48 protein-coding genes and 1 pseudogene (1 of these 49 running past the window's edge) are annotated in these 57,143 nt (G+C 71.6%); 15 read left to right on the plus strand and 34 right to left on the minus strand.

All coding sequences use genetic code 11. The features are described from left to right. Positions 1-146: 146 nt before the first annotated feature. The gene (locus ACGF2Y_RS31375) at positions 147-569 is read right to left on the minus strand and encodes an NUDIX domain-containing protein (protein WP_392954495.1); all 423 of its coding nucleotides are present in this window, start codon (positions 567-569) and stop codon (positions 147-149) included. A 747-nt stretch (positions 570-1,316) separates the two neighbouring features. On the opposite strand from ACGF2Y_RS31375, the gene ACGF2Y_RS31380 reads away from it, so the two are divergent. Continuing rightward, a complete protein-coding gene (locus ACGF2Y_RS31380) occupies positions 1,317-2,075 on the plus strand; it encodes an XRE family transcriptional regulator (protein WP_392954497.1) in 759 nt (252 codons plus the stop codon). A gap of 2 nt (positions 2,076-2,077) precedes the next feature. Beyond that, entirely contained in the window at positions 2,078-2,551 is a 474-nt protein-coding gene (locus tag ACGF2Y_RS31385) for an NUDIX domain-containing protein (protein ID WP_376080249.1), read from the plus strand. Here the strand turns inward: ACGF2Y_RS31385 and ACGF2Y_RS31390 are convergent. Together ACGF2Y_RS31390 and ACGF2Y_RS31395 are read right to left on the minus strand one after the other, a co-directional pair. After that, a complete protein-coding gene (locus ACGF2Y_RS31390; RefSeq protein ID WP_392954499.1) occupies positions 2,539-3,111 on the minus strand; it encodes an HD domain-containing protein in 573 nt (190 codons plus the stop codon). The two genes, ACGF2Y_RS31385 and ACGF2Y_RS31390, sit on opposite strands and share 13 nt — an antisense overlap. Continuing rightward, the gene (locus tag ACGF2Y_RS31395; protein WP_392954501.1) at positions 3,108-3,575 is read right to left on the minus strand and encodes a GntR family transcriptional regulator; all 468 of its coding nucleotides are present in this window, start codon (positions 3,573-3,575) and stop codon (positions 3,108-3,110) included. Before ACGF2Y_RS31395 ends, ACGF2Y_RS31390 begins: the two co-directional genes overlap by 4 nt. 397 nt (positions 3,576-3,972) lie before the next feature. Between ACGF2Y_RS31395 and ACGF2Y_RS31400 the strand changes: the two genes are divergently transcribed. Further along, positions 3,973-5,019, plus strand: a complete 1,047-nt coding sequence (locus ACGF2Y_RS31400; RefSeq protein WP_392954503.1) for a lytic polysaccharide monooxygenase — start codon at positions 3,973-3,975, stop codon at positions 5,017-5,019. A gap of 128 nt (positions 5,020-5,147) precedes the next feature. Here the strand turns inward: ACGF2Y_RS31400 and ACGF2Y_RS31405 are convergent, their stop codons facing one another. Then, positions 5,148-6,041, minus strand: a complete 894-nt coding sequence (locus ACGF2Y_RS31405) for an esterase/lipase family protein (RefSeq protein ID WP_392954505.1) — start codon at positions 6,039-6,041, stop codon at positions 5,148-5,150. 282 nt (positions 6,042-6,323) lie between these two features. Here ACGF2Y_RS31405 and ACGF2Y_RS31410 point away from each other — a divergent pair, with 282 nt between their 5' ends. From ACGF2Y_RS31410 to ACGF2Y_RS31420, 3 genes are all read left to right on the plus strand, one after another. Continuing rightward, positions 6,324-6,683: a hypothetical protein gene (locus ACGF2Y_RS31410; protein WP_392954507.1), complete on the plus strand. Its 360-nt coding sequence runs from the start codon at positions 6,324-6,326 to the stop codon at positions 6,681-6,683. Between the two features lie 144 nt (positions 6,684-6,827). After that, positions 6,828-7,898: an ABC transporter permease gene (locus ACGF2Y_RS31415; RefSeq protein WP_392954509.1), complete on the plus strand. Its 1,071-nt coding sequence runs from the start codon at positions 6,828-6,830 to the stop codon at positions 7,896-7,898. A 354-nt stretch (positions 7,899-8,252) separates the two neighbouring features. Beyond that, positions 8,253-9,116, plus strand: a complete 864-nt coding sequence (locus ACGF2Y_RS31420; RefSeq protein ID WP_392954511.1) for an alpha/beta fold hydrolase — start codon at positions 8,253-8,255, stop codon at positions 9,114-9,116. Positions 9,117-9,198: 82 nt separating this feature from the next. Here the strand turns inward: ACGF2Y_RS31420 and fxsT are convergent, their stop codons facing one another. From fxsT to ACGF2Y_RS31440, 4 genes are all read right to left on the minus strand, one after another. Continuing rightward, a complete protein-coding gene (gene fxsT, locus ACGF2Y_RS31425) occupies positions 9,199-13,134 on the minus strand; it encodes an FxSxx-COOH system tetratricopeptide repeat protein (RefSeq protein WP_392954513.1) in 3,936 nt (1,311 codons plus the stop codon). Continuing rightward, a complete protein-coding gene (gene fsxC / locus ACGF2Y_RS31430) occupies positions 13,131-14,471 on the minus strand; it encodes an FxsC protein (RefSeq protein ID WP_392954515.1) in 1,341 nt (446 codons plus the stop codon). The genes fxsT and fsxC overlap by 4 nt, the downstream gene beginning before the upstream one ends. 74 nt (positions 14,472-14,545) lie before the next feature. Then, positions 14,546-16,900 (minus strand): radical SAM/SPASM protein FxsBH, inactivated beta-hydroxylase extension form, encoded by a 2,355-nt coding sequence (gene fxsBH / locus ACGF2Y_RS31435; RefSeq protein ID WP_392954517.1) that lies wholly within the window; start codon positions 16,898-16,900, stop codon positions 14,546-14,548. Between the two features lie 586 nt (positions 16,901-17,486). Continuing rightward, entirely contained in the window at positions 17,487-17,990 is a 504-nt protein-coding gene (locus tag ACGF2Y_RS31440; RefSeq protein ID WP_392954519.1) for a hypothetical protein, read from the minus strand. Positions 17,991-18,494: 504 nt separating this feature from the next. On the opposite strand from ACGF2Y_RS31440, the gene ACGF2Y_RS31445 reads away from it, so the two are divergent. Then, positions 18,495-19,421 (plus strand): DUF4231 domain-containing protein, encoded by a 927-nt coding sequence (locus ACGF2Y_RS31445; protein ID WP_392954521.1) that lies wholly within the window; start codon positions 18,495-18,497, stop codon positions 19,419-19,421. 55 nt (positions 19,422-19,476) lie between these two features. On the opposite strand, the gene ACGF2Y_RS31450 is transcribed toward ACGF2Y_RS31445, so the two are convergent. The 3 genes from ACGF2Y_RS31450 to ACGF2Y_RS31460 form a co-directional block, all read right to left on the minus strand. Then, a complete protein-coding gene (locus tag ACGF2Y_RS31450; protein ID WP_392954523.1) occupies positions 19,477-19,956 on the minus strand; it encodes a hypothetical protein in 480 nt (159 codons plus the stop codon). Between the two features lie 188 nt (positions 19,957-20,144). Further along, positions 20,145-21,044 carry a S1 family peptidase gene (locus ACGF2Y_RS31455; RefSeq protein WP_392954525.1) on the minus strand — a complete coding sequence of 300 codons (900 nt, stop codon included), beginning with the start codon at positions 21,042-21,044 and terminating at the stop codon, positions 20,145-20,147. A 228-nt stretch (positions 21,045-21,272) separates the two neighbouring features. Next, positions 21,273-22,094: a DUF1684 domain-containing protein gene (locus tag ACGF2Y_RS31460; RefSeq protein ID WP_392954527.1), complete on the minus strand. Its 822-nt coding sequence runs from the start codon at positions 22,092-22,094 to the stop codon at positions 21,273-21,275. A gap of 294 nt (positions 22,095-22,388) precedes the next feature. Here ACGF2Y_RS31460 and ACGF2Y_RS31465 point away from each other — a divergent pair, with 294 nt between their 5' ends. Then, positions 22,389-23,480: a lipocalin family protein gene (locus tag ACGF2Y_RS31465; RefSeq protein ID WP_392954529.1), complete on the plus strand. Its 1,092-nt coding sequence runs from the start codon at positions 22,389-22,391 to the stop codon at positions 23,478-23,480. 304 nt (positions 23,481-23,784) lie between these two features. Here ACGF2Y_RS31465 and ACGF2Y_RS31470 read toward each other — a convergent pair whose 3' ends face one another. Beyond that, positions 23,785-24,996, minus strand: a complete 1,212-nt coding sequence (locus ACGF2Y_RS31470) for a DUF5685 family protein (RefSeq protein ID WP_392954531.1) — start codon at positions 24,994-24,996, stop codon at positions 23,785-23,787. A gap of 310 nt (positions 24,997-25,306) precedes the next feature. Here ACGF2Y_RS31470 and ACGF2Y_RS31475 point away from each other — a divergent pair, with 310 nt between their 5' ends. Further along, positions 25,307-25,750 (plus strand): cell division protein SepF, encoded by a 444-nt coding sequence (locus ACGF2Y_RS31475; protein ID WP_392954532.1) that lies wholly within the window; start codon positions 25,307-25,309, stop codon positions 25,748-25,750. 90 nt (positions 25,751-25,840) lie between these two features. Here the strand turns inward: ACGF2Y_RS31475 and ACGF2Y_RS31480 are convergent, their stop codons facing one another. Further along, positions 25,841-27,061, minus strand: coding sequence for an acyl-CoA dehydrogenase family protein (locus ACGF2Y_RS31480; RefSeq protein WP_392954534.1), 1,221 nt, complete (start codon positions 27,059-27,061; stop codon positions 25,841-25,843). 102 nt (positions 27,062-27,163) lie between these two features. Then, positions 27,164-28,939 carry an MFS transporter gene (locus ACGF2Y_RS31485; RefSeq protein ID WP_392954536.1) on the minus strand — a complete coding sequence of 592 codons (1,776 nt, stop codon included), beginning with the start codon at positions 28,937-28,939 and terminating at the stop codon, positions 27,164-27,166. A 668-nt stretch (positions 28,940-29,607) separates the two neighbouring features. Between ACGF2Y_RS31485 and ACGF2Y_RS31490 the strand changes: the two genes are divergently transcribed. Beyond that, complete coding sequence (locus ACGF2Y_RS31490) at positions 29,608-30,627, plus strand: phosphatase PAP2 family protein (protein ID WP_392954538.1); 1,020 nt, start codon at positions 29,608-29,610, stop codon at positions 30,625-30,627. 115 nt (positions 30,628-30,742) lie between these two features. Here ACGF2Y_RS31490 and ACGF2Y_RS31495 read toward each other — a convergent pair whose 3' ends face one another. Beyond that, positions 30,743-30,958 carry an I78 family peptidase inhibitor gene (locus ACGF2Y_RS31495; RefSeq protein WP_392954540.1) on the minus strand — a complete coding sequence of 72 codons (216 nt, stop codon included), beginning with the start codon at positions 30,956-30,958 and terminating at the stop codon, positions 30,743-30,745. 490 nt (positions 30,959-31,448) lie between these two features. Continuing rightward, positions 31,449-32,732: a glycosyltransferase family 4 protein gene (locus tag ACGF2Y_RS31500; RefSeq protein WP_392954542.1), complete on the minus strand. Its 1,284-nt coding sequence runs from the start codon at positions 32,730-32,732 to the stop codon at positions 31,449-31,451. Positions 32,733-33,233: 501 nt separating this feature from the next. Here ACGF2Y_RS31500 and ACGF2Y_RS31505 point away from each other — a divergent pair. Continuing rightward, entirely contained in the window at positions 33,234-34,016 is a 783-nt protein-coding gene (locus ACGF2Y_RS31505) for a hypothetical protein (protein ID WP_392954544.1), read from the plus strand. Between the two features lie 137 nt (positions 34,017-34,153). Beyond that, a complete protein-coding gene (locus ACGF2Y_RS31510; protein ID WP_392954546.1) occupies positions 34,154-34,504 on the plus strand; it encodes a hypothetical protein in 351 nt (116 codons plus the stop codon). Between the two features lie 118 nt (positions 34,505-34,622). On the opposite strand, the gene der is transcribed toward ACGF2Y_RS31510, so the two are convergent. From der to aroH, 5 genes are all read right to left on the minus strand, one after another. Beyond that, positions 34,623-36,092 (minus strand): ribosome biogenesis GTPase Der, encoded by a 1,470-nt coding sequence (gene der / locus ACGF2Y_RS31515; protein WP_032790832.1) that lies wholly within the window; start codon positions 36,090-36,092, stop codon positions 34,623-34,625. A gap of 68 nt (positions 36,093-36,160) precedes the next feature. Further along, positions 36,161-36,817: a lysophospholipid acyltransferase family protein gene (locus ACGF2Y_RS31520; RefSeq protein ID WP_392954548.1), complete on the minus strand. Its 657-nt coding sequence runs from the start codon at positions 36,815-36,817 to the stop codon at positions 36,161-36,163. Further along, complete coding sequence (cmk, locus tag ACGF2Y_RS31525) at positions 36,814-37,509, minus strand: (d)CMP kinase (RefSeq protein ID WP_392954550.1); 696 nt, start codon at positions 37,507-37,509, stop codon at positions 36,814-36,816. The genes ACGF2Y_RS31520 and cmk overlap by 4 nt, the downstream gene beginning before the upstream one ends. 141 nt (positions 37,510-37,650) lie before the next feature. Next, the gene (locus ACGF2Y_RS31530) at positions 37,651-38,736 is read right to left on the minus strand and encodes a prephenate dehydrogenase (RefSeq protein WP_392954552.1); all 1,086 of its coding nucleotides are present in this window, start codon (positions 38,734-38,736) and stop codon (positions 37,651-37,653) included. After that, positions 38,733-39,095 (minus strand): chorismate mutase, encoded by a 363-nt coding sequence (gene aroH / locus ACGF2Y_RS31535; protein WP_103512746.1) that lies wholly within the window; start codon positions 39,093-39,095, stop codon positions 38,733-38,735. Before aroH ends, ACGF2Y_RS31530 begins: the two co-directional genes overlap by 4 nt. Positions 39,096-39,411: 316 nt before the next feature. On the opposite strand from aroH, the gene ACGF2Y_RS31540 reads away from it, so the two are divergent. Next, entirely contained in the window at positions 39,412-39,837 is a 426-nt protein-coding gene (locus ACGF2Y_RS31540; protein WP_392954555.1) for a Rieske (2Fe-2S) protein, read from the plus strand. Between the two features lie 24 nt (positions 39,838-39,861). Then, positions 39,862-40,563 (plus strand): DNA polymerase beta superfamily protein, encoded by a 702-nt coding sequence (locus ACGF2Y_RS31545; RefSeq protein WP_392954557.1) that lies wholly within the window; start codon positions 39,862-39,864, stop codon positions 40,561-40,563. On the opposite strand, the gene ACGF2Y_RS31550 is transcribed toward ACGF2Y_RS31545, so the two are convergent. The 12 genes and pseudogenes from ACGF2Y_RS31550 to ACGF2Y_RS31605 form a co-directional block, all read right to left on the minus strand. Next, positions 40,564-41,589, minus strand: coding sequence for an ADP-ribosylglycohydrolase family protein (locus tag ACGF2Y_RS31550; RefSeq protein ID WP_392954559.1), 1,026 nt, complete (start codon positions 41,587-41,589; stop codon positions 40,564-40,566). It abuts the gene before it with no gap. A 17-nt stretch (positions 41,590-41,606) separates the two neighbouring features. After that, on the minus strand, positions 41,607-42,383 hold the full coding sequence (locus ACGF2Y_RS31555; RefSeq protein WP_392954561.1) for an NUDIX domain-containing protein: 777 nt from the start codon (positions 42,381-42,383) through the stop codon (positions 41,607-41,609). 164 nt (positions 42,384-42,547) lie between these two features. Continuing rightward, positions 42,548-42,718 (minus strand): annotated as a pseudogene (locus tag ACGF2Y_RS31560) (nicotinamide riboside transporter PnuC); the annotation flags it as partial. 131 nt (positions 42,719-42,849) lie between these two features. Further along, positions 42,850-44,316, minus strand: coding sequence for a pseudouridine synthase (locus tag ACGF2Y_RS31565; RefSeq protein WP_392954563.1), 1,467 nt, complete (start codon positions 44,314-44,316; stop codon positions 42,850-42,852). Further along, positions 44,316-44,984 (minus strand): SMC-Scp complex subunit ScpB, encoded by a 669-nt coding sequence (scpB, locus tag ACGF2Y_RS31570; protein ID WP_392954565.1) that lies wholly within the window; start codon positions 44,982-44,984, stop codon positions 44,316-44,318. Before scpB ends, ACGF2Y_RS31565 begins: the two co-directional genes overlap by 1 nt. Beyond that, positions 44,981-45,985: a segregation and condensation protein A gene (locus ACGF2Y_RS31575; RefSeq protein WP_392954601.1), complete on the minus strand. Its 1,005-nt coding sequence runs from the start codon at positions 45,983-45,985 to the stop codon at positions 44,981-44,983. The genes scpB and ACGF2Y_RS31575 overlap by 4 nt, the downstream gene beginning before the upstream one ends. Before the next feature lie 254 nt (positions 45,986-46,239). Further along, a complete protein-coding gene (locus tag ACGF2Y_RS31580; RefSeq protein ID WP_392954603.1) occupies positions 46,240-46,806 on the minus strand; it encodes a hypothetical protein in 567 nt (188 codons plus the stop codon). Continuing rightward, positions 46,803-47,921: a ParA family protein gene (locus ACGF2Y_RS31585; RefSeq protein ID WP_003970030.1), complete on the minus strand. Its 1,119-nt coding sequence runs from the start codon at positions 47,919-47,921 to the stop codon at positions 46,803-46,805. The genes ACGF2Y_RS31580 and ACGF2Y_RS31585 overlap by 4 nt, the downstream gene beginning before the upstream one ends. Before the next feature lie 368 nt (positions 47,922-48,289). After that, positions 48,290-49,405: an alanine dehydrogenase gene (ald, locus tag ACGF2Y_RS31590; RefSeq protein WP_392954605.1), complete on the minus strand. Its 1,116-nt coding sequence runs from the start codon at positions 49,403-49,405 to the stop codon at positions 48,290-48,292. Between the two features lie 144 nt (positions 49,406-49,549). Then, positions 49,550-51,682, minus strand: coding sequence for a tetratricopeptide repeat protein (locus tag ACGF2Y_RS31595; protein WP_392954568.1), 2,133 nt, complete (start codon positions 51,680-51,682; stop codon positions 49,550-49,552). A 209-nt stretch (positions 51,683-51,891) separates the two neighbouring features. Continuing rightward, positions 51,892-52,518, minus strand: coding sequence for an NUDIX domain-containing protein (locus tag ACGF2Y_RS31600; RefSeq protein ID WP_392954570.1), 627 nt, complete (start codon positions 52,516-52,518; stop codon positions 51,892-51,894). Positions 52,519-52,601: 83 nt separating this feature from the next. Next, complete coding sequence (locus ACGF2Y_RS31605; protein WP_392954572.1) at positions 52,602-54,269, minus strand: CTP synthase; 1,668 nt, start codon at positions 54,267-54,269, stop codon at positions 52,602-52,604. Between the two features lie 419 nt (positions 54,270-54,688). Between ACGF2Y_RS31605 and ACGF2Y_RS31610 the strand changes: the two genes are divergently transcribed. Continuing rightward, on the plus strand, positions 54,689-56,515 hold the full coding sequence (locus ACGF2Y_RS31610; RefSeq protein WP_392954574.1) for a glycoside hydrolase family 15 protein: 1,827 nt from the start codon (positions 54,689-54,691) through the stop codon (positions 56,513-56,515). Positions 56,516-56,574: 59 nt separating this feature from the next. On the opposite strand, the gene ACGF2Y_RS31615 is transcribed toward ACGF2Y_RS31610, so the two are convergent. Next, positions 56,575-57,143, minus strand: the 3' portion of a protein-coding gene (locus tag ACGF2Y_RS31615; RefSeq protein ID WP_392954576.1) for an aminotransferase class IV family protein. It continues 238 nt past the right edge of the window; 569 of the gene's 807 nt are visible here — the last part of the coding sequence; its start codon lies off the right edge, out of view; it ends in the stop codon at positions 56,575-56,577.

The raw sequence follows: 57,143 nt of genomic DNA on the forward strand, positions 1-57,143 counted from the left end.
CACACCCGCACCAGCCACTTCGCACGGCTTCGCCCCGCCGACCAAACGATCGACGGGGCGAAGAAGACGCAGGCCCCGAATTAACCAACAGCGTCTTCCCGCACCGGGGCCTCGCGCCGCCTGGGGCGAGTGGTGAGTGAGGTGTTTCAGGAGGCCGAAGCCGCGACCGCGCGGAGGATGTCCGCGTGGTCGAACGCGAGCGGGGGCAGGGCGCTCAGCGGCCACCACTCGGCGCGGGTCGCGTCGTCACCGGCCTCCACGATCGTTCCGGGGAGGACGGCCAGGTGGTAGGCGACCGTGATGTACCGGCCGCGCGGGTCGCGGTCGGGCCGGTCGAACGTGCCGACCTGCTCCAGCTCGCCCGGTGCCGCGTACACGCCGGCTTCCTCGGCCAGCTCACGGGCCGCAGCCTCGCGGCTGGTCTCTCCGGGGTCGACGTGACCGCCGGGCAGGGCCCAAGCGCCCTTGTGCGGGTCCCAGCCACGCTCGATCAGCAGAACGTGTCCGTCGGTGGTCGTGACGACGACATCGGCGGTGAAGCGGATGGTCTCGAAGGTCTCGGTGCTCATGTCTCCCCTTGGGTCACAGATCCGGAAGGTGGTCCGGCTCCCCTCAACCCCGCCCGTACAGCACCGCGTGAAGCGGACTGGACGGGCGGAGGAGGCAACCGGCCCCGCGATAGCCACGGGGATCACGGTCCGTACATGCGGCCCGTACTGCTCGGCCGCCGACACAGAGAGGCGCTGTCACCCGCGCCGGTCCAGCGCGGGCAACGCCCTCGTACTTCGCTTGATCACAGGTGCCTCCGAAGTGATTCAGGAGGTGGGCAGACGCTCGGTTCTCGTGTTCGCTCGGCGCTGCTCGGTCCGGGGAGATCCGAAGTCCCGGACGTCTGAGGCGGCAGCTTCAAGGTGTGCCGTAGCGGTTCTTTCAAGTCGGTGGCGTGTCCCTCATCTGAGGTGTCGGGCCCCGGTGTGACGGGGGCCCTTTCTCGGCCGACTGGTCTCCACTCGCCTCGGCCGGAACGGACACGGCCGCCGTACTGCGGTGGATCACGCTGTGGAGTTGTTCTGCCGGAACGCCCGGACAGGGGCCCTCCTTCGCTTCTGCCTGACGGCTGATGCGATACCTGTATTACAGGTCCTACATTGAGGTTCTGTCAAGCGAAGCGGTGGCGACTTCTTGTTTCGCGCCGAAGCTCCCTGGCGCACCATCAGCATCGCCCCAGGTCGGGGGCGTTGTTCACCCCGTCCGTGGACAGCTGAAGTTCATCTGGCTACCTTCGAGAGGTCCCAAGACGTCCCTCGGGGGTTGAGATGTCCAACGAACGCTTACGGTCGGCCCTGCTCGCTCAGGGCGTGACCATCCAGGAACTGGCCGACTCGATCGAGGTCAACCCGAAGACGATCGAACGCTGGATCACGCAGGGCAAAGTCCCGTACAGACGTCATCAGTACGCCACAGCCGCGAAGCTCAACGTCGATGTGACGACTCTGTGGGACGACTCGCGCGCTGTCGCTACGTCAGCCGATCTGAGCAAGGCTGAGATCGTCACCATCTACCCGCACCGCCACCAGGTGCCGAACGCTTTGTGGCGCGAGATCTACGAGCGAGCCGAGTCTCGGGTTGATGTCCTTGTGTACTCCGGGCTCTGGCTTTCGGAAGATCCCTTGTTTCATGACCTCTTGAAGAGGAAGGCGGAAGAGGCCACGCAGGTGAGGGTCCTGCTGGGGGACCCGGACTGCGAGGCAGTGCGACAGCGCGGCATAGACGAAGGTCACCGCATCATGGACGGCAAGATCCGCAACGCCCTGGTGAACTACCGCCCGCTCTTCGCCAGCCACCCTGACATCGGCTTCCGCCTGCATGACGGGACGCTCTACAACTCGCTCTTCCGGTCCGATGACGAGATGTTGGTGAACACTCACGTCTACGGAATCGGGGCCTACATGGCGCCCGTCCTGCATCTGAGGCGACTGCCAGGCGGTGGGCTCTTCGACACCTATGCGAATAGCATCGAACAGACCTGGGGCAGTGCCCGCCCGGTCTCGGACCACGACATCACGGGAGCCTGAACATGGGACGCATCGACTACCTTCACGATCCCGACGCTCCGCCGGCCAACTCGGTCGTGCCGTCCGTCGTGGCCTTCGTCCAGAACGACTCTGGCGAGGTACTGCTGATCCAGCGGTCGGATAACGGCCGTTGGGCACTGCCCGGCGGCGGGCACGACGTGGGTGAGTCCATCAGCGACACCGTGGTGCGCGAAGTGTGGGAAGAGACTGGTATCAAAGCCGAAGTCATCGACATGTCGGGGATCTACACCGACCCCGGGCACGTGATGCTGTACGACGATGGCGAGGCGCGCCAGCAGTTCAGCATCTGCTTTCGCGCCCGCCCGGTCGGTGGCGACGTCCGTACGAGCGACGAGACGACGCAGGTCCGATGGGTCAGCCCATCGGACCTGCGGGAGTTCGACATCCACCCCACCATGCGGCTCAGGATCGAGCATGCCCTGGACCGGGAGCGGACTGCGCCCTACGTCGGCTGACGCTTGACGGTTGCGAGTCGCTCAAGGACGCGCACCGTGCAGCCGAGGATTTCCGGTTCGGCTCGGCGGATGAACGTCCCGATCAAGCTCTCCGGACCGTAGCGACCAGCGATCTCAGCGATCCGGTCCACCGGATTCGTCGGGGTGCCGTCCGGTGTGGTGTTCATGTCGCAGAAGCAGAGAGCATCGCTCAGGTGGGGATCCTCCCGGGGGAACTCCTCTTCCAGTTCGTCCCGGAGCCCTCGGGCTTCCGCCTCCATCCACGCGCAGGAGTGATGAGCCACGAGGCGCACCACCCTCTCGTCAGCACGAGCGACATCCCGCAGATACCGCGCCCCGTCCAGCGGGTGAAAGCCGGTCTTGGCGAGATCGGGCGCATAGCCGACGTCGTGAAGCACGGCCGCAGCTTCCAGAAGATCGGCGTCCGAACCGAGGATCGGGCCAAGCACACGGGCTCTCTCTGCCACGCCCTGCGAGTGCGCCCATCGACGCGGTAGGGGCTCGGAGAGCAGCGATTCGGCAAGAGGGTATGCCCAGTCGGTCAATGCCTTGGTGCTCACGGGCTGGCACTCCCCTCTCGCTTCGGCAGGGACAGTACGGTGCGAGGTTTGCCCTGCTTGCCTTCCGACAGAAGCCCTGCGGCCTCCAACTTGTGGAGCGCCTTGGCCAGGGTGGGCCGGGAGACGCCGAACCGCGCACACAGCTTGGTCGCGCTCGGGAAGGTCGCCCCCACGGGGAGTGGGTCATTCGTGATCACGTCGGTGAGCCGTTCGGCCAACGGCCGGCGGTCGACGGCTTCTCCGCGTCGCACCACTCGCAAGCGACTGCCAGCAACGCGTTCTGCGACGCCCTGCCCCTGGAGGGCGTCGAAGACCCGGAGAGCTACGCCTCGGGAGACGCCGAACTCGCTCATCAGCTCCGCAGCCGTTGGCAGCTCGGTCATCTTCGGGTCGGCATCGATCCGAGCCCTGACGACTTCAGCGATCTTCAGGAAGGTCCCGCGAGGGCTTGCCTGCTGCGACACGAGTCGCCCCTCTCTCCGTCGTAGTCGGTCCAAGCTTGCCATGCTCCTCCATCTCGTCGGTCCGGCCGATCATGGATGCCCGGACTGCCCGGCGGGCCATGAATCGCGACGTGGTGGGCCATGTGTGGGCCACGGTCGAGCAAGACAGGGAGCCAATCGGGGAGCCACCCGCCTCGACCAAAGGCACATTCACGTGGACGTCCGTGGACGGTGAAGCCCCCCGACATGGGCTCCACTCCTCCTCAGCGGCCTCTCACCTGAGCACCCTCTTAGCCCACCCTTAAAGCGACCATAAGGATCGCCACCACTCCGTCCCAGCAGGCCTTTTCGGCTTTCCGGGCGGCTAGCTTGCTGATCGCCACCCGCATAGCTGTGCCGCTCAGAAGGAGATCCACCCATGACCGCTCGTCGCAAGGCCGCCGGGATCCTCGTGTTCGGTTTCGGACCGCTCGCACTGGCCGGGCTGACGGCCGCTCCGGCCGCCGCGCACGGTTCGCTCACCGATCCGGTGAGCCGGGTGTCCGCGTGCTTCGCGGAGGGTCCGGAGAGCCCGAAGTCGGCGGCGTGCCGGGCGGCGGTCGCGGCGGGCGGGACCCAGGCGCTGTACGACTGGAACGGGGTGAACATCGCCAACGCGGCGGGCAAGCACCGTGAGCTGATCCCGGACGGCAAGCTGTGCAGCGCGGCCAACGACAAGTTCAGGGGCCTGGACCTCCCGCGCGCCGACTGGCCGGCCACCGCGATGTCGGCGGGCGAGCACACCTTCCGATTCCGTGCGACGGCTCCGCACAAGGGCTCGTTCGAGCTGTACATGACCAAGCCCGGTTACGACGCCACGAAGCCGCTGGCCTGGTCGGACCTGGAGGCCAAACCTTTCGCCGAGGCCACCGACCCGGTGCTGGAGAACGGTTCGTACGTCTTCGACGGGACGGTCCCCGAGCGCTCGGGGCGGCAGCTGGTCTACACGGTCTGGCAGCGCTCCGACTCCCCCGAGGCGTTCTACGCCTGCTCCGACGTGACGTTCGGCGGCGGTTCGGCGGGCGGCGGGGCGGAGAAGGAGGAGGGGCAGCAGGGAGCAGGCGGCGCCTCCGGTGCCGAGGCCCCGGCGCCCGCCCCCTCCGCGCCGTCCGAGGACGCGATCGCCGAGGGTTCCGGGAAGTCGTCGGTCGAGCACAACGGCCACGGGGACGACGACGCGGACACCGGGGCGAAGGTCAACACCGCCGCCCCGGCCGGCGAGGACCCGGTCGAGGACGAGGCCGCGGGCAACGCCCCGGAGGCCAACGCGGCGGGCACCGAGGAGGTGCTGGCCGAGACGGGCGGTTCCGGCAGCAGCACATACCTGGCGATCGGGGGCGCCGGGGTCCTCGCCGCCGGTGCGGCCGTGCTGTTCGCCTCGCAGCGCCGCCGGGCCGCCGGATCGGCGGGCCGCCACAGCCGCTGACCGCCGCAGCGCCCCGATTCGTACTCCTGCCGCGTCCCTCCGGGACGTCGGGCGCGGCAGGCCGTGACGGGCCGGGGTCCGCCGTCCGCCATCGGACGCCGGGCCCCGGCCCGTCGTTGCGCGGCGGGTCAGCCGATGACCGAGACGCAGGTGGTCGGGGTGGCGCGGGCCGGATCGAGGGCGTTGGCCACTTCGTGGAAGGCGATGCGGTCGATGGTCCCGATCGCCACATGCTCGGACAGGTCGAGCGGGCACAGGTCCTGGAGGAGGACGTTGCGTACGTTCGGCCCGTCCAGGTACTGCGTGCGGTACGGGGTCACGACCTGGTCGTACTTGGTCGCGATGACGGTGTAGCGGACGCCGGGGACGGTGTCGCCGCCCGCCGTGAGCTTGGTGATGAAGGGTGATCCCGCGATCTGGTCGGCGAGTCCGGGGGTCTTCTCGCTGATGAACTTCTCGACGCCGGGGAAGAACGGCAGCAGCTTGGTGAGGCCGAGCAGCGTGGTGCCGTGGTTGTCCGGGGCGATGCCGACGAGGGCGTTGACCTTGTCGGCGCCGCCGAGGAACTTCAGGTAGTAGTTCGGCATCATGCCGCCCTGGGAGTGGCCGACGAGATCGGCCTTCGGGGCTCCGGTGGCGTCGAGCACCTTGTCGACGAACACGTCGAGCTGTTCGGCGGACTTGTCGATGGGTCCCAGGCCGTGGAAGAACGGCACGCCGGGGAGCTGGCCGTAGTCGAGGGAGAAGACGCAGTAGCCCCGGTTGACCAGGTAGGGGGCGAGGACCAGCCAGTTGTCGATCGAGTTCCCGAAGGTTCCGTGGACCAGGACGACGGGGCGGGGATGGGCGGCGGAAGGCTTGCAGGAGTAGTCGTTCCAGCCACGCGAAGTGGCCGCGGCGGCGGCCGGAGCAGCCGCGTTCGCGGTCGCCGCGGGGGCGACGAGGACGGTGAGGGCGAGGAGTAGGGCGGCGAGCAGGCTGCGCGTGCGGGGAACACGCGCAGCACGGATCCAGGGCAGCATCGTGTGGTCTCCTTGCGGCTCAAGGGAGGTGCGATGGCGGTGCGCCCTGTGGCCCGGACCACAAGCTTTAGGTGCTCATGCCAAATTACGCACGAGTAAGGCGGAGAGGGAAGTTACGCGTCGGTAAAAACTGCCGGACGAGCGCGTGAGCGGCCGGCACCGGGGCGAGAGGCCGAGAACCACGCCCCCGGTCATCAGACTGACCGCCCTGAGTACCCCACGCATCCGCAACCGAGTATCCGGACCCACGCGGCGGGCAGCGGAACCGCGTTGGATCGAGGCATGAACACAACAGCACCGCAGCCCGCATCCCCGGCCGAGGAGGCCCCTGCGTCCGGGGAGACCCCCGCCGCGGACCGCACGCGCTTCTGGTCCGGCCTGTGCGCCGGCCTCTTCGTACCCGCCGCGCTGTTCGCGGGACTGCTGACCCTCAGCAGCGAGCGGGCGGGGCGCTGCATGACCTACGGGGAGCAGTGCGGCGATGCACTGCCCGGCTGGCTGTTCGGCTGGAGCCTCGCCCTGGCCGTCATCGCCTGTGTCGTCACCCTGGCGGCGGCCGCCGTACGCGTGCGCCACGTGGCGTTCACCGCCCAGCTCCTCGCGGAGTTCGTGGCACTGACGGTGATCCTCAGCCACACGTGACCCGCGGAGCGGGCTCTGACGGAGGATGCCCTGACCCGCCGAGCGGGCTCTTACCCTCCGAGGGTGCCCTGACCCGCCGACACGCCTTACGCCGTTCGGCCCGCCCCGCCTGCGTGGAGGCCGTCCCGCCCGGAGGGTGGGGGCATGACTTTCGTCGACGAGGTGAAGAACGCCGTCACCCCACGGGCCGCCCTGCTCGTCATCGGTGTGCTGGGCCTGCAACTGCTGTTCATCGCGTCCTACGTCGGAGCGCTGCACAAGCCGAAGCCCACGGACGTCGCCTTCGGGGTGGTGGCCCCGCAGCAGATGTCCCAGCAGCTCGTCGACCGGCTGAACGAGCTCCCCGGCGGACCGCTGGACGCCCGCACCGTGAGCAGCGCCGCCGAGGCGCGCGAGCAGATCCTCAACCGCGACATCGACGGAGCCCTGGTCGTCTCGCCGGAAGGCCGCACCGACACGCTGCTGGTCGCCTCCGGCGGCGGAACCGCGCTGACCACCGCCCTGGAGCGGATCCTCACCGAGGCCGACGCCTCCCAGCAGCGGACCGTGCGGACCGTGGACGTCGCTCCGGCATCCGGTGATGACTTCAACGGACTCTCGTCCTTCTACCTGGTCGTCGGCTGGTGCGTGGGCGGCTATCTCTGCGCCTCCATCCTGGCGATCAGCGCCGGCGCCAAGTCCGCCAACCGGCAGCGCGCGGCGATCCGGACCGGCGCCATGGCCCTGTACTCGATCGTGGGCGGCATCGGCGGCGCGATCATCATCGGCCCGGTACTCGGCGCCCTGCCGGGCAGCTTCTGGGGTCTGGCCGGCCTGGGCGCCCTGGTCGTCTTCGCGGTCGGCATGACCACGCTCGCGCTGCAGGCTCTCACCGGCATCGTCGGCATCGGTCTGGCCGTCCTCATCATCGTCATCGCGGGCAACCCGAGCGCGGGCGGCGCCTTCCCGCTCCCGATGCTCCCGGACTTCTGGCGGGCGATCGGCCCGGCCCTCCCCCCGGGGGCGGGCACCTGGGTGGCCCGCTCGATCGCCTACTTCCAGGGCAACGCGGTCACCGGTCCCCTGCTGGTGCTCTCCGCCTGGGCCGTCGTCGGCACGGCGCTGACCCTGCTGCTGTCGATGCGGCACCGGACGGAAGCCGGTCCGGCGGACCCCACGGGCACGACCGCCGCCGCCGCCCCGGCACCGGGCACCGGCGGGTCGACCGCGGTCTGACGGCAGGCCGTCCGCCTTCTCCTCACGCGCACACGACACGGACGCTTCGCACGCGGGGCGTTCGCCTGCCCCGGGTCCTGCCCCGCCGGTTCCGTCCGCGAACATCCGGTGCAGCCGTCGGCGGCCCCCGCATGAGGATGAGGGGTGTCCGGTATGCGCCCCTGCTGGTCCGGATGGCGTACCCACCTGTCCGGATACCGACGGAAATCGCCTGCTCAGAACCTCCCCTGCCGCTCGCAGTTCCTGGCACCGAACAGTCCCTGTAACGCCTCTGATGGGTCATCATCGAAACGGCAGCACACGCCGGGCACACCGTGTCCGGGCCGGCCGGGTGACCGAGCGGAGGAGGAACGGGTGCGCAATCGGGTGCTCGCGGCGGACGGGCGGCATCTGATGGTGGAGCGGATGGGGGACCCGCGGGGAAGACCGGTCTTCCTGCTCCACGGCACTCCGGGCAGCAGGCTCGGGCCCGCTCCCCGCGGTATGGTGCTGTACCAGCGCCATACCCAGCTGATCGCCTACGACCGCCCGGGGTACGGCGGCAGCGACCGGCACGAGGGCCGCCGGGTCAGGGACGTCGCCGAGGACGTCCGGGCCATCGCCGACTCCCTGGGCCTCGGGCGCTTCGCCGTCGTGGGCCGCTCCGGCGGCGCCCCGCACGCGCTGGCCTGCGCGGCCCTGATGCCCGAGCGGGTCACCCGTACCGCGGCCCTGGTCGGTCTCGCTCCCCGGGACGCGGCCGGTCTCGACTGGTTCCACGGGATGGCCGCGTCCAATGTGGACGCGTACTCCACGGCGGCCGCCGATCCGGACGGGTTCGCGGAGACCTTCACCATCCGCTCGGACCAGATCCGGCGGGACCCGGTCCGGCTCCTGGACGACCTGCGCCGGGAGCTGACCGACTCCGACCGGGTGGTGGTCAACGACGTGGGGATCCGGTCCATGCTGCTGCGCAACTACAGCGAGGGGCTGCGCACGTCGGCGTACGGCTGGATCGACGACGCCATCGCGTTCTGCAGCCCCTGGGGATTCGATCCGGCCCGGATCAGCGGCCGGGTGATGCTCTGGCACGGGGAGAAGGACGTCTTCACGCCCGTGGGCCACTCCCGCTGGCTGGCCGGGCAGATCCCGGGCGCCACCGCCGTACTGGAACCGGCGGCGGCGCACTTCGACGCGCTGTCCGTACTCCCCCGGGTCCTCGACTGGCTGCTGGACTGAGGGCTGTCCCGGGACCACACCCCTTGGGCCTTACGTCGAACCGTCGCCGGCCGGGAGGGGCGGCCCTCCCGGCCGCAGGCGGTCACACCGACATCGGCTCCAGTTCCCGCCGGAACCGTTCCTGCGTCCGGGCCATACGGGTCAGCGGATGGTCGTCGCCGAGCTGGCGCGACAGCTCGACGACGATCTCCGCCCGCAACTGCGCGGCCTGGTCCTCCCGGCCCATGGCATCGAGCGTGACCGCCATGTTCGAGGTCATGGCCAGGGTCTCCGGGTGGTGCGCCCCGAGCGCCTCGCGCAGCTGCCCGGAGAGCTGCTGCTCGGTCTCCAGCGCGATGTCCAGCTCTCCCCGGTCCGCTGTCGCACCGGCCAGGTTCATCACACAGAACAGGGTGTTGGGGTGCTCCCGGCCGAACGTCTCCTGCATGGAGGCGACGACCAGCTTCAGCACCCGCTCCGCCGTTTCCGGCTCCCCGGCCCCCGTCAGATAGACGCCGAGGTTGTTCTGCGCCGCCAGGGTGTACGGGTGCTTCTCCCCCGGCACCTTCATGTACTGGTCGACGACCTCCTGCGCCGTGTCCCGCGCCTCGGCGCTCTCGCCCGCCGCGAACAGGTCCGCGGCGAGGTTGAGGTCGCAGGCCAGCGAATCGGGGTTGGCGGTGGTGTACTTCGCCCGGTAGCGGGCGCGGGTCGCCACCGTGAGACGGCGGGCGTCCTCCAGCCGGCCCGCCCTGCGCAACGACACCGCGAGGCTCTTCGCGGCGCTCAGCGTGGCGGGGAAGCTGCGGCCCATCGTCTCCTTGAAGCTGTTGTACGTCGTGCTGAGCAGCCCCACCGAGTCCTCGTACCGTCCGACCTCCCGCAGGTCACGGGCGAGGTTCATGGCGGAGGACAGGCTGTAGGGGTGTTCCGGTCCGAGCACCTGGGAGCGGAGGTCGTAGACGTCCTGGTCGATCTCCCGGGCGCGGGCGTACTGGCCGACGCTGCGGAGGTTCAGGGCCAGGTTGTTGGCGGCGGCCAGGGTCCGGGGGTGGGAGTCGTGGAAGATCTGCCCGAACCCCTCGTGGGCCTCGGTCGCCATCTCGATCGCCCGGGAGTAGTCCCCCAGCAGACCGAGGTCGATCGCCAGGCTGCTGGTGGTCATATAGGTGTGCGGGTGTTCGGGTCCCAGCACCGCCCGCTGCCGTTCCAGGGTGAACTCGTCGAGATTCTTCGCCTCCACGTAACGCCCGCGGGTGCGCAGGATGTTGGAGAGGTGGAAGCAGAGGTAGAGGTACTGCAGGTCGTGCTCCCCGAGCTTCTCCTGCCAGATCTCCCGCAGCTCGTCGCCCAGCGCCCCCGCGGTCCTGACGTCGCCGCGCTTCCAGAGGTAGCGGACCCGGTCGATCAGGAGCCTGCGGGTCTCCGGCTCCTTGCAGTTGCGGGCGTCGGAGGGGCCCAGGTGCGGCCAGATCGTCGTGAAGCGCGGCCAGGTGTCCGGGTTGTCGATCGGCTCGTCGTCGTCGGGCCGGGCGCCGGCGAGGATGCGGTGGACGACGTGCCGGGCCTCACGCTGCTCCTCCTCGCTGAGCTGCGCCTTGATCACGGCCTGGACGAGGCGGTGCACCTGGATGGAGTTGGAGACCTGGTCGACCTTGGCGAGGGCGAACCGGCCGATCTCCCGGATGACCCGGCCCAGCACCAGCTTCTCCTGGAGCGAGGAGTCGTACGGCTTCAGCGCGTCGATCATCTCCTTGCTGTAGAGGAGGTTCGCGGAGATCGGTTCCGGGGCGAAGAAGGCGCAGAGCTGGAGCAGCCGTACGGCGGCGGGCGAGCGCTCCTTGAGCCGGGCGATGGAGATGTTCCAGGTCGCGGCGACCGGTTCCGGGTAGCCGGCCGGCTGGTTGAGCGCGAGGACCCGGGGCGCCTGCTGGGCGAGCTGTTCGAGATAGGCGTCGATGGGGGTGGCGGTCTCCGCGATCCAGGCGGCGGCCTGCTCCACGGCGAGCGGCAGGTCGCCCACGGCGGTCGCCACCTGGGCGGCGTCCTCGTCACTGAGGCCGGGGGCCCGGCGCTGTAGGTGCTCGATCGACTCCTCACGGAGGAAGACGTCCACGGGCAGCGCGTCCCCGTGCTGGGACCAGCTCTGGTTGCGGGAGGTCACCAGGATGTGGCCGGAGCCGCCCTGCGGGAAGTAGCGGCGCAGCTGCTCGGGGTCGTCCGCGTTGTCGAAGACCAGCAGCCAGCGGTCCGAGGGCACACCGCGCCGCAGCAGGTCGACGGCCTCCTGGGAGGCGGCCGCCATGTCGTCGCCGCCCTGGGCGCCGAGCCGGACGGCGAGTTCGGCGAGCGAGGCGACCACGTCGTCGGGCTGCTCGGACGATATCCACCACACCAGGTCGTAGTCGGCCATGAAGCGGTGCACGTACTCCAGGGCCACCTGGGTCTTGCCGACGCCGCCGAGTCCGTACAGGGTCTGCGGCTGTGGCAGGACGACGGCCAGGCCGCCGCCGAGCTGGTCGCGCATCCGTTCCAGGACGAGTGAGCGGCCGGTGAAGCCGGGGTTGCGGGGCGGCGCGTTCCAGATCCTCGGCACGGTGCCGGGAAAGCGGGGTCCGGGCGACACCCCGTCGGCCACCTGCACTGGGCGGTCCAGGGCCCGCATCACCGCGGTGGTGGCGTGCACCTCGTCCAGCCGGAAGAGGTCGACCGGGTTGCGGTCGATGTACGGAGAGGACAGGCGTACGTCCCCGACCCGCAGGGGGACCAGCCGGCGGCGGCCGCTGCCGACGGCCTCGGCGGCGGTGCGTTCCCACAGCCGTACCGCGCGCTGGGACTTCAGGTAGGCGCTGGAGAGCAGCACCACGGTGCGGGCGGTGTTCTCCGCGGTGGCGTCGGCCTCCTCCTCCGGGGGGCGTTCGGCGGAGACGTCGCGCGGAACCACCCGGAAGCCGGCCCGGGTGAGAATCGATTCGAGCCAGTCGGCCCACATCCGGTTCTCCGCCACATAGCTGAGGTAGAGGTCGGCGGGCAGAGCGGGCCTGCGCCGGGTGAAGGCGTCACGGATCCGCAGGCGGACCTCCTCGCCGATCGGGGGCATCGAGGTGATCTCCCGGTCGGTGATGACCGCGGTGAGCCGTTCGAAGGCGGAGAGCAGCGAGTTGGTGAGCCCGGCCTCGTCGCCGAAGGTGGAGAGCGTCTCCTCGTAGGCGTAGTAGGGGCGGTAGGGGATCTCCACCGCGCCCCAGTAGGCGGTGAGTTCGTCGCCGGACAGGTCGCGGGGCAGCCGGTCGAACTTGAGCCGGGCCAGCGCCCGTCCGGCGTCCGCCTTCTCCTTCTCGCCCTCGTCGATGCGCATCGGGACGGGGTAGAGGGCGATGGGGCGGCCGGTATTGCGCTCGGCGATCTGGCGGGCGACGGAGGCGGCGCCGTCGATGGACTGGTCGCTGAGGGTGAAGCAGTCGACGAGGATGTCCGGGAGGTGGACGGTGCAGATGTCGGCGATGTCGCTGAGGCCGGTACGGCTGTCGATGAGGACGTAGTCGTAGTTGGCCTTCATGTCCTCGCGCAGCGCGTCGAAGAAGTGGCCGCCGCCGAACCGGTCGTAGAAGTTGTCCCAGTCGAAGGTGGAGACGGTCGCGGAGTATTCGCGGTTCTGCCGTCCGGCGGAGACGAAGTCGAGCGTGCCGCCCTGCGGGAACTCCCAGCCGAGCGACTCCGGGGTCAGCGACACGGCGTGCGGCTGGATACGGGCGTAGTCGCGGTGCCAGTCCTCGGCGCGCTGGGCGGGGCTGGTCGCGGCCCAGGCGTACTCGGTGATCAGGTCGATCACGCCGGTGGTGGCGCCGAGCGTGGCCGGGTCGAGGAAGGGGTGGAAGAACCGGTGCAGCCCGGGGGCCTCCAGGTCCCAGTCGACGGCCAGCACCCGCTTGCCGTTGGCCGCGAGGATCCAGGCGGTGTTGGCGAGCGCCATGGTGCGCCCGGTGCCTCCCTTGTACGAGTAGAAGGTGACGATGCGCCCGTCACGACCGGCACTCATAGGTCCTCCGCTTCCGTCGCAGGGTCGTGCGGGTCGGGGATGTAGCTCGTCCTGCCCATGGGGCCGGCGAGCCGGGGCCGCTCGCCGGATCCGCCGCCGGGTCCGGGAGGGTAGGCCTTGGCGTACTTGAGGTACTGCTGGGCGGCCACCTCGACGACCTGGGGCAGGAGTTGCCCGAACGCCTCCATGGTGGGCACTCCTTTCGCCGCGGCACGGCACAGGGCCCGGCCCTGACCCATCTTGATCGGCATGGTCGCTTCGAGCCTCTCGACGAGCTCGCTCTCCGCCGCTCTGCTCTGGTGGTCGTCACGGCTCCACGGCACGACCATGGTCACCCAGGGCCGGTTCTCGGCGTCGAAGGCGGCGAGTCTGCGGCGGTGGTCCTCGTCCCGCAGGGCCCAGCGGTCGACGAGCAGGATCTCGGGGGTGCTGGGCGGGGCCTTGCCGTCGTGCCGGTCCTCGTCGAAGGAGGTGATGACGGCCTGGTAGTTGAGCGAGCGGACCAGTTCCTCGGCCACGTAGGCCAAGGGGCGGGCGGCGGCCGGGTAGTAGGGGTTCCAGTCCTGGGGGTGGTCGCCGTAGTGGTCGCTGCTGCGCCCCTGGGGCAGATCGTGGCGGGTGGGCGCGGCGATGGTGATCTGCATCGGCCGGGGGGCGCCGACTCCGCTGCTGGGCGAGCCGAAAGCGCTGGGCGCGAGGCGGTAGTCGACGGGCCGGCCGGTGTCGATGCGGACCGAGTCGGCGACGCTGACGATGCGTTTGGCCAGTTCGTATACGGCCCGTTCGTATTCCTCGGCGAAGAGCCGGAGCTTGATCAGTCCGTAGAGGCCGTCGCTGACGTACCGTTCCCCGAAGTCACGGTGGTTGAACTGCAGTCGCTCGGCGGAGCCGGGCAGCTGGCTCGGCGGCACCGGCACCCAGAGCGCCGGGACGATGGCCTCGGCCGGCTGGTTGGAGCGGGCGCGGTGGTGGATGGCCCGCTGTTCGAAGGCGTACCACTCCTTGCCGCACATCTCGCTGGCGAAGTAGCGCGGTGAGAACAGCGGGACGAAGACCCGGCAGGTGGCGAGGACGTCGCCGAGCCGTTCCGACCAGCCCTCGCCGGAACGTATCTCCCGGTCCATGAATCCCGCGGGCGCGCCCGCGGGTAAGTCGGTCATGGCCATCACATGGCCGCAGAGATCCTGGAAAAGCCGCTCGACCCACATATCGGGGTCCGCCCCGCCGCCGTACCCCGGCGTGTGGGCGTAGCTCAGAAAGAAATACGGCCGATGGCCCACCGCTCGCTGTTGCGTCGATGCGTGCACACGACCCCCGTCCTGTGTGAGCACTCGCATCCCAGAAGGAGGAAGGGAGTGCAAGCGAACTCATCATTCCGGAGCGGACCGCTTTCCACCCCCCTGCCGTTCGGTCATTCGAACGTCACTTTCCGGTCAGACGCCAGAACGTTCGATGCGTGACCGGACGGCGGGAAGTCCCGGCCGCGTCTTTCCCCGGCCGCACTCCGTGTTCCGCTGATCTCCTTGCGGACAGCGGCGATCAGCTGTTTTCCGTCGACCGTCACCTCCGCCGCGTTTTCGATCATGTCGAGTGCTTCCGGAACACCCGCGAGGAAGCGCGGATCGTAAAGCCCGAGCCCCGCCCGTTCGCATGTCTCCGCCAGCAACCGGGAGAACGTCACGTCTTCGCTCCCCCAGGGCGTCCGATGTTCCCAGGTACCGTCCAAGGCGTAAAGATCCGTCACTTCACCGAGCGCCCGCAGTTTCGCCCGGCGGAATCCGCTCAGCAGGCCGAGTGCCGGCTCCTTCCCGTCTGCCGTCTCCCCGATGCCGAGTGCGCCGGGTCCGTGCCGGCCCGGCTCGGCCGCACCTCCGGCCAGCGGGGTCACCGTGGTGAGCGTCCGGGCCGCCTCGGCCGTCTGGTCCGGAACGGCGTCGGCCAGCAGCGACCAGGCCTCGGCGATCCGGTGCGCCCAGGCATCGGCCCGCTCCGCCGTGAGACGGCCGGTGGCGGGGGTGGCGAAGCAGTCGCGGAAGGGATCGAGGTCGTCCAGCAGGAGGGCGGGAGCCGGTGCCTGCCGCAGGACGCGCAGGGGCCGCCAGTGCGGACCCTCGGGTTCCTCCCGCGCGATGCGCAGCTCCGCGGGCAGCGCGCCGGGCGGGCCCTCCTGCCTGCGGACGAGGAATCCGTCGCCCGTGGCACGCAGCACGGCGGCCCCCCGCTCCCCCGGGTCGCCGATGACCACGGTGCCGAGGGTGGGCAGATACAGGCTTCCGTCCCGGTACGCCACCGGCACGGGCAGGTCGAGTCCGGCCCGGACGGCGGCGGCGGCCACGGTCGCGGCGAGCCGTTCGGTGGCGGGCCCCGTCATGCCGCGGCCGGCCTGGACGTCCTCCAGGGCGCCGATCAGCCAGGTGCGGGTGTAGGGGTGCGCGAGCACCGCGTCGAGCGCCTCGGCGCCCGGGGCGTCCGCCTCCACCGCCGCCGCGAGCCGCCAGGCGTCGTCCCAGAGCTTTCCGCCCCGCCCGTCGAGGGTGTCGTGGAGCACCGCGAGCAGGGTGCGTGTCAGGTCCTGGTGGGCGGCGAGCAGCTCATCGGGCGCCCGGACGGCGGGCGACTCGGTGGCGGCGGCCGTCCGCTCCTCGATGCCCCGGATCAGGGCGGCCAGGTCGGCGCAGTAGACCGACGGGTTGTCGAAGCCACTGCCGGAGCCACCGCCGGGGCCGGGCTCGGAGCGGTACCGGTGTGTGTAGAGCCCGCCGCCGCACGATCGTACGACCGGACAGCGGCGACAGGTCTCGCTGACTCCGGCCAGACCGAGCTGGCGCGCCCGGACGCCGGGGTGGGCCGCGACCTCGTCGAAGGTGTTGCTGAAGACGTCGAAGCCGGTGGCGGCGGCGCCCTCGTAGGCGCTCTTGAGCGAGTCGACCTGTTCCAGCTTCCCGTCGGTCTCGATGACGACGAGGTCGGTGGGGGCCAGACCGAGGGACTCGGTGAGGCTGGGGCCGCCGTTCAGGCTGGAGAGCACCGAGGCGAACATCCGGACGGGCATCGGACGGCCCTGGTCCGTCCAGCGGTCGAAGACCGTCAGGAGCCAGTCGGCGTACGCGGTGGGCGATCCGTCCGGCCGAGGGGGCGGGTCGTCCCAGGTGGCGTGCGGCAGCAGGAAGTCGACCAGCGGGGGTTCGAGTCCGGCGAGGGCGTCGTGCACGGCCACCGGATCGTTGTTGATGTCGACCGTGCACAGCAGGCCGAGGTCCAGATGGCGGTAGCGCTCCTCACGGAGCAGTCCGACCGCTCGCATCACCATCGGGTGGCTGCTGCGCCCGTTGGCGAACCGGCGGTGGCGGTCGTTGGCCGCGCGGTCGCCGTCGAGCGAGATCCCGACCCGGACGTGGAACTCGTCGAAGAGGTCGAGGTAACGGGGGCTGAGCTGGACGCCGTTGGTGTGGATCCTGAGGTCCAGCTCAGCGATGCCGTTCAGAGCCGATCCGAGCTCCTCGCAGACCCGTCGCAATCGCGCGGGCCCTGCCAGGAGCGGTTCCCCGCCGTGCAGGATCACTGTGACGGAGGGAAGCGCATGAGTCGTCGCATGCTCGGCCAGGCGCCGGGCAGTCCAGGAAATTGCTTCGTCAGAGATGGTCTTGGGGCGGGTCAGCCAGCTCTGATCTGCATGTTCGTAGACGTAACAATGGTCGCAGGCGAGATCGCACCTGCTGTGCACCTTGAGAACGAATTCACGGAAGGGGACCAGGGGTCCTGTCATTCCGCCATTCTAGCCACTCCTGACGCCGGCTCAGAGAGCCGAACTGAAAGTGGAGATCCGGGTGGAACGGGCCGTTGTCGCACCGATTGCACGGCTGAGCTTCCTGACGGCCTCGGCGCTGTGGACGTCGGTCGCCGCGAGGGTTGCGCGGGTCTTCGCAGGGGCGAAGGCGGGAGTGGTTCCGTAGGTCTTCACGGCCGTCCTAGGGTGATCCTGAAGGGGTCTGTTTCCGGACATTGGAACGCTGCCGGATTCCGCGTCATCACACGGCCCGGCACGCGCACTTTACTACCGCTGAGGCCCTTCCACATGCCGGCGGACCAGCCTTCACGCCGGGTTTCGAGAGTCGAAACACGCCTTCCGTTCGACCGCTCGGGTGAGCGCCCGTTCAACCGCTCGGGTGGGCGGGGAATGAGCGGTGCGGCCCGCGGGTCCGGGAGCCGGCTCCGCCGCCGCCGGCCCTTGCAGGTGGGGGCCTTTCCGGCGTCGGCGAAACCGCCCGCGCAGATGCCGGGCACGGCCGCCGCGATGCGCCCGGCAGGGTCCCGGCCGCCGCTTTCCGGGGCGTCCCGGCGGGGACGGCGGTTCACTCGTTCACCGGTTCTCCGCCGGGGGCGTTGTGTTCCGCCCGGGAGCCGCGCATGCAGTCCAGGACGCGTTCGTGGCTGTCGCCCACGACGTCCGTGACCCGTACCCGGATGTGCAGCGCCTCGACCCGCTCGACGCATCGCTGCGAGAACACCCCCACCGGCACGGTGTCGTAGTTCCCGGTGCCGACCAGCGGAAAGCCCGTCCCGAAGGCGATGAGCCGGTAGTCCCGCCCCACCGAGAGACCGGCCGCCGTCAGGGTGGCCACGACGTCCGATGCGGCGGACCAAGGCGCCGTCGCCGCGTCGGACCCGCCGCGCAGCACCACGCGGCACTCCCAGCTCTCGATCACGGCGATGTGCTGACCGCCGTTCAGTATCCCCACGCGCCAGGCGGGTTCGCCCTCGGCGAGCAGCCCCTTGCGCCAGGAGCCGCGCCAGCCGAGGTAGGGACGGACCGTACGGGCGTACTGCGCCCGCGCCAGCACGGCGCCGGCCGCCACGGCCAGCAGGCCTGCCGAGCGCCTCCATGTCCAGCAGTCGCAGGCGCCAGGGCCAGTCGTCCCGGGCGCCGGGCGAGACGTTGGCCCGGACGGCCTCCCACAACAGGATCAGGATCAGGACCGCGAGCAGCGCCAGTGGAGCGGTGAAGAGCAGCGGGCTGCGGCGCACCCTGCGCCGGCTGTCCCGGAGCGGCATGTCGTCGTCCACACCGGCACTCCTGTCCCCGTCCCCCTCGATGGCCCCTCCCCCGCCCGGAGGTGATCGCACCCACCGGAGGAGTGGCAGCAACTCACCAGCTGAATAGCTTAGTTGGGAAAGACTGCCACAGTGCCGCCGCGCGAGGAAGGGCGCCTGCGCGGAAGTGGCCGAACCCCGCCGTAACGGCCGCCCGGGAAGCCGGGAGGCTCTTGCCGCGCCCGGCCCTCCCCCCTACTCTCGTGGCCCCGGGCGGGGCAGGCGCAACGGCCGGCCGGGTCATACGACAACTGCAGACGGAGGCGACCATGACGGCGTTGCCCGAGCCGCTGAAATCCATGGTCTTCAGGAACGACGACCTGCCGGCCCTGTTCCATCACACGGACGCGGTCGCCGTGTCCCGCCAGCGCGAGGCCGTGAACACCACCCGGATACAGCTGGCGCTGCTCGTGGCCGGCACGGTGCCCGCGGCGCTGCCCTGGGGCGCCGACGACGGTCCGGCGGCCCGTGCCCTGTACGGCGCCGCGGTGCTGGCCTACCTGGGTGCGCTCTTCGCGACCTTCCTCGCCTCCCACCGCAAGGCGAAGTCGCACTGGCAACTGAACCGCTCGGCCGCCGAGTTCATCAAGTCCAACTGCTGGCGTTACGCGGTCCACGGCGCGCCGTTCGACAGCGCCTCCGGGCATCCGGAGGCGCTGTTCGCCAATCGCCTGGAGGACGGACTCCAGGAACTGCGGAAAGTGGGCTGGACCGATCCGCGCGAGGAACTCGCCGATTCCGGCGGCCTCATCACGGAGTCCATGCGCGCGTTACGGAACAAGGCCTACACGGTTCGCAAGGAAACGTACGTACGGGACCGGCTCATCGAACAGCGGCGCTGGTACCGCAGACGTCAGCACGCCTCCCGGCGTGGGGCGCTCCTGTGGTCGGGCGCCATTGTCGCACTGACGCTCCCGGCGCTGGCGCTGAGCGTGTTCCAGACCTTCGGGGTGGGCCGGTCGTTCGGCCTGACGGGGGCGCTGTCCGCGGCGGCGGCGGCCTGTCTCGCCTGGAACGAGATGCGCCGGCACCATCCGCTGATATCGGCGCACTCGCTGGTGGAGAAGGACCTGGAGTCGATGCAGGCCGCCATGGAGACCGCCCTCACCGAGCGGCACTGGCCGGCGGCGGTGTTCGAGACCGAGCGGATCGTGTCGCCCGAGCACACCGACTGGCTGGTCAGACACCGCGTGTGAGGCGGGTGCCGGAAGTCCCGCTCCCGTACGGGCCGCACCGGCGGGCGGCCTCCGGTCAGCCGCGCAGGACCCCGTCGCGCCAGATCACGGTGACCGGGCGGCCCAGGGTGCGGGCGTACGTCACGATGTCGCCCGTGCCGCCGAGGCCCCGGGCCGGGAGGCCGTCCCAGACCGCGAGCAGCCGGTCGCAGTGGTCGGCGATGTAGGCGCCCGCCGCGTAGTACGCCTCGTCGGTGGAGTGCGGGAAGTCGAGCCGGACCTCCTGCGCCGCGCGGGCCTTGAGCATCCGGTAGCGGGCGAGGTCGACGGCGTTCTCGAAACAGGCCTCGTAGTCGCCGCTGGGGATCACGGCGGTCAGTTCGGCGCCGCAGGTGAGGGCCAGGTCGGCGAAGAGCTGGTCGGCGCCGACCGCCAGGCTGGAGAGCGCCTGCGTCGCGCCGTCGAGGCCGCACAGCGCGGCCCGCAGGCCCGCGAGTACGTGGGCCTCGGCCTCGGCGGGGATGGAGCGGTGACCGGTCACTCCGATGCGATTCACGGACCTGCTACCCCCTGATGCCAGCGGAGCGCACCCCGGGGGCGGGCCCGCCCCCGTCGCCCCGTCACGACGATCCGTCGTGGCGACATCCTCTCAAGAGCCCCCCGGCGAGCGGGAGCCCCCGTCCGGAATTCCGGACGGGGGCACGTATGTACGGACAGCTCCGTACCCGGCCGGGGTGGGGCCGGTCAGTACACGCTGACGCCGTAGGCGCTCAGCGCCTCGGTGACCGGCTGGTAGAAGGTCGTTCCGCCGAAGGTGCAGTTGCCGCTGCCGCCGGAGGTGAGACCGATCGCCCGGGTGCCGGAGTAGAGCGGGCCGCCGGAGTCGCCGGGCTCGGCGCACACGTTGGTGCGGATCATGCCGCGGACGATGTCGCCGCCCCCGTAGTTGACGGTGGCGTTGAGTCCGGTGACCGAACCGCTGTGGGTGCCGGTGGTGGAGCCGCGGCGGGTGACGGACATGCCGACGCCGGCGTTGGCGGCGCTGGTGATGTCCTGGCCGCCGACCGTGCCGCTCTTGGGAATGCTGGTGTTGGTGTAGCGCACGATGCCGTAGTCGTTGTTCGGGAAGCTCGATCCGGCGGTCGTCCCGAGCACGGTGGTGCGGGCCGAGTTCGCCCACCAGGTACCCGCGCCGTCGGTGCAGTGACCGGCGGTCAGGAAGTAGTACGTGCTGCCACTGCGGACGTTGAAGCCGAGGGAGCAGCGTCCGGTGTTGGAGTAGATCGCGTCGCCGCCGGAGATCAGCTTGGTGAACTTGCCGGGGGTGCGCTCGATGCGCAGGGCGTCGGCGTTGGCGCCCGCCGACTTCTTGAGCCGCTTGATCTCCGCCTGCGAGACCCTGCTGTCCACGGTGACGACGAGGCGCTTGGACTGCGGGTCGATGTTCCAGGCGGTGCCCGCGATGTCGGCGCCGAGCACGGCGTCGCTCGCCGCGGTCAGCTGGTTGACGCCGAAGGTACGGGGGGTTTCGGCGTTCGCGGTGGGGATGGCCATCGCCGCGACGGCGGCGAGCCCCGCGAGTACGGCCGTGGTACGGACGCGTGTCGCCGTGGCGGAGCGGCTGTTGGTGCGCTTGATCCTCACTTCGGGTTCCTCCGAGGGGAATCGGGGGCCCTCCTGTGGGGTGGCGGGCCCGTGAGGCGCAGTCGGGGGCTTGTCCGGATTCCGGAGTTGCCGTGCCCCTGACAATCGCTGACCGGAGTATCGAGGGGGCCGGAGGGAACGCGCAAGAATGCCTTTCAGCCACGCGGATCACTTACGTACCCGGCCCCGGGAGCCGTGCGGCCCGGGGCCGGAAAAGCCTTTCGCGGGTCAGGCTTCGATCCGGTTCCGCTCCCCCGCCGGGATCGCCGCGGTGAGCGTGTTGCCCGGGGGCGGGAAGGGACAGATGAAGTGATCGGCGAAGGCGCACGGCGGCAGCAGCGCACGGTTGAAGTCGACGTTCACACGGCCGTCGGCGGCGGGCGCGCCAGGCCGCAGGAAACGGAAGCGGTAGCTGCTGTTCCCGCTGGTCGCGTCGGCGAAGACGGCCCACAGCGACCCGTCGGGTTCGACCGCGACCTGAAGCGTGTGCTCGTCACCGTCCACCGTGAAAGCGATCTCGCCGCCGAGCCCGAGACCGCGCTCGACCCCGTCCGCGTTGGCCACCCGCACGGTCCGGTCGCCACCGTGGCGACGGAAGGTCCCCGACAGCGCCCACCGGGGGTCGTACGGGGTGGCCTCGATGGTCGAGAAGGCACGCCGGGCCGCCGATCCGGGGTCGAAATCCCGTACCGCCCAGAGCCCTTCGCGGCGGAGCACCATCAGCCGCCGCTCCCCCTGCGCCACTCGGGAGTCACCGACGGGCCCGCGGTCCGCGCCGAGCCGGATCCCGCCGGTCAGCGGCTTGCCGTCGACAACGATGCCGTCCTCGGCGGCGGCTGTGAGGACCACCTCGTCGCCGTCCTCGCGCCACTGACCCGGGACGGCCGGAATTCGCCCTTCCGGGTAGTCGGAGAGCCAGTGGGTTCCGGTCAGGGAGAGCGGTCCGTACGGAGCGGCGACGGCGACGACGCGCCCCTCGTGCCACCGCTGCCATTCCCGCGCGGCGTCCGGTCCGCCGCCCTGCTCCTGCTGCTGCGCTTCCGTGCTCATGCGGTCAACCCTTCCATACCGGCTCCCGGAGACCGAGGCACGACCGCGGCTCTGTAGACATCCGTTGGCTGCTGTCGTGGCGTTGGCAGCGGGGTGTCCCCCGGAGGGCTGCGACAGTTGCGGACTTGCGGGCGTACAAGCAGGGGCGCGTCGACTCACCGTTGAATCCGCAGCGGATCGGCGGAACGAAGTGGAACCGGCGCCCAACTCCTTGTTTCGCGGTTCATCGCCGCGAGTGGATCAGCAGGACGCCGAGCCGCCTGAAGCGTTGCGCCCTCCGGGAGCGCGTCGAAGATGGCCGGCCATACGCAGCGTTCCTGCCTCACACCGAGCCTGCTCGCGTCGATCCGTGCCACCGTCTCGGGGGACGAAGCGATGGATGCCCGGGTGCGTACCGCCCCGGCCGATGTCCTGGCAGAGGGCCCCCCGCTGCCCGACGAACTTCTGAGGGGGCAGGTGCGCGACCTGCCCGAAAAGCTCGACCTCGTCCTGGGCGACCATGCCGCCTTGCGCGAAGAAGACGACGGAAGCTACACACTCGGCTTGCGCGGTGAGGTGACGCTCGAGGTGAACCTGCTCCCGCAGAAGGAGGTCGTCCCGCAGTTCGACGCCGACGGCCACCCCCCGGGGCGCCTGCCCGACGGCACCGACGCGGTCACGTCCCACTTCGTCCCCCGCCTCGCCACCCGGGGCCGGCTGCGTCTTCCTGACGGGACCTGGCAGCCGGCGCACGGCATGACCTGGTTCGAGCAGGACTGGGGCGGCAGCCCCTACCTCGCCCGCCGCGAGCGGGGGATCCGTGACCACAGCTGGTCGTGGGGCTGCGTGCAGCTCGACAACGGGTGGGACATCTCCAGCATCCGCGCAGAGCACACCGATCCTGCCACCGAGAACGCCGTCTCCGCCTTCGCCGGGGCCACGGCCGTCGCCCCGGACGGCACCGTCAGCTACCACACCGACATCACCTGGGAAACCGTCAGCCACTGGACGTCCCTGGCCACCCTGGAGACCTACCCGACCGCCCTGCGGGTCAGCGTCCCCAGTCTCGCCCTGGAAGCCGAGATCGCCGGCACCGACGGCCACGAGATCCGCACCATCCTGAAGAACGGGTCCCTGTGCGAGTGCCCGGCCACGGTCAGCGGGACCATGGGCGGAGCAGCGATCTCCGGCGCCGCCCACCTGGAGTCCATGCCATCGAGCACCGTCGGCGACGTCGAACGCCACATGCGCCGCATCTCCCACATCTCCATCACCGAGGCCGCCGCCGTCTACCCGGCCGCCGCACCGCACGCCGGCGCCATGCCCGTGCGGGCAGCGGCACCGGTTCGTCCCGGAGACCCCGTTCAACCGGGAAGGAATCTGGCAGCGGGCGCACATGAGCGATGACGGCATGCCGAACCCACATTGGGCTGCGGGCCAGCGGGTTTGAATGCGGCACGGGGGCTTGAAATGTGACTGATCGGCTGGGTGGTGCGCGCTGGTGCCGCAGGGCCGCCGCCGTACCCCCGGCCGACGGCCTGGAGGACGGGGTTGCCGCAGAGAGGCCCAGGACCGCGAGCAGGGCTCCAGAAGGGCTCCCGGTACGAAGCCGAGCACCACGAACACCGCGGTGAGCCAGAGCCCGGCGGCGTGTACGGGCGTGGCGCGAGCCGGCCCACCAGCGCAGGCAACCCCACCGACGCAAGCCGACTCAGCAGTCGCAGCCGCAGGCGTCCCCGCAACAGCAGCAGCCCTCGCCGCACTGGCCGCAGCAGTCGCACGCCTCGCAGCAGTCGCCGCAGTTCTCGCACGGCGCCTGCCGCCGCTCCCTGCTCCAGGGATCCTCGAAGGTCCCGCAGCACATCTGACAGGTGCAGGCGAGTCCGACCCACACCAGGCATCCGGCGATCAGACCGCGCCGGTCGCGGGGCGGCGGAGGCGGGGCGGCCGGGCCGCCGGGAGGCGGACCGTACGGGTGGCCGGGGGTCGGGCCGTACGGGTTCCCCGGCGGCGGCCCGAAGGAGCCGTCGGGCACCAGCAGCCCCTGGCCCTCCCGGTGCGAGCAGGAGGAGGTGCCGAACGCCCGGTCGACCGAGCGCCGCAGCTCATGGGCGAGCAGGACGTGGACGAGCTTGCCGTCGGTGAACTCCACCTCGCGCAGCGCGAGCCGTACGCCGTGCAGCGCGTCGTCGCAGAGGCGGCGCGCCTCGGACAGCGGGGTGCCGGTGGCGGTGAGCGGGTTCCAGGCGCCCGACGCGGCGTCAGCCTCCCGGTCCTCGACGGCATCCAGCAGATGGGCGAGCCGCCCGAAGAGCCGGCCGGCCTCCGCGAGCGACGCGGCGTTCTGCGGCTTTCCGGCGAGAACCGCGGTGTGCGCGAATGCGGCCGCGGTGGCGGTCTCGGTCGGTTCGGTGACCGTCAGCAGCGGGGTACCGGGCCCGGCGAGCGTCTCGATCCCGGTCTGCCGGTCGACCGCGTCGACCAGGAGCGCGGTGTCGAAGCCGAGGGCCGCCCCGGTCCGCGCGCCCGCCCGGTCCCATCCGGCGGCCACCCGGCGCGCGGCGGCGGCGACCGGGCGGCGGGCCAACAGCCCGTCCCGGTCGGCGACGTGGTCACGGACCTTGGCCGAGGCCAGGACGAGCGAGACGGCTGCGGCGAGCCGCGCCCCCTCCCCCTTGGCGACCGGCGCGGTGCGCATGGCGCGCAGTGGACAGGGGCCGGCGGTGCGGCGCCCCTCGGGCGAACGGCCCGCCTGAGCCTCCGTCAGAACCGACACGATCAGACCGTCATAGTTCGTGACGATACGGGCGAACTGTCCGCGATCCGCCCTCAGGGCCAGGCAGAGGCCGCAGAGATGGGCCATCCACTCGGTCCTGAGCCCTTCGGAGAGCCGATGGACACAGGGCCTGACCATTCCGAACACGACGATCCCCCGGGAGCCGTTCAGCCGGTGCGCGACGCTCGCTGCACCGGAGCGTCGTGCATCGTACCGAGCGACCCGTTCACCCGTACGTCCCCCGGATCACCCGTACGGCCGGGAGCATCATATTTTCCTTCCGCAAGCCCCCTTACGCAGGAGGAACCCTGACGAATCGCCACATCTTCTGCACCAGTAGCGTCACGAATCGCCTGCGAGCCGACTATCCACTTGGCGCGGTATCCGCATCATGGACGACCATAGGGATACGAAAGAGATGCGGAACACCAGGGAACCGCGGTGAGAGGAGGCGTCCATGGGATCGGTGCGCAAGGCGAGTGCCTGGCTGGGCCTCGTAGAGGACAACGACGAGCGGTACTACGACGACGAGTACGCCGAGGGTGCGGAGACCGGTACGGGCAACCAGGCCTGGGTCACCGACCCGCGGGTACAGGTGGCCACGGAGGCGGCCGAGGAGCGGGACCGCCGGATCGCGACGGTGACCCCGGACAGCTTCCGGGACGCACGGGCCATCGGCGAGCTCTTCCGGGACGGCGTCCCGGTGATCGTCAACCTGACCGCCATGGACCCCGCCGACGCCAAGCGCGTGGTGGACTTCGCCGCCGGGCTGATCTTCGGTCTGCGCGGCTCGATCGACCGGGTGGCCACCCGGGTCTTCCTGCTGTCCCCCGCCGACACCCAGGTGGTGGCGGGCGAAGCCGCCGGCCGCAAGGCCGACGGCTTCTTCAACCAGAGCTGAGCAGGGCGCTCGCCGGAAAGATCCGGTCGACGCATCCCGTCAACGCGCGCGGTCAACGCATCCGGGCACGCGCGTACCGGCGGGTCGCGTTCACCGGAAGGCGTCGAGACCGGTGAGCGCCTTGCCCAGTACCAGCTGGTGCATCTCCACCGTCCCCTCGTAGGTGAGCACCGACTCCAGATTCGTCGCATGCCGCATCACCGGGTACTCCAGCGAGATCCCGTTGGCCCCGAGGATCGTGCGCGAGGTGCGGCAGATCTCGATCGCCTCCCGTACGTTGTTCAGCTTGCCGAAACTGACCTGCTCCGGCCGGAGCCTGCCCGCGTCCATCCGACGGCCCAGGTGGTGGGCGAGCAGGATGCCCTTGTGCAGCTCCAGGGCCATGTCCGCCAGCTTGGCCTGGGTGAGCTGGAAGCCGCCGATCGGCCGGCCGAACTGTTCCCGGCTCCTCGCGTAGTCGAGGGCCGACTCGAAGCTGGCCCGCGCCGCACCCATGGCGCCCCAGACGATGCCGTAGCGCGCGTGGCTCAGACAGCTGAGCGGGCCGCGCAGCCCCCTCGCGTCCGGAAGCACCGCGTCGGCCGGCAGCCGCACCTCGTCCATGACCAGCTCGCTGGTGACCGAGGCGCGCAGCGACCACTTGTGCCGGATCTCCGGGGCGGAGAAGCCGGGGGCGTCGGCCGGGACGACGAAGCCGCGGATGCCCCGCCCGTCCTCGCCCTCGTCGGTCTGGGCCCAGACGATCGCGACCCCGGCGACCGAGCCGTTGGTGATCCACATCTTGCGGCCGGTGAGGATCCAGTCCTCGCCGTCGCGCTTGGCGTACGTCCGCATCCCGGCCGGGTCGGAGCCGTGGTCGGGCTCGGTCAGGCCGAAGCAGCCGATGATCTCGCCGGACGCCATGCCCGGCAGCCACCGCTGCTTCTGCTCCTCGGAGCCGAAGCGGTGGATCGCGTACATCGCCAGCGACCCCTGTACGGAGACGAGCGAGCGGATCCCGGAGTCGGCGGCCTCCAGCTCCAGGCAGGCGAGCCCGTACTGGACGGCGCTCGCCCCGGCACAGCCGTAGCCGTCCAGCGACATGCCGAGCGCGCCCAGCGCGCCGAGCTCCCGGGCCAGCTCACGGATTGCGGGCAGCTCGCCCTTCTCGTACCACTCGGCGATGTGCGGCAGGACGCGGTCGGTGGCCCAGGTGCGGACGGTGTCGCGGATCGCGAGGTCGTCGGGGCCGAGCAGGTCGTCGATGCCGAGGGGATCCGACGCGTCGAACGGCGGGAGCTTCGACGGCTTCGCGGACTCGGTGCTGGACATGAGGGTGCCTCCGGCGGCTCGCACGGTGCTCGGAGGGACCGGGAGACGCCCGCCCTCCGAAAACTAGCAGTGGTAGTCAGGGCGTCGTGCTGACGTTACGGCTCAGGTTGCCGCTCGTCCAGAGCCGGTCACCTCGGCCGGCTCGCGCCGCGCGGGCAGCAACGGGCGCGGGGCGGGGCGGTCCCGGCCGGCCGGACGGACCGCTTCGGCGGCCCGGTAGCCGGGGGCCGCGGCCTTCGAGGCCCGGGAATCGGTGGCACCGGGCTCAGCGGCACCCGGCTCGGCGGCACCGCGCTCGGCGGCACCGGGCTCGCTCCGGAGGCAGAGCTCCTTCGGCGGACAGTCCATGACCTTCGGCAGCCGCAGCGCGGCCAGCGCCCCGAGCAGCAGCAGCCCCGCGCTGACGAGGAGCGTGATGTGGAGTCCGCCGATGAAGGCGTCCCGGGCCGTGGAGCGCAGCAGGTCGCCCATCGGGCCGCCGAGCTGCGCGGCCACCTGGTAGGCCTCGCCCAGCGAGTGGGAGGCCTCCACCCCGGCGCGGGCGGGCACGCCCTTCTCGTGCAGGGAGGCGAGGCCGGGGGCGTAGGCGGCGTTCATGACACTGCCGAGCAGGGCGATGCCGAGGCCCGCGCCCAGCTGGTAGGAGGTCTCGCCGATCGCCGCCGCGCCGCCCGCGCGCTCCGGCGGGGCATCGCTGAGCATCGACTCGTACGCCCCGAAGAGCGTGGTCTGCAGTCCGAAGCCGAGCAGCACGAACGCGCAGGTCAGCAGCGCGGGCCGGTCGTGCTGGCCCATCGAGGTGAGCAGCAGTACCGAGGACGCGGTGAGGACGAAGCCCCCGCCGACCATCCGGCGCGGGCCGACGCGGCGCAGAGTGTACGAGCCGGTGGCGCCCGCGGCCATCGCCGCGAAGGTCAGCGGAAGCAGCCGCAGCCCGGTCTCCAGCGGGCTGAGTCCCAGCACCAGCTGGAGGTACTGGACGGCGATCAGCTGGAGGCCGACCAGCGCCAGCATGGCGAGCACGATGCAGCCGACGGCGGTGGAGAAGGCCGGGCGGGCGAACATCGAGACGTCGACCAGGGGATGCCTGCGGCGCTTCTGACGGCGTACGAAGAGGATCAGGAGCGCGAGTCCGAGGGCCAGCGGGCCCAGCGAGGCCGGGTCCAGGAACCCGGCGCCGCCGCCCAGGCGCTTGACGCCGAGGACGACACCGAGCACGCCCGCCGCGGCGGTCAGCGCGCCCAGCACGTCCCACGGGCCGTCGTCGCCGCCGCGCGACTCGGGCAGCAGCCAGCGGCCCAGCGGCAGGATCACGACCATCAGCGGGATGTTGATCAGGAAGACCGAACCCCACCAGAAGTGCTCGACGAGGAAGCCGCCGACCACGGGCCCGGTGGCGGCGCCGACCGCGGCGACCGCGGTCCACACGCCGATGGCGAGCGCCCGCTCCCGGCGGTCGGGGAAGACCTGGCGCAGGATCGACAGCGTGGCGGGCATGATCATCGCGCCGCCGACGCCGAGGAGGGCGCGGGCCGCTATCAGGACGGCGGGGGTGTCGGCCATGGCGGCGAGCCCGGAGGCGACGCCGAACAGCGCGTAGCCGAAGAGCAGCACGCGCCGTCTGCCGATCCGGTCACCCAGCGTGCCGAAGAGGATGAGCAGCGAGGCGCAGACGAGGGGGTAGGCGTCGACGATCCAGAGGAGGGCCGTGCCGCTCGGGCGCAGGTCCTCGGTGACGGCCGGAACGGCGACATGGAGCACGGTCGCGTCCAGTGCGACGACCAGGAGACTGAGGCAGAGGACCACGAGGACGACCCAGCGGTTGGCGTCGTCGGCGGCTTTGCGCAGCCGGACCCCGGCCGTGGTCGTCCCGGACATCTACGTACCTCCCGATGAGTCCCTCGCGCTCGGCGGACCGACGGTGACGTGGGGTGCGCGTCCCCAGGGCCTGTCGTCGGACTGCCGTCGTCGCCCCAAGGGCGGCCGGGCGGCGTCTGGTGCGTGCGATCGCAAGGCGCCGGAATGGTCTCGTAGCGGAGCTACTAGGGCATTTCGGCAACACCGCGAGCGTGCCAGACGCCGCCCGGCAGACGGCAGTCCGACGACAGGCCCTGGGGCCCGGCATCGACGGGCGAGTGAGCCGTCAGCGTACGCGAGTTCGGTGTGGTCACACGTGGTGCACGTCATACCCCGGTCCGCCGCACAGTGTGGCGTACGCCATTTCGGGCCCGGCCGGGGGGCTCCCCGTCCGAGGCGCCGGGCGCCCCGCCCGGCGGGGGTCCGGGCGGTCGGGGCGGGACATGGCGCGACGGCGTGCGCCTCCCCCGAATGGCGGGATCAATTGCCACGGATTCCGGTGCGGCCCTTTATCCGAGAGATCAAACACGCTTACGAACGGAACCGGCGGGCTATTGGGTGCAAGGTCACGGAGATTCTTCCCGGCGCCCGGAAAAGACGCCGTTCCGAGACAGAATCCACATCACATCGTCATCACGAAGAGCCCGGATTGGCCTGCTCACACGCTCACTCGCTGTAACGTCGATTGGGTGCGTACCGACATCTTTGCCCGGCTGGACCGGGAGCCGGAACCGCCGAAGATAGAGGCACCGCGGATGAGCCGTCACCGCATCGCCCTCTTCGGCGGGACGCTGGCGTTCTATCTCGCCATCGTCTGGGCGGTGCTGATCACGTCCTGGCTGGTGGCCCTGGACTGGAAGGTCATGCTGTTCCGGCCCTACCAGCAGTGGCCCGAGATCCACGCCTTCCTGGACTACTACGTCGTGCTCGGCCAGCGCGGCCCCACGGCGGTGATGGTCGCCTGCTGGCTGGGCTGGCGCTCCTGGCGTCAGCACACGCTCCGGCCGCTGCTGGTCCTCGGCACGTCCCTGCTGCTGCTCAATGTGACGGTGGGTGCGGTCAAGCTGGGGCTCGGGCGGCTCGGACCGCACTACGCGACCCAGGTCGGCTCGGCCGAGATGTTCGCCGGCGGCGATATATTTCCCTCCGGGCACACCGCGAACGCCGTCGTGACCTGGGGAATCCTCGCCTATCTGGCCACCACGCCACGCGCCAGGCGCTATCTGTCGGCGGTGTCCGCGACGGTCTCGCTGGGCGTCGGCCTCACCACGGTGTACATCGGTACGCACTGGCTCAGCGATGTCGTGCTGGGCTGGGCGGCCGGGCTGCTCATCCTGCTGGCGCTGCCCTGGTTCGAGCCGCTGATCGCCCGGACCGAGGCCTGGGTCTTCGCGATGCGCGAGCGGTGGCGGGAGTATCGCCGCGGCGCCCGTCCGGCGCCGCCGGCCGAGGCCGGGCCGCAGCCGGTGCTGCTGCCGCAGTCGATGGCCACCGACGGCCTCACCGCCGAGGCCGTGACCGTCCCGGCCGAGCCGGGGCTCCCCTCCGGATATCCGGCGGCGGGCACCAGGGCGCGGGCCCATGGCGGGCACCCCGCACGTCCGGGCGGGATGCCGGTCGCCCCGGCGGGCGTCCGCCGTCCGCCGCCGCACACGGAGCGCGCACCGCGCGGCGCCGGCAGCCCGGCCCGCCCGAGGTCCGGCGGCTGACCCGCCGCTCCCCCGGACCAGCGGGGGACGGGTGCGCACAGCCTCTCCACGACGGACGAAGGCCCCGACCGAGGTCGGGGCCTTCGTCCGTCGTGGACCCGGTGCGGCCGGCCGGTCAGCCCACCCAGCAGCGCGTCACGGTGTCGTCCTCGACCTGGAAGTTGATACGGCCGTGGCGGAACTCCATGGTGAGGAACGTGCCCGGGGGCACAGCTCGGACCGTGTCCCAGCCGCGGCTCCTGGCCTGCCGCTCGGCGGCGTCGACGGCGAGGCCGACGTACGACTCGGCGGCGTCGTCCGGCTGGGCTGGAGGGGTCGGTAGAGATGCCATGCCTTCACCGTAGGCGGCCCCGGACCGTGACGGAAGGCCGGGCCGAAAGGGCGTTCCCCTGCAGCTCCACATGCCGTGGCGGTCACGCTTGTGTCACAGGATCACCACACCTCCATACGCGGTTCTCCTCATTCGAACGGACCGGCCGGAAGCAGCTGTGCGCAATAGCGGGCGCCCCCGTTCACGGGCCTGACGGGGGCATCGGGAGCCTTCCGGAATCATGGAGGTGACCTGCCTCTTTTATCATCGCCGGGGAGTGTCACCCGAATGGCCTGGGGCACCGAAATGGCCCGCCTCCTCGAACCGGCCTTTCCTTATTCGCGCGTTTCCCCCACCCCGCCGGAGCAGGCGCGGCAGTCGTGGCCGAGATCTCCAACCTGCTGGCGAGCCTGCCGGGGAGCGCGGACAGCCCCCGTCCGCTGTCCCCGCCGCTACGCCGTCCTCCCGCCCGGCCGGACCGGCGGCGCAGTCGGCCCGTACGGCGGTGAGCTCATGCGGACTTCCCCTTGCGGAGCGCGTCGGCGGCCTTGTGGCGCAGGGCGTAGGCCCCGTCGAGGGCGCTGCCCCGGGTGCGGTGCAGCGCGGTCCGCAGGGTGCTGTGGGCACGCCCCCGGGCGCTGCGGGCGAGAAGTTCGGCGAACAGGCTCTCGTGGCGCTCGGCGATCCGTGCCGGGTCGAACCGGGCCGAGGCGCTCAGCGCGGCCCCGCCCATCCGGTGGCGCAGTACGTCGTCCTCCATCAGCCGGAGCAGCGCGGCGGCGATCGGGTCCGGGTCGCCGACCGGCACCAGAAGCCCGTCGACACCGTCCTCGATGATCTCGGCCGGCCCGTGCGGGCAGTCGGTGGCGACGACCGGCAGACCGCCGCGCATCGCCTCGACGACGGTCATCCCGAAGGACTCGCGGTCCGAGGTGACGGCGGCGATCGACCCCTTGGGCCACTCGGCCTCCATCGGACTGGCCGGGCCCATCAGAAACACGTGGTCGCCCAGGCCGAGCTCGTCGACAAGGGTGCGCAGCGCCGCCTGTTCGTCGCCGCTCGCGTCCCCGCCGCCGTAGATGCGCAGCCGCCAGTCCGGGCGGGCCGCGGAGACCTGGGCGAAGGCCCGGACCAAGAGGTCGTAACGCTTGACCCGGTGCAGCCGGCCCGCCGCGACGACCCACTTCAGGTCGCCGCCCGCGGGCGGACAGGCGGGCTCGGGCACGGCGTTGGGGATGGTCTCGATCCGTAAACCCGGCAGCTTCAGCCGGCTGCGGTAGCCGTCCGCGTCGGCACGGGTGACGGTGGTCAGCGCGTCGAGCAGCGTGTACCGGTAGGTGATCTCGCGGCGCAGCCGGTAGCTGTGGCTGTCGAGCGTCAGGTGCTCCTGCCCGACACGCACCGGCCCGCGGCGGGTCTGCCGGCTGAGGTGCACGTTGAGACCGGGGCGGGTGCCGACGACGACGTCCGCCTCGACGGTCCGGAGATGGGCGGCGATACGGGCGTCGGTGAGCCTGCTGTACTGCTTGTGCCTGCTGTCCCCGCGCGGGAACACCACGGCGGGCCGGGCGTATTCGGCGTCGCCGCCGTCGTACGTCGCGCTCTTCTTCCGCAGGTCGACGAGGTGGCGCAGCGTCACTCCGTCGGGCGCGCCGAGGACGGGGGCGTCACGGTGCCGGAAGACGGACACGATCTCGACGTCGTGCTGCTCGGCGAGCGTCCGCGCGAGCGTGAACGTCGTCCGGATGGTTCCTCCGATTCCATAGGCATTGTGCAGAAGAAAGGAAATATGCATGGTGTCGCTGTTCCCCCTGTCGACCCGGCATGTCAAGACTGCGTTTCCGGGCAGATTTTCGCCCGGAACGCACCAGGAATCCCGGAGCACCCGAAAAGCGTGCGCGGGATCCCCGTTCCGCTGCTGTACCACCGCTGACCTGTGCGTTCCGGAAGCTGTGGATCCGGATGACCGCGGGGCCAAAAGTGACGGGCCGCATCCGCGGGTCACCGGTGCGGCATTCCGGTCACCTGCCCGCCACCCCTTGACCAATTCTTTCCCCGAGGGGGACGTAGGGCAATACCGGTAGGTTGCCCGCGTCCGGGCAGAACTTCGGGGCGGGACACGGAAGCGGTACGCCGACCGCGCGAACCCGCGGTACGTCGACTGCTCGACGTACCGATGTGTCGACCTGTTCCCCACTTCCGTCCGCCCCGGTGCGTGACCCCGGCCACGGATCCCGCGTTGTCTCTTCATGAGCCGGGAACCACCCGGCTCACGCACCGAGTTCGAGGAGCCCCCGTGCCGCGCATGCTCGACGTCAGCCAGGACGTACGCGCCGAGATCGGCGACGACGAAGCCGAACGGCTGCTCGTCGGCGACAACGCCCCGGGCAGTTACGACTGCACCTCCTGCCGCACCCCCGGCAACTCCGACCAGGAACGCACCAGCACGGTGCTGTTCATCGGCGACGAGACCGCCGTCCTCGCGTTCGCCCACGCGACGTGCATCCCCTCGCAGGTGGTCAAGGTCGCGGAGGACCAGCTCCAGGGCGCGGTGCGCAGCATCACCAGCAGCGAGCAGAAGAACACGGAGGGGCTCATGCCCGAACAGGCCGTCCTCGGCATCACCAGCGGACTCGTCCTCATCGAGGACGATCTCCGCCCGGCCCTGGTCGTCGAACCGACCGGCCCGGTCGCCCGGCCCGGCACCGACGGCAGCGGGGGCGACGAATTCCTCCAGCTGCTGCTGGAGCAGGGCTTCCGTCCCACCCCCGACATGAACCAGCTGCCGGAGGTCCTTCCCGGCTGGTCCGTGCTGCTTGCGGTGGGCCAGCTGCACGCCGTGCTGCAGCCGAGCGCCGGCGGCGGCAATCCGGTCGCCTGGTGGCAGGCCCACCAGCCGCTCCAGGTGACCGACGGCTGGCGGGCCGCGGTCAACAAGTCGCAGACGGTCCTCGTCTTCGCCGCCCCGGCCGGCACCATCGGCCAGCAGCCGCGCGAGGACCTGCTCCGGGACGCCCTGGAGAAGGCCGCAGTCAACGGGCTCCTGGTCGCCGCCTCGATGCCGCTGGCCGGGACCTGATCATGTCCGCCCAGCTCGGGTACCCCCGCCGAACAGCGTTTTCTCCGGCGGGGCCGCATCCGACGGGCGGTGAGGTCGTTGGCACCTACGTGCACTCATACGACTCCCCCCGCCAGCATCAGAGTCAGATCCCTGCCATGCGTCCTTCGCAGGATCCGTCGGGGGGCGTGTCCCCCACCCCGATCTACGACGCGCTGTACTCCGAGTACCGGCGCTCGTTCCGGGCGTTGCCGGGTGACCGGAGCGGCGAGGAGAATCTCGGCTTCCCGGCCTTCGGCGCCGGTCTCTTCGCCTCCAGGGCGCCCCTGAGCGCTCACCCCGCTCCCTCCGGGCACAACGGCCACAACGGCCACGGCGGGCACCATGGCCAGAGCGGCGGGAACGGGCAGAGCCAGCACACCAGCGGCCTCGGCTCCTGGCAGCGGGTGGGGCGGCATGCGGGGCGGCCCCGGCCCGCGGCGCTGCCTCCGGGGTCACGGGACTCCTGAGTCCCGACGACGGGGGCCGCACCCCGAGGGCCATGACAGAGGCCCCCATGACGAGGCCCGCACGACGAAGCCCCGGACGTTCTCGCGAGAGCGTCCGGGGCTTCGTCGTGCGCTGGTGCTACTTGTTGCGGCCGCGCTTCTCGCGGACCCGGACGGAGATGTGGATCGGGGTGCCCTCGAAGCCGAACTCCTCGCGCAGCCGGCGCTCGACGAAGCGGCGGTAGCCGTGCTCCAGGAAGCCGGAGGCGAAGAGCACGAAGCGCGGTGGCTTGGTGCCCGCCTGGGTGCCGAAGAGGATGCGCGGCTGCTTGCCGCCGCGGATCGGGTGCGGGTGGGAGGCGACGATCTCGCCGAGGAAGGCGTTGAGCCGGCCGGTGGGGACCCGGGTCTCCCAGCCCTCGATCGCGGTCTCGATCGCGGGGACCAGCTTCTCCATGTGCCGGCCGGTGAGGGCCGAGACGTTGACGCGCGGGGCCCAGGCGATCTGTGCGAGCTCCGTCTCGATCTCGCGCTCCAGGTAGTAGCGGCGCTCCTCGTCGAGGGTGTCCCACTTGTTGAACGCGACGACGAGGGCGCGACCGGCCTCCACGGCCATGGTGATGATGCGCTGGTCCTGGACGCTGATGGACTCGCTGGAGTCGATCAGGACGACGGCGACCTCGGCCTTCTCCACGGCGGCGGCCGTACGCAGCGAGGCGTAGTAGTCCGCGCCCTCCTGGAGGTGGACGCGGCGGCGGATGCCGGCCGTGTCGATGAACTTCCAGGTGATGCCGCCGAGCTTGATCAGCTCGTCGACCGGGTCGCGGGTGGTGCCGGCCTGCTCGTTGACGACGACCCGGTCCTCGCCCGCGACCTTGTTCAGCAGGGAGGACTTGCCGACGTTCGGGCGGCCGATCAGGGCGATGCGGCGGGGGCCGCCGAGGGCGGTGCCGAACTTCTGGGCCGGGGCGTCGGGCAGGGCTTCCAGGACCGCGTCCAGCATGTCGCCGGTGCCGCGGCCGTGCAGCGAGGAGACCGGGTAGGGCTCGCCGAGACCCAGCGACCACAGGGCGCTGGCGTCGGCCTCGCCGCTCTGGCCGTCGACCTTGTTGGCGCAGAGGACAACGGGCTTGCCGGCCCGGCGCAGCAGCTTGACGACGGCCTCGTCGGTGTCGGTGGCGCCGACGGTCGAGTCGACGACGAAGACGACCGCGTCGGCCGTCTCGATGGCGTACTCGGCCTGGGCGGCGACGGAGGCGTCGAGGCCCAGCACGTCCTGCTCCCAGCCGCCGGTGTCGACGACCTTGAAGCGGCGTCCGGCCCATTCGGCCTCGTAGCTGACGCGGTCGCGGGTGACGCCGGGCTTGTCCTGCACGACGGCCTCACGGCGGCCGATGATCCGGTTCACCAGGGTCGACTTGCCGACATTGGGGCGGCCGACGACCGCGAGGACGGGAAGCGGGCCGTGCCCGGCCTCGTCGAGGGCGCCCTCGACCTCCTCGGGATCGAAGCCTTCCTGCGCGGCGAGCTCCATGAACTCCGCGAACTCGGCATCGCCAAGTGCTCCGTGCTCGTGGCCCGAGCCGTCGGAGTGAATCTGGTCGTTCATGAAGTCCGTTCCTCTTTACATCATCATCGATGGACCGCGATCAGCGCGGTCCACTACTCAAGTCTCGCCTATCGCCCGGTGAGGCGCTTGGCGCTTTCCAGGTGGGCGGTCAGCTTCGCCTGGACCCGCAGGGTCGCCTCGTCCAGCGCCCTGCGCGTACGCCGCCCGTCACCGGCGCTCGCGTCGAACGCGTCACCGAAGACGACGTCGACCCGGCTGCGCAGCGGGGGCAGCCCCCGTATCAACCGTCCGCGGCGCTCGGTGCTTCCCAGTACGGCGACGGGGACGACGGGCGCCCCGCCCCGTACCGCGAAGTACGCGAGTCCGGCGCGCAGCGAGGCGAAGTCCCCTTCACCCCGGGTGCCCTCCGGGAAGATCCCGAGCGCCCCGCCGTTCTCCAGTACGCCGAGCGCGTGGCTGATGGCGGTGCGGTCGACGGTCGTACGGTCCACCTCGATCTGGCCGATCCCGTGCAGGAACGGGTCGAGGGGGCCGACGAACGCCTCCTTCTTGATCAGGAAGTGCACCGGCCGGGGTGCGGTGCCCATCAGCATCGGTCCGTCGATGTTGTGGGAGTGGTTCACCGCGAGTATGACGGGTCCGGCGGCGGGCACGCGCCACGCGCCGAGGACCCGGGGCTTGAACAGTCCGTACATCAGGCCGATGCCGATGGTCCGCCCGACGGCCGCTCCGCGCAGCGTGGGCGCGCCTGTGGCATCGCTCACGCGGCGACCCTCTTCCCCTCGACGAGGGTGACGACGCACTCGATGACCTGCTGGAGGGTCAGCTCGGTGGTGTCCACCTCGACGGCGTCGGCCGCCTTGGCGAGCGGCGAGGTCTTGCGTCCGGAGTCGGCGGCGTCCCGCAGGATCAGGGCCTCGCGGGTGGCGGTCAGGTCGGAGCCCTTGACCTCGCCGCTGCGGCGGGCGGCGCGGGCCTCCGGGGAGGCGGTGAGGAAGATCTTGAGGTCGGCGTCGGGCAGCACGGTGGTGCCGATGTCCCGGCCCTCGACGACGATGCCGCCGGCCGCGGCCGCGGCGATGGAGCGCTGGAGCGCGGTGATGAGCGTGCGCACCTCGGGGACCGCGCTGACGGCGCTGACCTTGGAGGTGACCTCCTGGGTGCGGATCGGCCCGGAGGCGTCCTCGCCGTCGACGGTGATCGTCGGGGCGGCGGGGTCGGTGCCGGAGACGATCACGGGCTTGGCGGCGGCGGTGGCGATCTCCTGCGGGTCGCTCACGTCGATGCCGTTGTTCAGCATCCACCAGGTGATGGCCCGGTACTGCGCGCCCGTGTCGAGGTAGCTCAGGCCGAGCTCGGCGGCGACGGCCTTGGAGGTGCTCGACTTGCCGGTGCCCGAGGGCCCGTCGATGGCGACGATCACGGAGGGGCGTGCGGTTTCCACGGTGGTGGACACCTTCCTGGTACACGGTGCGGGGCGGACGGGCCTGGGGACGGCCTCGTACCAGGTTACCGAGTGCCGGGCGCGCCCTTGTACCCCGTACGGGGGAGGCCGCCGGCCGGGCGGGTGGCGGCGCCCCGTCGTGCGGGACCGGGGTCAGCCGCGGATCGACCAGCCGCGTTCCTGGAGTGCGGCGCCGAGGACCGGGGCGGCACTGGGCTCGACCATGATCTGGACGAGCCCCGCCTGCTGGCCGGTGGCGTGCTCGATGCGGACGTCCTCGATGTTGACCCCGGCCCGGCCCGCGTCGGCGAAGATCGCGGCCAGCTCGCCCGGCTTGTCGCCGATGAGGACGGCCACGGTCTCGTAGGCGGCGGGGGCGGTGCCGTGCTTGCCGGGAACGCGTACGCGGCCCGCGTTGCCGCGGCGCAGGACGTCCTCGATGGCGGAGGTGCCCGCGCGCCGCTTCTCCTCGTCGGCGGAGTGCAGGCCGCGCAACGCGGTCACGGTCTCCGCCAGGTCGGCGGCGACCCCGGCGAGGACATCGGCGACCGGGCCGGGGTTGGCGGAGAGGATCTCCACCCACATCCGGGGGTCGGAGGCGGCGATCCGGGTGACGTCGCGGATGCCCTGTCCGCACAGCCGTACGGCGGTCTCGTCGGCCTCCTCCAGCCGGGCGGCGACCATCGAGGAGATCAGCTGCGGGGTGTGCGAGACGAGGGCCACGGCCCGGTCGTGGGCGTCGGCGTCCATGACGACGGGGACGGCCCGGCACAGGGCGACCAGCTCCAGCGCGAGGTTGAGCACCTCGGTGTCGGTGTCCCGGGTCGGGGTGAGGACCCAGGGGCGGCCCTCGAAGAGGTCGGCGGTCGCGGCGAGCGGACCGGAGCGCTCCTTGCCCGCCATCGGGTGCGTACCGATGTACGGGGTGAGGTCGAGGCCGAGCGCCTCCAGCTCGCGGCGCGGGCCGCCCTTGACGCTGGCGACGTCCAGGTAGCCGCGGGCCACCCCGTCACGCATGGCGCCGGCGAGGACGGCGGCGGTGTGCGCGGGCGGTACGGCGACGATCGCCAGGTCGACACGGTCCCGGGGCGGCTCCTCCGTACCGGCGCCGAGCGCGGCGGCGGTACGGGCGGAGTCGGGGTCGTGGTCCACGAGGTGCACATGGATGCCGCGGCCGGCCAGCGCGAGGGCCGCGGAGGTGCCGACGAGCCCGGTTCCGATGACGAGGGCGGTTCTCACTGGGCGATGTCCTTGCGCAGGGTGGCGGTGGCACCGAGGTAGACATGGCTGATCTCGGCACGCGAGAGGTAGGTCTCGACGTGCACGAGGATACGGACGACCCGGGGCATGGCCCCGTCGATGTCCAGCTCCTGGGCACAGATCAGGGGTACGTCGACGATCCCGAGGCCGCGGGCGGCGGCGGCCGGGAAGTCGCTGTGCAGGTCGGGGGTGGCGGTGAACCAGATGCTGATCAGGTCGTCGGCGACGAGCTCGTTGCGTTCCAGGACGGCCGTCAGCAGCTCACCGACCCGCTGGTCCATGTGCCCGGCCTCGTCCCGGTCCAGCTGGACCGCGCCCCGGACCGCTCGTACCGCCACGTCGTACTCCTCGCTCTTCGCTGCTCGTCGGCGCCGCCGGGTCCGGCGCTCCGCGGCGCGGCCGGCTGCTCACCTCAGACTAGATCGGCTGCGGCGGAGCCGGTCGCCGGTGTTCCGCCGGTGAGACGGGCCGTGGCGTGAAACGGGCGCCCGCGTCGATAGCGACGCGGTGCGCGTACCGGCCCGATGTCGGCCGATTCCGCCCTGTGCGCCACCCAACCGGGCGCACGGTCCGCCCGGTTGCTTCGCCCGGGGGCCCGCAGCCGCCACGATGGCCGGCATCCACCGCACAACGCCTGTCACCGAAGGAGAGCCCATGAACGCACGGCGAAGGACGGTGCTGGCCGCGAGCGCCGCGGGCGCCGCGGCCCTGGCCACCGGCTGCGGATCCTCCGACGGGGACGGCGGCGCGGACGCGGACGGCACACCGACCGCGTCGCCGGACGCTCCCGGCGGCGTCGAGCTGGCCGGGACCGGGGACATCCCGGTCGGCGGCGGCACCATCTTCAAGGAACGGAAGGTGGTGGTGACCCAGCCGACGGAGGGCGACTTCAAGGCGTTCTCCGCCGTCTGCACCCATGCGAGCTGTCTCGTCTCGACGGTGCGCGACGGCACCATCAACTGCCCCTGCCACGGCAGCAGATACAGCATCACGGACGCGGCGGTCGTGGCCGGCCCGGCGCCCCGGCCACTGCCCGCCGAGCAGATCAGCGTCTCGGGGGGTGCGATCCGGCTGACCTGAGCCGGGACCGGTAGCCTCGCGGCCATGATCACCGCCGCCGACGAGGCACTCGTACGCGACCACACGGTCTACGCCTGCGTGATGGGCTCGCGCGCGTTCGGGCTGGCCACGGAGGACAGCGATACGGACCGGCGCGGGGTGTTCCTCGCGCCCACCCCGCTGTTCTGGCGCTTCGAGAAGCCGCCGACGCATGTCGAGGGCCCCGCGCCGGAGCAGTTCTCCTGGGAGCTGGAACGCTTCTGCGAGCTGGCGCTGCGGGCCAACCCGAACGTGCTGGAGTGCCTGCACTCCCCGCTGGTGGAGTCCGTGGACGGCACCGGCCGCGAGCTGCTGGCACTGCGCGGGGCGTTCCTCTCCCGGCTCGCGCACGGCACGTTCGTCCGGTACGCGCTGGGTCAGCGGAAGAAGCTGGAGGCGGACGTACGGATCCATGGCCGGCCGCGCTGGAAGCACGCGATGCATCTGCTGCGGCTGCTGGCGAGCAGCCGGGACCTGCTGCGTACGGGCGAGCTGCGCATCGACGTCGGCGAGGCCCGGGAGGGGCTGCTCGCGGTGAAGCGGGGGGAGGTGGCCTGGCCGGAGGTGGAGCGCCGGATGGACCGCCTCGGCGAGGAGAACGACCGGGCCGCGGCCCGCTCCCCGCTGCCGCCGGAACCCGACCGGGCGGCCGTGGAGGACTTCCTCGTCCGGACCCGGCGGGCCTCGGCGGCGCGCAGCCAGGGGTGATCAAGCGTCCCAGAGCGCCGCGAGGGACAGCAGGTCGCTGCGGTACTCGATGCGCTCGGACCACTCCTTGGGCCAGGCCGCCGCGCCCAGGTGCGCCCCGGCCAGCGCCCCGGTCAGGCAGGCGATGGAGTCGGAGTCGCCCCGGGTGCAGGCGGCCCGGCGCAGGGCGGTGACGGGCTCCTCGGGGAAGAGCAGGAAGCAGTGCAGGGCGGAGGCGAGGGCTTCCTCGGCGACCCAGCCGTCTCCGGTCCGCTCGCACGGGTCGGTCTCCGGCGACGGGTCGCGCAGCGCGTCCTGGACGTCTCCCAGGGCGGTCAGGCACTCGTCCCAGCCGCGCTGGATGTACGCCTGCGGGGTGGCGTCGCCCGCGTGGCGCCAGAGGTCGCCGAGCCAGCGGGTGTGATAGCGGCCCCGGTTGTCGTAGGCGTAACTGCGCAGCCGGCCGATCAGGCCGAGGGGTTCGGCGCCCTGGGCGAGCAGGAACACCGCGCGGGCCAGCAGGTCGGAGGCGGCCAGGGCGGTGGGGTGGCCGTGGGTGAGGGCGGCCTGCAGCTGGGCGGCGCCGGCGCGCTGCTCCTCGCTGAGGCCGGGGACCAGACCGACGGGGGCGACCCGCATGTTGGCGCCGCAGCCCTTGGAGTGCGTCTGGCTGGCCTCCTGCCAGACCCGGTCGGATTCGAGCAGGCGGCAGGCGGTGAGGCAGGTGTTGCCGGGGGCCCGGTTGTTGTCCGGCGAGTGGTACCAGGCGACGAACTCCTCGCGGACCGGGCCCACCAGCCGTTCGGGGGTGAGCAGTCCGCTGTCCATGGCGGTGCGGATGGCGCGGCCCAGCGCGATCGTCATCTGGGTGTCGTCGGAGACGACGGCGGGCGTCAGCAGGGGCAGCTGCCGCCAGGGGCCGAACTTCGCGAGGATCGAGGGCACGTCGTCGAACTCGGTGGGGAAGCCCAGGGCGTCGCCGAGCGCGAGCCCGGTCAGCACGCCGGTGGCCGCCTGCTTGGTGAGGGGCGGGGTGGCGATGGTCATCTCTCGTCCTTCCGGTGTCATCCGTCTCGTCCTTCCGGTGCGGAGTACGACGGGTCTGCGGGGGCGTCCGGCCGGGGCGGGCGCAGGAGCGGCGGGTGCAGGGCCGTGGCCTCGCCCGCCCGGTAGAGGGCGGCCGGTTTGCCCCGGCCGCCGGTGCGGCGCGGCGGGCCCTGGACGGCCTGCACGAAGCCGGGCGCGTTCAGGACCTTGCGCCGGAAGTTGGGGCGGTCGAGCTCGACGCCCCAGACGGTCTCGTAGACCTGCTGGAGCTCGCCGAGGGTGAACCGGTCGGGGCAGAACGCGGTGGCCAGGCAGCTGTATTCGAGCTTGGCGCCGATCCGGTCGTGGGCGTCGGCGAGGATCCGGTCGTGGTCGAAGGCCAGTGGTCCGGTGGAGTCCGCGTCCCACCAGCGGGCGCTCGCCGCGTCGCCGCCGCCGCGCGGTTCGGGCAGGTCCGGCAGGAGTGCGGCGTACGCGACGGAGACGACCCGCATCCTCGGGTCGCGGTCCGGGGCGGTGTAGGTGCGCAGCTGTTCGAGGTGGAGGGCGCCGACGGTGCCGGGGCCGAGGCCGGTCTCCTCGGCGAGTTCGCGGCGGGCGGCGTCCTCGGCGGACTCGCGGGGCAGCAGGAAGCCGCCGGGCAGCGCCCACCGGCCCCGGAAGGGTTCCTGGCCGCGTTCGACGAGCAGTACGTGCAGCCGGGCCTCGCGGACGGTGAAGACCGCGAGGTCGACGGTGACCGCGAACGGGGCGAAGGCGTGCGGGTCGTAGCCCTCGGTGTCGGGGGTGCTCATCGTTGCTCCGGGAGGGGTGCGGCGAAGTCCCGGCCGGTGGCGAGGAGTCCGTCGACGGCGGTGGCAGCGGCGCCGGGCCGCGCCTCGGGCGGGCCGGTGATGTCGATGGACCGCCTTCCGGTGCGGGTGGGTTCGACGCGGAAGCGGTCGGTCATCCAGAGGGCGAAGACGTGGCCGGCGATGCGGATCGGCCGGTCGGCGAGGTGCCGGCGGGCCACGAGCCGGACGCACAGCGCTCCGCTGCCGAAGCCCGGCGGCTCGGTCCGGCTGACCGGGGTGTCCAGGATCGTCACCAGGGGCTGTCGCAGGGGATCGAGTACGTCCGCGAGACTCACGCCCACCTCCCTTTAATAGTCACTCTGACTATAAAGGCTGGACGGGGGCGGCAAAAGGCCCGCGGCCGGTTCTGTTCGAACTTTCCGAACAGATACCGGCCGCGGGCCTGGGAATACGGCGTCGGGTGCGGCTAGAGGCCGACCTCGCGCATCAGCATGCCGACTTCGGTGTTGGTGAGGCGGCGCAGCCAGCCGGACTTCTGGTCGCCCAGCGGGATCGGCCCGAAGGACGTCCGCACGAGCCGCTCGACCGGGAAGCCCGCCTCGGCCAGCATCCGGCGCACGATGTGCTTGCGGCCCTCGTGGAGGGTCACCTCGACCAGGTAGTTCTTGCCGGTGTTCTCGACGACGCGGAAGTGGTCGGCGCGGGCGTAGCCGTCCTCCAGCTGGATGCCGTCCTTGAGCCGCTTGCCGAGGTCGCGCGGCAGGGGGCCCTGGATGGCGGCCAGGTAGGTCTTCTTCACGCCGTACTTCGGGTGCGTGAGGCGGTGGGCCAGCTCACCGTGGTTGGTGAGCATGATGATGCCCTCCGTCTCGGTGTCCAGCCGGCCGACGTGGAACAGCCGCGTCTCGCGGTTGGTCACGTAGTCGCCGAGGCACTGACGACCGTCCGGGTCCTCCATCGAGGAGACGACCCCGGCGGGCTTGTTCAGCGCGAAGAAGAGATACGACTGGGCGGCGACCGTCAGGCCGTCGACCTTGATCTCGTCCTGGTGCACGTCGACGCGCATGCCCTGCTCGACGACGATCTCGCCGTTGACCTCGACGCGGGACTGCTCGATCAGCTCCTCGCACGCCCGGCGCGAGCCCATGCCGGCGCGGGCGAGGACCTTCTGCAGCCGCTCGCCCTCCTGCTCGGCGCCCGGGTGGGTCTTGGGGAGGTTGATCTCGGGCTTGTTCGCATACCGGTCGCGGTTGCGCTGCTCGATCTTGGCGTCCAGCTCGCGGGGGCGCGAGGGGGCGGCACGGCGGAAGCCGCCGCTGCGGCCGCCGCCCTGTGCGGGCTTCGGGCCGCCCTTGGCGCCGCCGCGGGCCGCCGAGCCGCGGCCCTTGCGGGGGCCCTCCTGCTCGGACCGGGCGCCGGGGGCGTCGTTGCCGACGTCGTAGCGGCGCTCCTCGGGGCGGGGACGGCGGAGACGCTGCTCCTCGTCCCGACCACCCTGGTAGCTGTCACGGCCACCCTGGTAGCTGTCACGGCCGCCCTGGTAGCTGTCTCGCCCGCCCTGGTAGCTCGTGCGCCCGTCCTGAGAGCCCGGACGTCCGCCCTGGCCGCCGGGACGGCCGCCCTGGCTGCCGCCGCGCCCGCCCTGGCCGGTGGGCCGGCCGCCCTGACCGGAGGGGCGGCCACCCTGACCGGAGGGCCGGCCGCCCGAGGCTCCGGGCCGCCCGCCCTGGCTGCTGCCGCCGCGTCCGCCGCCGCCCTGGCCGCCGGGGCGTCCGCCCGGACCGCCGCCCTGGCCCTGGCGGAAGGACCCGCCGCCGCTGCGGCCGCCGCTCCCCGCGCCACCGCCGCTCCGGGGGTTCCGGTTGCCGCCGCCGCTGCTCCGGCCGCCGCCCCCGCCGTTGCCGCTTCCGCTGTTACTGCCACTGCTTCGCATCAAAATTCCGTCTTGTCGTCTGCGTGAGTATCCGGGGTGTCCGGTGCGTCCGGATCGAACGACGGCACACCCTCTAGCGTCTCAGCCTCGATCGCGTCCGCCTCCGGGAGGAAGGGCGCGAGCTCCGGGAGCTCGTCCAGGCCGCGCAGGCCCATTCGCTCCAGAAAGTAGTTCGTCGTCCTGTACAGGATCGCACCTGTTTCGGGTTCCGCGCCCGCCTCCGCCACCAGGCCCCTCTGGAGGAGGGTCCGCATGACGCCGTCGCAGTTCACTCCGCGCACCGCCGAGACCCGCGAGCGGCTCACCGGCTGCCGGTACGCGACCACCGCCAGGGTCTCCAGCGCGGCCTGGGTGAGCCGCGCCTGCCGGCCGTCCAGGACGAAGCCCTCCACGGCCGCCGCGTACTCGGGGCGGGTGTAGAACCGCCAGCCGCCCGCGACGAGCCGCAGGTCGAAGCCGCGGCGCTGCGCGGTGTACTCGTCGGCAAGCTCCCGCAGCGCGTCCGCCACGGCCCTGCGGGGCCGCTGGAGCACCTTGGCCAGATGGTCGACGGTGGCGGGCTCGTCGACGACCATGAGGACCGCCTCCAGGGCGGGCTTCAGATCGAGCGCGGCAACCACGCCCTCCTCGTCCGGCCCGCCGTCCTCCTGAGCCGGCTGCTCGCTCATTCCCGTACGTCCTTTTCTTCAGCCGTTCCGTCGACGTCCTGGTCGAACTCGTCCGTCACCACCGGCTCCGCGTCCGCCCCGCCGCACCAGGCCACCAGCAGGTCGCCCAGCGCCTCGTCCTGGTCGAGGGTGACGGCCTTCTCGCGGTACAGCTCCAGCAGGGCCAGGAAGCGGGCGACCACGGTCAGGGTGTCCGGCGCGTCCTCGGTCAGCACCTCGAAGCTCACCGCCGCCCCGGCCCCGCGCAGCCGCTCCACCACGAGGCCCGCCTGCTCCTGGACGCTGACCGGCGGAGCGTGGATGTGGTCCACGTACACCTGGGGCTCGGGCCGGGGCCGCATCGCCTTGACCGCGAGCTTCGCGAAACCCTCGGGCCCGATGCTGATGACCACCTCGGGCAGCAGTTCGGCGTGGTGGTCCTCCAGGCCGACGGTACGGGGGTACCGCCGGGCCTCCGACTCCAGGCGGCCCTGGAAGATCTCGGCGATCCGCTTGTACGCGCGGTACTGGAGCAGCCGCGCGAAGAGCAGGTCCCGCGCCTCCAGGAGCGCGAGGTCCGCCTCGTCCTCGACCTCGGCGGCGGGCAGCAGCCGGGCGGCCTTGAGGTCGAGCAGCGTGGCGGCGACGACGAGGAACTCGGTGGTCTGGTCGAGGTCCCCGTCGGGGCCCATGGCACGGATGTACGCCATGAACTCGTCGGTGACCTTGGACAGGGCGACCTCGGTCACGTCCAGCTTGTGCTTGGAGATCAGCTGGAGGAGGAGATCGAAGGGACCCTCGAAGTTCACCAGCCGAACGGTGAAACGCCTGCCGTCCGGCTCCGGCTCCGGAACAGGTGCCGTCTCGTGTACGGCTTCCGGCTCTGCCCGTACGGGTTCCGGCTCTGCCCGTACGGGCTCCGCGGGCGCCTCCACCGCTTCCACTGGCGGCGGCGGCCCCTCCCCCGGCCCCCGCCCCAGGGCACGGCGGCGCGGGGCAGCGGGGTCGGCGGGCGTGAGCATGGTGGTCCAGGGGTGGGGCGGCGGCGCGGACGGGTCGCGCCGGTCGGCGGGCCCAGGGCCTGTCGTCACATTCCCGTCGTCGCCCGAAGGGCGGCCGGGCGGCGTCTGGTGCGTGCGATCGCAAGGCGCCGGGATGGTCTCGTAGCGGAGCTACTTGGCCGTTTCGGCAACGCCGCGAGCGTGCGTGCCAGGCGTCGCCCGGCAGGCGGGAATGTGACGACAGGCCCTAGGGCAGGCTACCCGCGCCGTGCCGCTCAGCGGCCGCGCAGCCGCCGTACGAGGATGCTCGCGTCGCCCCGGGACTCCAGGTCGGCCAGGACCACCGCCACCGCCTCGCGGACGATGCGGCCGCGGTCCACGGCGAGGCCGTGTTCGCCGCGCAGGACGAGCCGGGCGTGTTCGAGGTCCATCAGCTCCTCGGCGGAGACGTAGACCGTGATCTTCTCGTCGTGGCGTTCCCGGCCGCTGGGGCGGCGGTTCGCGCCGCGTCCGGCGCCGCGCCTGCGCTGCTGCTGGACCGCCGGGGCCTGCTCGGCCGGGGCGGCGGAGGGCGCGGAATGCTCGCCGGAGCCGGCCTTGGCGGACGGGGAGCGTTCGCCCTCGCCGCCTCGGCCGCGCGCGTCGCCGCCGTCGGCGTCCGCCGCGGTGTGCTCCTCACGGTCGGCGGACGGGGCCTGGCCGGAGGGATCGCTCTCCCCCGCGGGCGCGGGCACCCGTGGCTCGCTGTTCGCCTTGCGCCGCCGCTCGGCCGGGGAGGACGGCTGGAGGCCCATCCCGCCTCCGGTGGTACGGAACAGTTCGTCGGCCCCCGGCAGACTCACTCGGCGTGACACCGGGCGAGCACCTCCCTGGCGAGCTGGCGATAGGCGGCCGCGCCGACCGAGTTGGAGGCGTAGGTGGTGATGGGCTCACCGGCGACCGTGGTCTCCGGGAAGCGGACCGTGCGCCCGATGACCGTGTGGTAGACGTGCTCGTCGAAGGCCTCGACGACACGCGCCAGGACCTCGCGGCTGTGCACCGTGCGGGAGTCGTACATGGTGGCGAGGATGCCGTCGAGCTCCAGCTCCGGGTTGAGTCGCTCCTGGACCTTCTCGATGGTCTCGGTGAGCAGCGCCACCCCGCGCAGCGCGAAGAACTCGCACTCCAGCGGCACTATGACCTTGTGAGCGGCCGTCAGGGCGTTCACGGTGAGCAGACCGAGGGAGGGCTGACAGTCGATCACGATGTAGTCGTAGTCGGCCATCAGCGGCTTCAGGGCGCGCTGGAGCGTGGACTCGCGGGCCACCTCGCTGACGAGCTGCACCTCGGCCGCGGAGAGGTCGATGTTGCTGGGCAGCAGGTCCATGTTGGGGACCGCGGTCTTGAGCAGGACGTCGTCGGCCGCCATGCCCCGCTCCATGAGCAGGTTGTAGACGGTGAGGTCCAGCTCCATCGGGTTGACCCCGAGGCCGACGGAGAGCGCGCCCTGCGGGTCGAAGTCGACGAGCAGGACCCGGCGTCCGTACTCCGCGAGCGCGGCGCCCAGGTTGATGGTCGACGTGGTCTTGCCGACGCCGCCCTTCTGGTTGCACATCGCGATGATCTTCGCGGGGCCGTGGTCGGTCAGGGGGCCCGGGATCGGGAAGTACGGCAGCGGCCGTCCGGTCGGGCCGATGCGCTCGCGGCGCTGACGCGCGGCGTCGGGCGCGAGGGTGGCCGCGTACTCCGGATCGGGCTCGTACTCGGCGTCGGGGTCGTAGAAGTGCCCCTCGGGCACCTCGGCGAAGTCGGCGAAGCGGTCGGTGTCCCGGCTGCTCTCGTTGCCGGCCGTGGCGTTCACGTGTAGGCCGTCCATCATCTGGGGGGCTGTCGTCATGTGCTGTTGGGTGGCGAAGGTGCGGACAGCGACGGAGCCGACAGCTTCGAGCCCGATCGGGCTCAGACCCCGTGCGGGCATCCCTGGTTGACCACCCCCGGGAGTAATTGTCGACTCATTCACAAGTCGTCTTACCTCCTTGGACGTGACCAGGAAACTTATCGATAGGTCAGCGTGGCACCATGCCGACGATTGGCGACTCTATGGCGTGTCACCGGTCCGCAGCAACACAATCCGCCGGACCCGGCCCGATGTGTCGGCAATCGAACGCCTCGCTGTCAAGGGTGCACAGCGGCCAAGCCGCACATTTCACCGCAGCACGAAACGGGTAAAGGGTTACGTTCGGCGCGAGTTGCGCAAGGGCCCCACAGGGCCCGATACACGTCCGGCCGGACCTTGCTCGGCAAGGTCCGGCCGGACGTGCGATGTTGACGGAGGAGGTTGACCCGTCAGCCGATGAGCGTGCTCAGCTCGACGTGCGGGAGGTCGTGCGCCTCGGCCACCTCACGGTAAACCACCTGGCCCTCATGGGTGTTGAGGCCCTTGGCGAGCGCGGCGTCACGGCGCAGGGCGTCGGCCCAGCCGCGGTTCGCGAGCTCCACGATGTAGGGCAGCGTCGCGTTGGTGAGCGCGTAGGTGGAGGTGTGGGGCACCGCGCCGGGCATGTTGGCGACGCAGTAGAAGACCGAGTCGTGGACCTGGAAGGTCGGCTCGGCGTGGGTCGTCGGACGCGAGTCCTCGAAGCAGCCGCCCTGATCGATTGCAATGTCGACAAGTACACTTCCGGGCTTCATCTTGGCGACGAGCTCGTTGGTGACCAGCTTCGGGGCCTTGGCTCCGGGGATCAGCACGGCGCCGATGACGAGGTCGGCCTCGACGACGGCCTTCTCCAGCTCGAAGGCGTTGGAGACGACGGTCTGCACCTGGGTGCCGAAGATCTTGTCGGCCTCGCGGAGCTTGTTGATGTCGCGGTCGAGCAGCGTGACGTGGAAGCCGAGGCCCACGGCGATCTGGGTGGCGTTCCAGCCGGAGACGCCGCCGCCGATGACGACGGCCTTGCCGGCCGCGGTGCCGGGGACGCCGCCGGGCAGCACACCGCGGCCGCCGACGGAACGCATCAGGTGGTACGCGCCGACCTGCGGGGCCAGGCGGCCCGCGACCTCGGACATCGGGGCGAGCAGCGGCAGGGCGCGGTTCGCGGTCTCGACCGTCTCGTAGGCGATGGCGGTGGTGCCGGAGGCCAGCAGCGCGTCGGTGCACTCGCGGGAGGCGGCGAGGTGCAGGTAGGTGAAGAGCGTCTGGTCCTTGCGCAGCCGGTGGTACTCCTCGGCGACCGGCTCCTTGACCTTCAGCAGCAGGTCGGCGGTGGCCCAGACCTCGTCGGCGGTGGGCAGGATCCGCGCGCCGGCGGCGACGTACTCCTCGTCCGGAATGGACGAGCCGACGCCGGCGTCGTGCTCGATGACGACCTGGTGGCCGTGGCGGACGAGCTCATGCACTCCGGCGGGGGTGATCGCCACCCGGAACTCGTTGTTCTTGACTTCGCGGGGGATGCCGACCTTCACGTCGATCACGGTCCTTGGCTCGGAGGGTCACCCGGGCACAACGGTGCATACCCGGATATGTACAGCATAAATGGGAGACGCCACGGGGGAACGCGGCAGAGCCAGTCTAATGAAGGACTTCGCGCTGTCTAGCCTTACAAAGCATTAACTTTCTGTCGAAGTACTACGGATTTCGCAGGCAGGAGCCTCCTCGCCCAGCAATCCGTTGGCCGTACCCCGGTGCAGCCTGGCCGCCGCGGGGTCCCCGAGCCGGTCCAGCGTGTCGGCCAGCCGCAGCTGCAGCGCCGCCTGGAGCCGCACGTCACCGGAGCGCCGGGCCAGGTCGACGGCCTCCCGGCAGGTCTGGAGCGACTCGTGCGGCCGGCCCGCGTACTCCTGGACCCGGGCCGCCTCGCTCAGCGCCCGCGCCTGGGCCGCCGGATCGCCGAGCCTGCGGTGGCCCGCCGCGGCGGCCCGCCAGTTCCGCAGCGCCTCGCCGTAGCGCCCGGCGTATGTGTGGACCGCCCCGAGCCGCCCGTACAGCCGGGCCGTCTCCGCCCGCTCCTCCTGGGTCAGGCGCTGGGAGAGCGCCCGGCCGTACCAGTCGGCGGCCCGGTGGTAGTCCCCCAGCTCCTCGTACGCGCCGCCTACGGATTCCATCGCGCGGCCGGTGGCGTACAGGTCCTTCGCGGCCTTTCCGGCGTCCAGCGCGGCCCGGTAGCGGGTCAGCGCGTCCCGGGTGCGGCCGGTGCGGGCGTCCAGGTCGGCGAGGTTCAGCAGGGCGGCCGCCTGCTCGCGGGGCAGCTCGCGGCGCAGCGCCACGTCCAGGACGAGACCGTGCAGCCCGTACAGCTCGGGGGCGGCCTCCTCCGTCCCCCGGTGCGCGGCCAGCGCCCGCACCAGGGCCGCCACCAGACGGCGGGCCAGGGTGTCGAGCTCGCCGTCCGCCACGGCGAGCCGGGCCGAGGCGAGCAGGGCGGGCTGGCGGACCCGCAGCCACGCGCCCGCCTCCTCCGCGTTCGGGAAACGCAGCGACCGGGGCAGTCCGGCGAGCTTGCGGCGGGCCGCGGAGCCCTCCGGCTCGGTGACCGCGCGGCAGGACTGGAGCCGGCGCACGGTCCGCTCCAGCATCCGGGCGCGGGCGAGCTCGATCTCGCCGGGCCGGTCCTGGTCCTCCAGCAGCGCCCGCAGCAGCGGGGCGAGGCAGCCGGGCACCGCGTACTGAGGGTGGGCCGCACCGTCCGTCCGCACCAGTCCGAGCCGCACGAAGTCGTCGAGGGTGGAGCGGGCGGCGGTGACCGAGCAGCCGGCCAGCGCGGAGGCCGTGTGGGCGTCGGCGAGCCCGGCGGGGGCGAGGGCCAGCAGGCGCAGTATCCGGGCGGCGGCCTGTGGCAGGGAGTCGTGGACGAGCCGGAACGCGCGGGCCAGCGGGCGGGCCCCGGCGCTCTGCTGCTCGCCGGATTCGGGCAGCTCGCGCAGCTGCTTGGCGACGTCGGCGACCGAGGCCATCGGGTGGGCGGCGAGCAGGCCGCCCACCAGGACGAGCGCCGCGGGCTGTCCCCCGCACACCTCGGACAGGGTCTCCGCGGTGCGGGGGTCGACGGTGATACGGACCTGTCCGATGGCGCGGGCCAGCAGCCGCACCGCCGCGCCCGCCTCCAGTCCGCCGAGCGTGCAGGGCCGCACGTCGGGGATGCCGGTCAGCGGGCCGGTCGCGGTGGCGAGCACCAGACAGTCCGGGTTCTCCGGAAGCAGCGGGTCGACCTGCTCGGCGTCGGCCGCGTCGTCGAGCACCAGGACGAGCCGGCGTACGGCGAGGGCCTCGCGGACCATCTCGGACAGCTCGTCCTGATCGGCGCCGGGCGGGACCGCCACTCCGAGGAGGCCGAGGATCTCGCCGGCGGTGCGTTCGGTGGGGACGCGTCCGCCACCGGGGTCGGTGAGGCCGACCCGGAGCACCCCGTCGGGGTAGTCGCCGGAGCCCGTACCGGGAACGGCCCAGGGCAGGGCGCCCGTGGCGGACGCGGCGGCCCGGACGGCGTCGGTTCCGGTGAGCGCCCCGGCCAGTTCCTCGGCGAGTGCGCTGCGGCCGGAGCCCGGACGGCCCGCGATGAGCAGGACCCGGGCGCGGGGGGTCTTGCGGCCGGCCAGGGTGTCGAGACCGGCACGCTCGATGTCCGCCCGCAGGGTCTTCAACTCGCGTTCGCGGCCGAAGAATCGGGGCGGGGCGGCACCGGACGGCTCCTCGGTCCCCGGGGCCCTTGCCGGGCCGCTGGTGTCCACCGCCTGATCGGTCACGAGCCACGCTCCACTTCGCTGCACGCGGTACCCGCCGGAACTCCGGCCGGGTGCTTTTCGAGCGTAGTTCAGCGGTGACGACGATCACTGCGGAGCGGGGCGGAGCGCGGGGGAACATCCCCCGATCGGATCAGCATTTCTTCATTTCCTATGATCGCGATGTCCTGCGACCGTCCGACCGGGGAACGGCTGTGGTGGCCGACGGGCCGTCAGGCCTCGAAGGGCCGGGCCGGCCAGGGCGCTTCGGCGGGGCGCAGGGATTCGACGCCGTCGCCCGCGCGTACGGCGGTGAGCGCGAGCACCCCGACGACCAGGCAGTTGTTGTGCACGTCCCCCGCGATCACCGAGCGGACCAGCTCGGGCAGCGGCACCCGGGCGTGCTCCATGTCGGCCTCCTCCTCGGAGACCGCGTACCGCTCGCCCTCCACCTCGGAGAGGTCGCGGGCGAGGAAGACGCGCACGGCCTCGTCGCAGCCGCCGGGCGTGGTGTAGACGTCGGTCAGCACCCGCCAGTCCTCGGCCTTGACGTGTGCCTCCTCGTACAGCTCGCGCTGGGCGGCGTGCAGGGGGTTCTCGCCGGGGATGTCGAGCAGTCCGGCCGGGATCTCCCAGAGCCGGTGGCGTACCGGGTGGCGGTACTGCCGCAGCACGATGACCCGGTCGTCCTCGTCGAGCGCGAGGACGGCCACGGAGCCGGGGTGGACCTGGTAGTCGCGGCCGTGGACGGATCCGTCGGGCATCACCACCTGGTCGGTGCGGACGCTGGTCTTGTTGCCGGTGAAGGGGGTCACGGTCGCGGTGACCTGCCACTCCTCGGGCGTGTCCTGGATACCCATGTACGTCCTCCCATGAACCAAAAGGAAACCGGGGCACCGATCCGCGCAGGATCCGTACCCCGGTCAACCGTAATGCCTCGGTGTTACGCGTCCGCGCCTTCCGCGGCGGCGACCTGGCGCGCGACGGCGGCCTTCACCAGACCCGCGAAGAGCGGGTGCGGGCGGGTCGGGCGGGAGCGCAGCTCCGGGTGCGCCTGGGTGGCGACCAGGTAGGGGTGCGTCTCGCGCGGGTACTCGACGTACTCGACGAGCTTGTTGTCCGGGGAGGTGCCGGAGAAGACCAGTCCGGCCTTCTTCTCCAGCTCGGACCGGTAGGCGTTGTTGACCTCGTAGCGGTGGCGGTGGCGCTCCTCCACGTACGGCTGGCCGTCGTAGGCCTCGCGGACGAGGGAGCCCTCGGCGAGCTTGGCCGGGTAGAGGCCGAGCCGCATGGTGCCGCCGAGGTCGCCCGCGCCCTCGACGTAGGCGAGCTGCTCCTCCATCGTCGAGATGACGGGGTGGGAGGTGGCGGCGTCGAACTCGGTGGAGTTGGCGTCGGGGATCTCGGCGAGCGAACGGGCCGCCTCGATCACGATGCACTGGAGGCCCAGGCAGAGGCCGAGCAGCGGGACCCTGTTCTCGCGGGCGTAGCGGATGGCGCCGACCTTGCCGTCGACCCCGCGCTCGCCGAAGCCGCCCGGGATGCAGATCGCGTCGACGTCGCCGAGGTGTTCGGCGGCGCCGGCCGCGGTGCGGCAGTCGTCGGAGGTGACCCACTTGACCTTGACCCGGGCCTTGTTCGCGAAGCCGCCGGCGCGGATCGCCTCGGTGACCGAGAGGTAGGCGTCGGGCAGGTCGATGTACTTGCCGACCAGCGCGACGGTGACCTCGTGGTCGGGGTTGTGGACCCGGTCCAGGAGGTCGTCCCAGGTGGTCCAGTCGACGTCCCGGAACGGCAGGTCGAGCTTGCGCACGACGTAGGCGTCCAGGCCCTCGGTGTGCAGCACCTTGGGGATGTCGTAGATCGACTTGGCGTCGATCGCGGCCACCACGGCGGCCTCGTCGACGTCGCACATCAGCGAGATCTTGCGCTTGATGGCGGTGGGGACCTCGCGGTCGGCGCGCAGCACGATGGCGTCCGGCTGGATACCGATGTTGCGCAGGGCGGCCACCGAGTGCTGGGTGGGCTTGGTCTTCAGCTCGCCGGAGGGGCCGATGTAGGGCAGCAGCGAGATGTGGACGACGAAGACGTTGTCCCGGCCGACCTCGTGGCGGACCTGACGGACGGTCTCCAGGAACGGCAGCGACTCGATGTCGCCGACCGTGCCGCCGACCTCGGTGATGACGACGTCCACGTCGTCGGTGGCCATGCGGCGGATGCGGTGCTTGATCTCGTTGGTGATGTGCGGGATGACCTGGACGGTGTCGCCCAGATACTCGCCGCGCCGCTCCTTGGCGATGACCTGCGAGTAGACCTGGCCGGTCGTCACGTTGGCGGAGCCGTCGAGGTCGACGTCGAGGAAACGCTCGTAGTGGCCGATGTCCAGGTCGGTCTCGGCGCCGTCGTTGGTGACGAACACCTCGCCGTGCTGGAAGGGGTTCATCGTGCCGGGGTCGACGTTGAGGTAGGGGTCGAGCTTCTGCATGGTGACCCGCAGGCCCCGTGCCTTGAGCAGGGCACCCAGGCTGGAGGCAGTCAGACCCTTGCCGAGGGAGGAGGCGACACCCCCGGTGACGAAGATGTGCTTGGTCGTCGTGGATGTGGGCTGCATAGCCAAAGGGGGCTCCCGTGGTCGCGGTTCTGAGGTGCGTACCGGCCGCCCGACCGGAGATTCCGGGGGTGCCGTCGCTGCGGTTCGGGGGCCTCGTCCGCTCTCGCGAACGACCACCGGTCCACGGGCTACCAGGGTAACAGCGACGGCGGGAGGCTGCTTCCGGCCACACCCTGCACAGGGGCGTCACACCATCACCCCAGGCACTCCACGTCCCACCCGATCAGCTCAGAGATGTTGCGGGGACCGTCGCGCGGATCTTCGCGGTGCGTCGTATCCTGCTCAAACACTCGCTGCCGAGACGGCCGGGCGGCGGCACCACCCAAGCCGCCCACCGGTACAGGAACTCGTCGGATCTTCCCGGGTGAAAGACCCTACGACCCCCTTGACCCGCAGTAAGCGCCCTTTGACGGGGCGACATGGCCGTTCGACTGGAGACGCACGTGGCCGGGCGCATCGAGGATTACGCACTCATCGGAGACATGCAGACCGCTGCCCTGGTCTGCCGGGACGGCACAGCGGACTGGCTGTGCCTGCCCCGCTTCGACTCGCACGCCGTGTTCGCGGGCCTGCTGGGCACCGAGGAGCACGGCTTCTGGCGCCTGGGCCCCGCGAGAGCGGAAGGAACCGAACCGGCCTTCGCCGACCGGCGGCGCTATCGCGGTGACTCCCTCGTCCTGGAATCGGAGTGGGACACACCGCGCGGCACCGTACGCGTGACCGATTTCATGCCCCCGCGTGACGGCGCGCCGCAGCTGATCCGGATCGTGGAGGGCGTCAGCGGCCGCGTGCCGATGCGCTCGGAACTGCGGATGCGCTTCAGCTACGGGCGGGTGACGCCCTGGGTGCACAAGGTCGACAACCGCACGGTCGCCGTGGCCGGGCCGGACTCCGTCTGGCTGGACACCGACGCGGACACCTACGGCAAGAACCTGACCACCTACTCCGACTTCACCGTCGGCCCCGGCGACCGGGTGGCGTTCACGATCAGCTGGCAGCCCTCGCACCACGGGCCGCCGGCCCTCCCCGACCCCGAGGGGTCCCTGGAGGCGACCGCGCTGTTCTGGCGCGAATGGGTCGATCAGTGTACGTACCACGGGCCCTACCGGGAGGCGGTCGTCCGCTCCCTGATCACGCTCAAGGCCCTCACGTACGCGCCGACCGGCGGCATCGTCGCGGCGCCGACCACGTCACTGCCCGAGGAGATCGGGGGCGTACGGAACTGGGACTACCGCTACACCTGGCTGCGGGACGCCGCGATCACCCTCTCCTCGCTGCTGCGCACCGGGTACCGCGAGGAGGCCCGCGCCTGGCGTGAGTGGCTGCTGCGGGCGGTGGCGGGCGACCCGGAGAACCTCCAGATCATGTACGGCATCGCCGGTGAGCGCGAGCTCGGCGAGGCGGAGCTGGACTGGCTGCCCGGTTACGAGAACTCCGGCCCGGTCCGCGTCGGCAACGGCGCGGCGAACCAGCTCCAGCTGGACGTCTACGGCGAGGTCACCGAGGCGCTGCACCTGGCGCACATGACGGGCCTGACCCGCAACGACTACGCCATGGGCCTCCAGCTCAAGCTGATCGAGTATCTGGAGAAGCACTGGGAGGAGCCCGACGAGGGCATCTGGGAGGTGCGCGGGCCGCGCCGGCACTTCGTGCACTCCAAGGTGATGGCGTGGGTCGCGGTCGACCGGACGATCAAGCTGGTCGAGTCCGGGGACGTCGAGGGCCCGCTGGAGCGGTGGTACGAGCTGCGCGACGACATCCACCGGGACGTCTGCGAGCGCGGCTACGACAAGGAGCGCAACACCTTCACCCAGTCCTACGGGTCGACGGAGCTGGACGCCTCCCTGCTGCTCATCCCGCAGATGGGTTTCCTGCCGCCGGACGACAAGCGGGTCATCGGCACGATCGAGGCGATCCAGCGGGAGCTGTCCACGGAGGACGGCTTCATCCTGCGCTACCCCACCGAGGGCGAGAACGCGGGCGTCGACGGTCTGGCGGGCGACGAGGGCGCGTTCCTGGCCTGCTCGTTCTGGATGGCCGACGACCTCGCGATGATCGGCCGGGTCGACGAGGCGCGCCAGCTGTTCGAGAAGCTGCTGTCGCTCCGCAACGACCTGGGCCTGCTGGCCGAGGAGTGGGACTCCCGCCTCCAGCGCCAGGTGGGGAACTTCCCGCAGGCGTTCAGCCACGTCCCGCTGATCGACACGGCCCTGCGGCTGACGGCGAGCGGTGCGTACGTCGGCTGAGCCGCGGTTCGTCCCGACGGTGGCCGCCCCGGGCTCTCCGGGGCGGCCACCGTGCGTTTTCAGGGCGCGGTGAGCGGTTCGGCCTCGTACGCCCGGTGGAGCAGTTCCAGGAACCGGGGCGCGGCGGGCAGCTCGGTGGCGCCGATCCGGTGGACCGCCACGCCCGGCGTCCAGGAGTTCATGACGACCGCGCCGGCGAGGGCGGGCAGGTCCTCGGGGGTGATCGCGGCGGTCCGCCGGCCGACTCCGAGCCGGTCCAGCTGTCGGCTGACGATGCCCATGGTGGTCCCGGTCAGCATCCCGGCCCGGGGCCACACCACCGTCTCGCCGTCCCAGAAGGCCAGGTTCCAGATCGTCGCCTCGCTGAAGCGGCCCTCCCGGTCCAGGAACGCGGCGTCGTCGAAGCCGTCGGCGACGGCCTGCCGGAGGAGGTGGGTCTTGGCGACCTCGCCGACATGCTTGACGTGCGGCAGGAACCGCTCGTGCCCGACGGCCGCGAGCGCCAGCGGGCCGCCGGGCCCGGACGACGGCGGCCCGGTCCGCACCAGCAGCACCGGGTCCGCGTCGGCCGCGGTGAACTCGCCGGCCGCGGAGGAGACCGTCGCCGTCAGTGAGAGGTCGGCCGGTC

Origin of the sequence: Streptomyces sp. NPDC048142, from assembly GCF_043202835.1 — a bacterium.
Taxonomy (GTDB): Bacteria; Actinomycetota; Actinomycetes; order Streptomycetales; family Streptomycetaceae; genus Streptomyces.

Coding starts and splice junctions, on each gene's coding strand:
- ACGF2Y_RS31550 (WP_392954559.1), bottom strand. CDS start 41,589: ATGACCATCGCCACCCCGCCCCTCACCAAGCAGGCGGCCACCGGCGTG.
- ACGF2Y_RS31540 (WP_392954555.1), top strand. CDS start 39,412: ATGAACGCACGGCGAAGGACGGTGCTGGCCGCGAGCGCCGCGGGCGCC.
- scpB (WP_392954565.1), bottom strand. CDS start 44,984: ATGAGCGAGCAGCCGGCTCAGGAGGACGGCGGGCCGGACGAGGAGGGC.
- ACGF2Y_RS31545 (WP_392954557.1), top strand. CDS start 39,862: ATGATCACCGCCGCCGACGAGGCACTCGTACGCGACCACACGGTCTAC.
- ACGF2Y_RS31565 (WP_392954563.1), bottom strand. CDS start 44,316: ATGCGAAGCAGTGGCAGTAACAGCGGAAGCGGCAACGGCGGGGGCGGC.
- ACGF2Y_RS31480 (WP_392954534.1), bottom strand. CDS start 27,061: ATGTCCAGCACCGAGTCCGCGAAGCCGTCGAAGCTCCCGCCGTTCGAC.
- ACGF2Y_RS31555 (WP_392954561.1), bottom strand. CDS start 42,383: ATGAGCACCCCCGACACCGAGGGCTACGACCCGCACGCCTTCGCCCCG.
- fxsT (WP_392954513.1), bottom strand. CDS start 13,134: ATGAGTGCCGGTCGTGACGGGCGCATCGTCACCTTCTACTCGTACAAG.
- ACGF2Y_RS31500 (WP_392954542.1), bottom strand. CDS start 32,732: ATGCATATTTCCTTTCTTCTGCACAATGCCTATGGAATCGGAGGAACC.
- ACGF2Y_RS31600 (WP_392954570.1), bottom strand. CDS start 52,518: ATGGGTATCCAGGACACGCCCGAGGAGTGGCAGGTCACCGCGACCGTG.
- fsxC (WP_392954515.1), bottom strand. CDS start 14,471: ATGCGAGTGCTCACACAGGACGGGGGTCGTGTGCACGCATCGACGCAA.
- ACGF2Y_RS31380 (WP_392954497.1), top strand. CDS start 1,317: ATGTCCAACGAACGCTTACGGTCGGCCCTGCTCGCTCAGGGCGTGACC.
- der (WP_032790832.1), bottom strand. CDS start 36,092: ATGAACGACCAGATTCACTCCGACGGCTCGGGCCACGAGCACGGAGCA.
- ACGF2Y_RS31585 (WP_003970030.1), bottom strand. CDS start 47,921: ATGCCCGCACGGGGTCTGAGCCCGATCGGGCTCGAAGCTGTCGGCTCC.
- ACGF2Y_RS31475 (WP_392954532.1), top strand. CDS start 25,307: ATGGGATCGGTGCGCAAGGCGAGTGCCTGGCTGGGCCTCGTAGAGGAC.
- ACGF2Y_RS31610 (WP_392954574.1), top strand. CDS start 54,689: ATGGCCGTTCGACTGGAGACGCACGTGGCCGGGCGCATCGAGGATTAC.
- ACGF2Y_RS31410 (WP_392954507.1), top strand. CDS start 6,324: ATGAACACAACAGCACCGCAGCCCGCATCCCCGGCCGAGGAGGCCCCT.
- ACGF2Y_RS31375 (WP_392954495.1), bottom strand. CDS start 569: ATGAGCACCGAGACCTTCGAGACCATCCGCTTCACCGCCGATGTCGTC.
- ACGF2Y_RS31460 (WP_392954527.1), bottom strand. CDS start 22,094: ATGAGCACGGAAGCGCAGCAGCAGGAGCAGGGCGGCGGACCGGACGCC.
- ACGF2Y_RS31510 (WP_392954546.1), top strand. CDS start 34,154: ATGCGTCCTTCGCAGGATCCGTCGGGGGGCGTGTCCCCCACCCCGATC.
- fxsBH (WP_392954517.1), bottom strand. CDS start 16,900: ATGACAGGACCCCTGGTCCCCTTCCGTGAATTCGTTCTCAAGGTGCAC.
- ACGF2Y_RS31400 (WP_392954503.1), top strand. CDS start 3,973: ATGACCGCTCGTCGCAAGGCCGCCGGGATCCTCGTGTTCGGTTTCGGA.
- ACGF2Y_RS31465 (WP_392954529.1), top strand. CDS start 22,389: ATGGCCGGCCATACGCAGCGTTCCTGCCTCACACCGAGCCTGCTCGCG.
- ACGF2Y_RS31385 (WP_376080249.1), top strand. CDS start 2,078: ATGGGACGCATCGACTACCTTCACGATCCCGACGCTCCGCCGGCCAAC.
- ACGF2Y_RS31605 (WP_392954572.1), bottom strand. CDS start 54,269: ATGCAGCCCACATCCACGACGACCAAGCACATCTTCGTCACCGGGGGT.
- ACGF2Y_RS31485 (WP_392954536.1), bottom strand. CDS start 28,939: ATGTCCGGGACGACCACGGCCGGGGTCCGGCTGCGCAAAGCCGCCGAC.
- ACGF2Y_RS31575 (WP_392954601.1), bottom strand. CDS start 45,985: ATGCTCACGCCCGCCGACCCCGCTGCCCCGCGCCGCCGTGCCCTGGGG.
- ACGF2Y_RS31445 (WP_392954521.1), top strand. CDS start 18,495: ATGACGGCGTTGCCCGAGCCGCTGAAATCCATGGTCTTCAGGAACGAC.
- ACGF2Y_RS31415 (WP_392954509.1), top strand. CDS start 6,828: ATGACTTTCGTCGACGAGGTGAAGAACGCCGTCACCCCACGGGCCGCC.
- ACGF2Y_RS31495 (WP_392954540.1), bottom strand. CDS start 30,958: ATGGCATCTCTACCGACCCCTCCAGCCCAGCCGGACGACGCCGCCGAG.
- ACGF2Y_RS31405 (WP_392954505.1), bottom strand. CDS start 6,041: ATGCTGCCCTGGATCCGTGCTGCGCGTGTTCCCCGCACGCGCAGCCTG.